Raw genomic sequence first — 56,827 nt, forward strand, 5'->3', positions numbered from 1 at the left:
GGCCGCGCCGTCAAAGAGGCCCATGACGCCTTCGACCAGCAGCAGATCGGCGCCGGTGGCCTGCATGGCGGCCAGCTGCTTGATGCGGCGCGGGCTCATCGACCAGGGGTCGAGATTGACGGCGTCGCGCAAGGCAGCGCGGCTGAGGAAGGTGGGGTCGATATAGTCCGGCCCGGTCTTGGCGGGCGCGACGACAACGCCCTGGCGACGCAGGGCGGCGAGCAGGCCAAGCGTGATGACGGTCTTGCCCGAGCCCGAGCGGGGCGCGGCGATGACGATGCCTTTAGCCAAAAATGTGTCCCCGCATTTCCCCGACATACCAGTCGAGCGAGTCGCGATACTGGCTGACCGGGCCGATCACGACAATGGCCGGGGTCGGCACGTCGGTCAGGCTGCCGGCCTCTGCCAAGGTGGTTTCAATGACGGACTGGTGCGGCGTGGCGGCGTGCGAGACGATGGCGAGGCGCTCATCGCCAGAGCGACCGGCGGCCAGCAGCTTTTGCGCAATCGAGCCCAGATGCTTGACCGCCATGAACATGACGATGACCGGGGCGGCCTCGGCCACGGCGGGCCAGTTGACGCCATGCGGCACGGCGCCGGTCTCGTCATGGCCGGTGAGGAAGAGCACCGCCTGATTGGTATCGCGATGGGTGACCGGGATGCCGGCATAGGCGAGGCCGCCCAGCCCGGCGGAAATGCCCGGCACGATGCGGAAGGGCACGCCCGCCGCAGCCAAAGCGCCGGCCTCTTCGCCGCCGCGGCCGAACATATAGGGATCGCCGCCCTTAAGGCGCAGCACGCGTTTGCCGGCCTTGGCCAGGGCGATGAGCTGCAGGGAGATATCGGCCTGTTTGGGCGAGGGCTTGCCGCCGCGCTTGCCGGCAAAGACGCGCTCGATATGGGCCGGGGCCATGGCCAGGAGTTCAGGCGAGACCAGCGCGTCATGGACGATGACATCGGCCTGGCCGAGCGCGTGATAGGCGAGCAGCGAGACGAGACCCGGCCCGCCGGGACCGGCGCCGACCAGCCAGACCGTGCCGGGCTGCAACGGCGGAAAGTCAGCGTGATCGAGAGCGGCGAAGTGAGCTTGCCGACGGGGTTTACGGGTCCAGCCGAACATCAGGGCGTGACCTCTTGAGACGGCCATGGCATGGGGGCACAATGACGATGAAGCGAGATCGCAAGAGCATGAACATCCTGATCCTGGGCGGCACGTCGGAGGCGCGCGACCTGGCCAATCGCCTGGTGGCGCTGGGCCAGGCCGTGACCACTTCGCTGGCCGGGCGCACGCAGGCGCCGATCCTGCCTGCGGGCGCGGTGCGGGTCGGCGGCTTTGGTGGCGCCAGTGGGTTGGGTACCTATCTGCGCAGCGCCGGCATCGCGCGGCTGGTGGACGCCACCCATCCCTATGCCGGGACGATTTCCCGCAACGCCGTGGTGGCGGCGCAGGACAGCGGCGTGAGGCTGGTGCGGCTGATGCGGCCGGCGTGGACGCAGAACGAGGGGGCGGACTGGAGCATTGTCGAGAGCGCAGCCGAAGCCGCCGCCATGCTGCCCGGGGGCGCCGACGTGCTGCTGACCACGGGCCATACGGGCCTTGAGGCATTTTTCGAGCGCAGCGATTGTCGCTTCGTCGTGCGGCTGATCGAGGCCCCGGCCCTGCCCGTGCCGGCGCATGCCAGGTTGCTGCAGCGCCGCCCGCCCTATGGGCTGGAAGACGAGATGGGCCTGCTCGAGCGCGAGAGGATCACTCATCTCATCACCAAGAATTCGGGTGGCGGGCAGACCATGGCCAAGCTGGAAGCGGCCCGGCGGCTCGGGGTCAAGGTGATCATGATCGCCCGCCCCGCCTATGGTGCGGCAATCGAGGTGAGCAGCGTCGAGGATGCCATCAAGGCGCTGGAACTGAACGGCTGACCAAAGGCGTCGAGACTGAAGCCGGGGGCGCAGCGCGCCAGGGCGCAGGTGGCGAAGGCCGACTGGCGCCGGGAGAGATGCAGGGGGCCGGCCAGCGATGCCACCGCTTCGGCCAGACCGGGACCGGCGCTGCACAGGTCATCCTCGTCGAACAGGCGCAGCGGCACGGCAAAATGTAGAGCGAGTGGTAGCAGCAGCGGGCTGGTCTGCCGGCGCCTGTGGGTGCCGATGGCGACCAGCTGATCGGTATGGAGACCCGACTCAGCCATGCTGGCCCGCAGCAGCGCAATGAGCTCGTCCGCGCTGGCCGCCGAGGCAAAGCCCATGCCGGCGACAAAACTCTGTTGTGGGGCTCTTGCCCCTGGACTGGTCGTCATCATCGCCTCTCACAGCAAGAGGCAGGTTCGCTCAAGACCGTTGCAGCTCCGGACTAGGTCCCCGATTTGGGTCGACCGCACCGGACTCTGTTTCAGTTCCGTCGGGGGAACTCTGCGCATTTTTCCGTTCTAGGCGGGGAGAAGCCCGTGGTCAATCAATGGCTTGGCGAGATATGGAGCCAGATCGGAATGCTTCTGAAAATGATTTGCAAATTCAACGGCTTGCACGAGGTTTGGCTTGGGGTTATGGGCCTGATCCATATGTCAGGGGCCCCGCCAATGAACTTCACCGCAAACCGAACCATGGTCGTGGCGGCCACCAGCCTGCTGGTCGGGCTCGTCGTGCTCGGGCTCAAGCTGCTGGCCTGGTATGTCACCGGCTCGGTGGCCCTCTATTCCGATGCCCTGGAATCGATCATCAACGTCGTCACCGCCATTGTCGCGCTGATCGCGGTGCGGCTGGCGCAGCGGCCAGCCGATGCCGGCATGCCCTATGGCTATCACAAGGCGGAGTATTTCTCCGCCGTGGTGGTGGGCGTGATGATCATCGTGGCGGCCATCCTGATCATCCGCGAGGCGGTGCTGGGCTTTGTCGACCCGGTCCTGCCCGAGGCGCCGATGCAGGGGCTGGCGATCAGCATGGCGGCCACGGCCGTCAATATCGTCTGGGCCCGCATGCTGACCGCCTATGGTCGCAAGGTGCGCTCGCCGGCGCTGGAGGCGGATGGCAAGCATCTGATGACCGACGTGGTCTCCACCATCGGCGTACTGGCCGGACTGACGCTGGTGGTGCTCACCGGCTGGGCCGTGCTCGACCCGATCCTGGCCATCCTCGTAGCGCTCAACATCCTCTGGTCCGGCTGGGGCGTCATCCGCGACAGCGTGGGCGGCCTGATGGATGTGGCGGTGCCCAAGGACAAGCAGAACGTGATCCGCGAGGTCATTGCCATCAATGCGGACGGCGCCATCGAAGCGCATGACATCCGCACCAGGCAGGCCGGCAAGATGACGTTCATCGATTTCCACCTGGTGGTGCCCGGGGCCATGACGGTGGATGCCGCCCACGCCATCTGCGACCAGATCGAGACCAAGTTGCGCGACGCGGTGGAGGATGTGCAGATCACCATCCATGTCGAGCCGGAAGAAAAAGCCAAGCATACCGGCATCGTGGTGCTCTAAGGCTTGCCGCCAGTGCGTGGAGACGGCAGAGTCTGCTGATGCGCATCCTCGTTCTCATCATCCTTGCCTTGCTGACCGGCCCCGCTTTGGCGCAGGACGGCGAGCGCTATGACAATGCCCGCTTCGGCTACAGCCTCAGCGTGCCGGCCGGCTTTGCTGGCCAGCGCGAGAGCGAGAATGGTGACGGGCAGCATTTCGCCTGGCCGGGACGGGCCATCGGGCTGAGCGTCTGGGGCGGTCCTGTCGATGATTTTGCTGGCGAAGTCACGATGCGTATGGCCCAGGACGCCGCAGAGGGCTGGAATCAGACCTATCAGGCGGTGACGCCGCGCTGGGCCAGCTGGTCATCCGTGGCGGGCGGCCAGATCCTCTATCAGCGCATGATCCTGCTGTGCGACGGGCAGAGCTATGCCGCCTTCCGGGTGGAGTATGGCCTGCGCGACCGGGTCGAGATGGACCCGGTCGTCGAGCAGCTGGTGGCGTCTTTACACGGCGCGACCTGCTAGAATTCGATGCCGAGCTGGGCTTTGACGCCCGAGCGGAAGTGGTGCTTGATCTCAGTCATTTCGGTGACCAGATCGGCGATCTCGATCATCTCGTCCTTGGCATTGCGGCCGGTGACGATCACATGGGTATCGGCGGGCTTATTTTTAAGGAAATCAACTACTTCCTCGATCGGCAGATAGTCGTAGCGCAGCACAATATTGAGCTCATCGAGCAGCACCATCTTGTAGCTGGGGTCCGAGATGAGGCTCTTGGCCTGGTCCCAGGCCTTGCGGGCGGCGGCGAGGTCGCGCTGGCGGTCGGCGACGTCCCAGGTGAAGCCCTCGCCCATGGCGTTGATGGTCACGAGGTCCGGGAATTTCATGAGCACATCGCGCTCGCCGGTTTCCCAGACGCCCTTGACGAACTGGACCACGCCGACCTTGAAGCCATGACCTAAGGCCCTGAAAACCATACCGAAAGCGGCGGTGGACTTGCCCTTGCCCTTGCCGGTATGGACGATGAGCAGGCCCTTTTCCTGGGTTTTTGTCGCGAGGATTTTGTTTCTGGCCTCGCGTTTTTTCTTCATTTTTTCAGCGTGATAAGCATCGCGCTCGGCCTCGGTCATGAGGTCGGTCTTCTTGGCGGGCTTGATGGGGGGTAAGTCGGTCATGGGGTGTCCTCGAGCAGGGCATAGGCTGCGTTGGAGCGGGGGGACCAGAGGCCGCGCTGGCGGGCCTCGTTGAACTTGGCGAGGAGCTCGTCATAGCCATAGCGGTTGGCGCCCTGGATAAAGTCCCGGGTGGCGTCGTCCTCGATGAAGGCCTCGAAGGCAAGGTCGAAATGGTGGGTCTTGACGGCGCCGGTGGTGGCGGCGAAGGCGAACATGAAATCGACGGTGGCGATGATCTCGAAGGCGCCGCGATAGCCGTGGCGCCTGACGCCATTGAGCCATTTCGGGTTGACCACGCGGGAGCGCATGACGTGGGATATTTCTTCTTCCAGCGTGCGGATAAGCGGCCGCTCGGGGCGGGAATGATCATTGTGATAGGCGGCCGGCTTGAGCCCGGTCAGGCTCTCGGCGGCGGCGGAAAGGCCACCCTCGAACTGGTAGTAATTGTCTGAATCGAGCAGGTCATGCTCACGATTGTCCTGGTTGTGGACGACGGCATCAATGTCGGAGAGGCGGGCGGCGAAGCGGGCGCGCTCGGGGGTGCCGGCGGCCTGGGCGCCATAGGCATATTGGCCCCAATCGAGCGCCTGACTGGCCAGATCGGCCTTGCTCGTCCAATTGCCATTATCGATCAGCGCGTTGAGGCCGGCGCCATAAGTGCCTGGTTTTGATCCGAAAATCCGGTGACCGGCGGCAAGGCCGGCCTCGTCCTGCGACTGTCCCTGGGCCATCAGGCCGAGCGCGTCGGTGCGCATGCGGGCGGCTATGGGATTGTCGTCTGTGGGTTCATCGAGCGCGCCGATGGCGCGGATGGCGCGGTCGAACAGGGCTATCTGGGCCGGGAAGGCGTCGCGGAAAAAGCCGGAAATGCGCAGGGTGACGTCGACGCGCGGGCGGCCGAGCTTGGGTAGCGGGATGATCTCATAGCCCGAGACGCGCAGCGAGCCGGGATCCCAGGTCGGGCGGGCGCCGATCAGCGCCAGGGCCTGGGCGATATCGTCGCCGCCAGTGCGCATATTGGCGGTGCCCCAGACCGAGAGGGCGACCGAACGCAGGCTGTGCCCATGATCCTGATAATGCCGCAGGACCAGGCTTTCGGCGGACTTCTGGCCGAGTTGCCAGGCGGTGGGCGTGGGCACGGCGCGGTTGTCGAGCGAGAAGAAATTCCGGCCGGTGGGCAGCACGTCAAGGCGGCCACGCGAGGGGGCGCCGGAGGGACCGGGGGCGATGAATTTGCCGTCCAGACCATCGAGGAGGGCCCGGATTTCGGCGGGGCCCGAGGCGGCGAGGCGGGGGCGGATAAGGGTTTCGACCGTGGCGAGGACAGCGCGCGTGGCGGTCCAGCCGGCAGCGGGGACAGATTTATGCCCGACCAGGTCGGCAGCGATGGCTTCGAGCTGTTCGACCACGTCGCCAAGGCTGCGCGCCGCCGCCATTTGGTCACCAGTATGAACGCATGATGACTGGGGAATGGCGGGTCCGGACCATGGATCACCCAGTTTGGCCGTCAGCGGGTCGATGCCCAGCTTGAGATCATCGGCCAGGGCACGGATCAGCGAGTTATCCCCGGGCGCGTCGCCGCGCGGTACCCGGGCGAGGGCGACGATGAGATCGCGCTCGAGGTCGTCCTGGGGCGACTGGCCGAATATGTGCAGGCCATCGCGGATCTGGGCTTCCTTGAGGTCGCAGAGAAAGTTGTCGATCTTGAGCAAAGCCGCGGTCTCGTCCTCGGGCAGGCCGATATCGCGATCGAGGCGGCTGTCGCGAGTGAAATCGAGAATGCGGCGTTTAAGGTCGGCGAGACGGCGGCGGTCCATGCCGGAAGCGGCATAATATTCGTCGAGCAGGGCTTCGAGGTCCTTGAGCGGGCCATAGGTCTCGGCCCTGGTCAGCGGCGGCACCAGATGATCGATGATGACGGCGCCGGTGCGGCGCTTGGCCTGGGTGCCCTCGCCGGGGTCGTTGACGATGAAGGGATAGAGATGGGGCAGCTGGCCCCAGAGTGCGTCGGGATAGCTCAGCGCGTCGAGCGCCATGGCCTTGCCGGGCAGCCATTCGAGCGTGCCATGCTTGCCATTGTGGATCAGGGCATGAGCGCCAAAATCGTGGCGCAGCCAGAGATAGGCGGCGATGTAGGCGTGGGGCGGCACCAGAGCCGGATCGTGATAGCTCAGCGTCTCGTCGAGCTGATAGCCGCGGGCGGGCTGGATCAGGATGGCCACATTGCCAAAGATCAGCGCCGGCAGATGGAAGGTATCGCCGCGGACGAAGGGATCGGTAGCGGGATCGCCCCAGCGGGCGGTGACCTCGGCCTGGATTTTTTCGGGGAGCGTGGCGAAGAGGGTGGCGTAGCGGGATAGGGTCAGCGTGGCGGGGGACGTGCCGCGCTGCGGATGGGCATTGGTGGGGCCAGATTGGAGGCGGTCGATGAGGGTATTGCCAGATGCAATCGAGGGATCACGTGCCTGACTCCCCCCTCCACCACGCTTCGCGTGGTCCCCCTCCCCCGCAAGCGGGAGAGGGTCGCCGACGGCGTAGCCGGCGTCCTGGAGCGCATGGAGGATTTTAACCGTGGATTCCGGCGCGTCGTAGCCGACGCCGTTGGCCAGGCGCCCGTCGCGGATGGGGTAGTTGGCGAGGACCAAAGCGATCTTTCGGTCGGCGCGCGAGGAGGTGCGGAGACGGGCCCAGTTGGCAGCGAGGCTGGCGGCGCGGGCGATGCCGCTATAATCGGGGGCATAGGCGGTGAGCGGGATCTGACAGCGCTCGTGCCAGACGGCATCGGCGCGATGGCCGACGATGAGGCCGCCAAGACGTCCGTCGATTTCGGGCATGACCAGGAACATCGCCATGTCCTTGGAGGACAGGCCTTGGCTGTCGGCCTGCCACTGCCCTTCGGAGCGGCCGGCCTGGATCAGCTGGATGACCGGGGCGTCGCTGGTGGCAAAGGGATTGGCGGCTGGGTCGAGGCCATCGATGCCGAGGGCAAAGCCGGTGAGGTTGAGCACGGCGGCGGGGGCGACGGCGCCCAGCACCTGCTGCACGAAGGCGATACAGGCGGCTTCCTTGAGCGAGGAGACGAGAATGGGCACCGGGGCGAGGCCCTGCGCTTCGAGCGCGGCGATCAGCGCCTCGATGGTGGCGGTGCCGGCGCCTTCGAGGGCGGCGCGGTAAAAGAGGATCGGGATATGGGCCGGCTTGGATGGGCGCGAGGCGCCGCACAGGCCGGCGCGCATGGCCTCGATCGTCGTCACACCCTTGCCGGGATACCAGAGGCCGAAGCGGGCGAAGGGCCGGGGCTCGCGGTCTGGCAAAGCCAAGCGGGCATAGCCCGCCTGACCTGCCTGCTGCAAATCGTGGAACGCCCTCAAAATCGTGTCGGCATTATCCGGGCCGCCGGCGATGAAGAGTCTGTGCAGGCGGGTCCAGTCGTCGGGGTGAATGGTGGAGCGGGACTGCAGGATGGGATCGGGATTGGTGTCGCCGGGCAGCAGAACAAGCGGGATCTTGCGGTTGGCGCAAAGCGCGGTCAGTTCATCGACGCCATATTGAAAATAGGCGGCGCCGCCAATGAGGCGGAGGACGACGAGGCGCGCCTGGGCCACCGTCTGCTCGAGCCAGAGATCGACCGAGAGATTGTTGGAGAGGCGCAGCGTATTGGCGAGGCGCAGTTCGTCATCCCCTGCCCGGTCGGCGGCCGCGGCCAGCATGGACAGCTCGCTATCGGCCGAGGAGGCAAAGACCAGCGCGCCGGGACGCTGGTTGAGATCGATGGCCTCGCCCTCCTGCTGGATGGCGCCGGCCTGGGCGGAGAGAAGGTGCATCAGCGGCGCTTTCGCAGACGGGGTTCGACGAGGCGATCAAACAGCCACGTGCAGGCCGGCAGCGCCAGGGCGCCGGCCAGAGCCGAGATGAGATAGAATGGCAGGCCGAAATAGTCGGTGGCCTGCAGCTGCAGCACCACCACGAACATGCCCGCGACGCCAGCCAGCGCGCCCAGCGGGATGGCCGCGATATACTGGGCGCGGCGGCCGGCAAAGCGCGTGGCAAACAGCGCCGCACAGGCCCCGGCAATGCCGGACGGGGTCAAGCCGAAGAGGTAGCCGATGGCCAGCATCTGCAGCAGCTCAAAGGGCAGCGCGCCGGCCTCGAACTGCCAGCCCGGGACAAGAATGGCGGTGATAAAGACCAGCGTGCCCAGCAGCGGGCCGGCCAGCAGGACCGTCAGGAAACGGGCGAGCGGAAAGGCGCTGGCACTGGCGGGGGTGGCAGTCATCAGGCCTTCTTGACGAACTCGGTGCGCAGGACCAGGCCCTTGACCTTTTCGGCATTGCACTCGATTTCGGCGGTGTCGCCGGTCAGGCGGATATTCTTGACCAGGGTGTCGCGCTTGAGCGTCACCGAGGTGCCCTTGACCTTGAGGTCCTTGATCAGCGTCACGGCGTCGCCGTCATTGAGCTGGGTGCCGTTGGCGTCCTTGGTGATTTCGGTCATGGTTTTTCCTTGGTTGGGCGCCGACCTGACCACCCGCGAGGGAGGCCAGATCGACGCAAGAGCGCATTATGCGGCGACGGCGAGCGCTCGCTGCAGACTGGCGGTAATCGCGGCGCGGTCGAGCGGGCTTTCGCCGATGACAACCAAAGCCGTGTCGCGGCTTTCGCCGGTCTTCCAGGGGCGGTCGAAATAGGCGCTGACGCGGGGGCCGACGGCCTGGATGGCGAGGCGGGCATTGGCGCCGGGAACGGCGGCAAAGCCCTTGAGACGCAGCACGTCATGCTCGCGGATGGTGGCCTCGATGATGGCGAGCAGCTCATCCTTGCCGGCAATGGACGGCAGGCGGATGGAGAAGCTGTCGAAATCGTCGTGCTCGTGCGTCTGGCCGCCGTGCTCAAGCTCGTGATGGCTTGGGCGGTTGGCAATATCGTCCTCGCTGCCCATACCCAGGCCGAGCAGAGCCGTGATATCGACATGGCCATTGCTGGCGCGGATGACGCCGACGCCGGGGCGCAGTTCGGCGCGGATATTGGCCTCGACCTTGTCGAGCATGGCGGCGTCGAGCAGATCGGCCTTGTTGATGACGACCAGATCGGCCACCGAAAGCTGATCCTCGAACAGTTCGCCCAAGGGCGTCTCGTGATCGAGCATTTCGTCCTGGCGGCGCTGGGCGTCGACGGCCGCTTCGTCGCTGGCAAAACGGCCTTCGGCCAGAGCCGAGGCGTCGGCGACGGTGACGATGCCGTCAATGGTGACCTGGGCCTTGATTTCGGGCCAGTTGAAGGCGCGGATCAGCGGCTGGGGCAAAGCCAGGCCGGAGGTCTCGATAATGATGTGGTCGAACTTGTCGGGGCGGGCCAGCAAAGCCTGCATGGTGGGGATGAACTCGTCGGCCACGGTGCAGCAGATGCAGCCATTGGAGAGCTCGATCATGTCCTCCTCGCGGCAGGTTTCATCGCCACAGCCGGCCAGGATATCCTTGTCGACGCCGAGATCGCCGAACTCATTGATGATCAGGGCAATGCGCTTGCCCTTGGGGGCATGGGCCAGCAGGTGGCGCACGAGGGTGGTCTTGCCGGCGCCGAGAAAGCCGGTGATGACGGTGGTGGGAATCTTGCTCATGCCGGCACCCCGCAAAGGCGGCAGCTGGGCAGGACGGAATTGGGGCAGCATAGGGTCTGCGTCATGACATCTCCTGGCCGTCCACCCGACGGCGCAAAGGGTTAAGGGCTCTGCGCCCGGATGGTGTGATGGCAGGTCTCCTGGCTCGCGGTGATCACCACGCCCCTCGCCTTCCCGGCAGCTTGGCTGCCAGTGGCAATTGAGGGGAATGCACCGCTTACAGTTGCGGGGGCAGCCACGGTCTTGCGCCCTGATGGGTACGTCGCACCGTGTTCCCTTAGTCCAGCACAAGCGCGTCAAACGCCTGAACCGGGTATCCTTCCGGCACGGAGCCTTCGGGAACCAACACGGGAAGTGGTGTGCCACCAAATGGCGCGGACTGCAATGTCTGGCCGGCCGTTGCACGGAAAAGGCGGCCGACGTCAAGCCGAGAGGGGCGCAAAGGCGGCGATTTCCGCCCGGCAGCGGCAGGCGACTCGGGCTAGATCAGGACAGAGCCAGGAGACGCGCGATGAAACCGATCAAGTTCAGCAAGGACGAAACCAAGGCCATTGTCGGGGAGATCAAGGATTATTTCCGCGAGGAACTCGACCAGGAGATCGGCAGCATACCGGCTGAACTGCTGATGGCGTTCTTTGCGGAAAAGATGGGCGCCTATTACTACAATCGCGGGGTCTATGACGCCCAGAGCGCGCTCAAGGAGCGGATGGACAGCCTGCATGACGACCTCTACGGGCTCGAGCAGAAGACCAAGCATACCCGCTGAGCGGGCGAGACCTGCAAGAAACCGACTTTCCGAGGGCAGACAGTCCGGCTAGATAGCGCCGCCGGCTGCTGACCGGTTTGTTGAGGAGGAAGCCTTGGGCTTCAATTTTGCCACGCTGGCCCCGATCGGGCTGCTGCTTGCATCCAATGTGTTCATGACCTTTGCCTGGTACGGGCACCTGAAATGGCCCGGCTCGGCGTTGTGGGCGGCGGTGCTGATCAGCTGGGGCATTGCGTTTTTCGAGTATTGGCTGGCCGTGCCGGCCAACCGGATCGGCTATGGCGTCTATTCGGGGGCCGAGCTCAAGACCATCCAGGAGGTGATCTCGCTGTCGGTCTTCGTGCTGTTTGCGGTGTTCTACCTGGGCGAGAAGCTGACCTGGAACCACGGCATCGGCTTCGGCATGATCGCGCTGGGGGCGTTCTTCATCTTCAAGGGGCCGCTGAAATAGCCAGCCCGGCGGACCGGGCTGGCAGAGCGCATTAGCCGAGGCAATCGACCAGGCTGGTGGCAAGGCCGCGCAGCAGGGTGGGATAGAGGTCGGGGCCTTCGGTGAGGGCGCCGCCTTCGGGGTCGAGAACACCAGCCTTGGCCGGCGTGCCCTCGATGATGGCCGAGATGATGGTGGGTTCGAAATTGGGTTCGGCAAAGACGCAGGTGGCGCCGAGCGTGCCGACCTTGGCCTTGAGTTCGTCAATGCGGGCGGCGCCGGGCGCCACCTCGGGGCTGACGGTGACCGAGCCGGCGACATTGAGACCGAAGCGGCTTTCAAAATACTGGTAGGCGTCGTGGAAGACGATGAAGGGCTTGTCGGCGACTGGCGCCAGGGTGGTGCTGAGTTCTGCCTGCAGCGCGTCGAGCTTGACCAGCTCGGCCGCGGCATTGGCCTGGTAGGCTGTCGCATTGTCGGGATCGGCGGCGGCCAAGGTGGTGGCGATCTGGGCGACCATCAACTTGGCATTTTGCGGATCGAGCCAGAAATGCATGTCGCCTTCGCCATGCTCGTCATGGTCATGGCCTTCGTGGTCGTCATGGCCCTCTTCGGCGGCGTGGTCGGTGTGCTCAGCCGCGTCGGCATGGGCAGCGTGCTCTTCAGCGGTTTCGCCGCTGTGGTCGTGCTCCTCGCCTTCATGCATATGCGCCTCGAAGGCGCCGCCTTCGCGGACAGGCAGCAGCGTAATGCCGGGGGCGTCGGCGAGTTCGACCACTTGCGCTTGGGTGGCCAGGGTGTCGAGGGCGTCGGCGAGGAAGAGCTCCATGCCATGGCCGGTCCAGAAGACGATGTCGGCCGATTCCAGTGCGCCGGCATCGGAGGGGCGCAGGGCATAGGTATGGGGCGAAGCGGAGCCCTTGACGATGAGGGTGGGCTCGCCGACGCCGGCCATGACGGCAGCCACCAGGGAGTGGACGGGCTTGATGGAGGCCACGACATTGGGCGTGGCGATGGCTGTGGAGGTGAGGAGCGCCGTGGCCAGCAGGGTGAGCGGGGCGAACAGTTTCATCGGCGGAACCTCTTGTCGATGGGGTGGGGAGCGACATATGTAATGTTATTACGCTTGCGACGGTGTTATGCTATAACGTATTAACGGTCGTCAAGGGGCTGTGGATAGCGCATGGCGGTGTTGCGGCCAGGAGCCCCAACAATAGATGGACTGGTTTATGGACGCGCGGGCTAACAAGGAAATCCTGATTACGCTGAGCAATGCCGGCGTGTCGCGCGGCGGGCGCCAGCTGGTGAGCGGCGTCGACATGACCATTGCGCGCGGCGAGATCGTGACGCTGATCGGGCCGAACGGCTCGGGCAAATCCACCACGGCAAAGCTGGCGACCGGCGTGCTCAAGCCCGATACAGGCAGCGTGACGCGGCAGCCGGGGCTGCGCATCGGCTATGTGCCGCAGAAACTGACGGTGGACTGGACCCTGCCGCTGACGGTGGACCGGCTGATGACGCTGACCGGGCGGTTTTCGGCCGTCGAGATCGATGCGGCACTCGAAGCCGTGGGCGCGGCGCGGCTGCGCCGGGCAGCGGTGCAGGAGCTGTCGGGCGGGGAATTCCAGCGCGTGCTGTTTGCCCGGGCAATGATCCGCAAGCCGGACCTGCTGGTGCTGGACGAGCCGGTGCAGGGGGTCGATTTTTCCGGCGAGATCGCGCTTTACGACCTGATCCGGCAGATCCGGGACACGACGCATAGCGGCATATTGATGATCAGCCATGACCTGCATGTGGTGATGGCGGAGACCGATACGGTGATCTGCCTGAACGGCCATGTGTGCTGCACCGGCACGCCCTCGGCGGTCAAACGAAGCCCGGAATATCTCAAGCTGTTCGGCGCTGAAGCGGCGCGCACGCTGGCCATCTACGAGCACCATCACGACCATGCGCATCATGAGGATGGCTGCGTGATCGGTGCTGACGATGGGCATCATCATCATGACCATGCGGGGCACGACCATGTTCGGTGACTATTTTTCCCGCGCGCTGATTGCCGGCGTGGGGCTGGCGCTGGTGGCCGGACCGCTGGGTTGTTTCGTGGTGTGGCGACGCATGGCCTATTTCGGCGACACCATGGCGCATTCGGCGCTGCTGGGCGTGGCGCTCAGCATCATCCTCTCCATCAACATGACGCTGGGCGTGTTCGCCGTGGCGGCGCTGGTGGCCGGCGCACTGATTGTGCTGCAGCGGCAGGCGACGCTGTCGACCGATGCGCTGCTGGGCATATTGAGCCATTCGACGCTGGCGGTGGGGCTGGTGCTGGTGGGATTCCTCACCACGGTGCGCATCGATCTGATGGGTTTCCTGTTCGGCGATATCCTGGCCGTATCGGTGGAAGACATCGTCATCATCTATGGCGGCGGCGTAGCCATCCTGACCATTCTCATCCTGGCCTGGCGGCCGCTGCTGGCCTCAACGGTCAGCGCCGAACTGGCCGAGGCCGAGGGGCTGCGGCCGGAGGCGAGCCGGCTGGTGCTGATGATCCTGATGGCCAGTGTCATTGCCATCGCCATGAAGCTGGTGGGCGTGCTGCTGATCACCTCGCTGCTGATCATTCCGGCAGCGACGGCGCGGCGGCTGAGCGCGACGCCGGAAATGATGGCCGGCGTGGCGGCGGTGCTCGGCGCCATTGCGGTAGTGGGCGGGTTGTTCGGGTCACGAACCTGGGATACCGCGTCGGGCCCCTCTATCGTGGTGATGGCGCTTGTTATATTTTTGCTGTCGCTGACCGTGCCGGTCACGCGATTGTTCGGGCGGAGAGACCACCATGGCGCATAGTCACGACGTACCAACCGACCTGACGCGCAATCAGGGACTGGTGCTGGGCGCGCTCAACCATTCGGTGGGGCCGCTGAGCGCCTATGACATTCTCGACAAGCTGCGCGGCGACGGGCTGCGGGCGCCGCTGCAGGTCTATCGCGCGCTCGACAAACTGGTGGAACGCGGCCTGGCGCACCGGCTGGAATCGCTGAATGCCTTCGTCGCCTGTGCGGACGAACATTGCCACCGCAAGGGGCTGATCGCCTTTGCCATCTGCGCCAATTGCGGCAAGGTGGATGAGTTTGCCGATGCGGTGATCGAGGAGCGCCTGGGCGAATGGGCCGGCGCCAAGGGCTTCAAGGTGGAGCGCACGACGATGGAGATCCGCGGCAAGTGCGCAGCATGCGTCGCGGCGGCGGCTTAGGGAGCTACGGGCTCTCGCCAAAGCTCAAGAATTGCACGGCGGCGGAGCCGTAGACGCGGCGGTCGTCGAGGATGAAGGGTGCCGGGATGGTGATCTCGGCCGTGGCGCTTTCCTCAAAGACGAGGGTGGCGCCGGGGGTGAGCCAGCCGCCTTTGGCGAGGCCTGCCAAAGCCAGTTCGCCCAGACCCTGGCCATAGGGCGGGTCGAGAAACACCAGATCGAACTTGCCGAAGGTGCCGGTGGGACCCAGATCCACGGCATCGCGACGCAACAGTTTGGTGATGCCGCCGACGCCGAAGGCCTCGATGTGATCGCGCACCAGGCCCCGGGCCTCGGCGCCCATGTCGACAAAGGTGGCGTGGGCGGCGCCGCGCGACAGGGCTTCAAAGCCGAGGGCGCCGGTACCGGCAAACAGATCGAGCACGCGGATGCCCTCGAAGACCGGCCCCAGCCGCGAGGCCAGGATATTGAACATGGACTCGCGGACCCGATCGGCCGTCGGACGAATGGAATCGTCCGACGGGGAGATCAACTGCTTGCCCTTGAACTTACCGGCAACGATCCGCATGGCTTAGGCCTTGGGACGACGCGGCGCCGCGGGGCGACCACCGCCTCCAGACGGACGACCGCCCGAGGACGGACGGCCAGCGCCACCAGAGGGACGACCACCACCGGCCGGGCGCCCTGCCCCACCGGCGGGGCGCCCGCCTGGCTTGCCAAAGCCACCGGGCTTGCCATAGCCGCCTGGCTTGGGACCGCGCTGCGGCGCGGCGCCATCGCGCTTGGGATAGGGCTTGCCGTCGGGACGCATCTTGGGCTTGCCATAGGTCTTGGCTTCGGAGCCGAGATTGTCGCGACCCGGGCGCGAAGCGCGGTCAGGACGCGGCGATGATGCGGGGCGTGGCCGATCCGAATAGGAAGGACGCTCGGCGCGATCGGCATAGACCGGACGATCGCCTTCCGGACGATAGGCGCGGACCGGCTTGTCGGAGAAGTTGCGGCCGGGACGCTTGGCCTCGCCGGTAAAGGCGGCGCCAGCGCCGCGCTCATTGTCGGGACGCAGACGCGGCTCGAAGGCCGGGCGTTCGCCACCGCCGGCATCGCTACGACGCGGGCCGCGTGGCGTGCCGGTGAACTCGCGGTCACGCGGCGGCCGCGAACCGCCCTCGGGACGGGTGCGTGGCGCAAAATTGGCGGGGCGACCCCCAGCAGCGTCGTCGCGGCGCGGGCCGCGCGGGGTGCCGGTGAACTCACGGTCGCGCGGGGGACGCGCACCGCCTTCGGGCCTCGTGCGCGGCTCGAAGCTGCGGGCGGGACGCTCGCCGAAATCGCGGGCTGGACGCTCGGCAGATGGACGACCAGCACCGGGACGGCTGGCGCCCGGACGGGTGCCGACAGGACGATCGCCATAGGGGCGGGCCGGACGATCGCCGTCTTCGCGACGGGGACCGCGGGGCTTGTCGCCAAAGGCCTTCTTGTCACCATAGGGCTTCTTGTCGGCATAGGCCGGCTTGTCACCATAGGGTTTGCGATCGCCGGCATAAGCAGGCTTGTCACCGTAAGGCTTCTTGCCGGCAAAGGCGGGCTTGTCGCCATAGGGTTTCTTATCGCCGTATGGCTTCTTGTCGCCATAGGGCTTCTTGTCGGCGAAGGGCTTCTTGTCGCCCGGCTTGCCGCCGCCGGCGGCGCGCGGGGGCGCCTTCTTGCCATAGGTGGCAGCGGACTGATCATCAGGATCGCGCCAGGTCGTGGCCTTGCCGAGGTTCTTTTTCACAAATTCTTCCGGCGCACGGCCGTCCTCATCAAAATGGATATGGCGCGGGGGTGGCGCCTCTTCTTCGTCGCGCGGATCGAGCCGCTTGCCGGTGGGTTTGCGGGAGTCGAAGCGACCGGGGCGATCCTGGCGCGGCCGTTCGGCGCGCCGCTCTTCCTCGGTCTGTTCGGCGCCATCGGTAAAGCGGAAGCGCTGGCGGGCGATTTCCACGGTATTGGTGCCGCGGCCGGTGAGGCGATCACGGGTGGGCTTGCCTTCGAGCGCGCTCGGCTCAGGCATTTCGCTGTCGAAGTCGACATCGGCCGCATCGGCGAGCTTCTTGCCGAGCTGGTCGCGCAGCATCTTGGCCTTGATGGTCTCGATGCCGCCGACGGGAATGTCGCCGAGCTGGAAGGGGCCATAGCTGACGCGTATCAGGCGGTTGACCTCTAGGCCGAGGGCGCCCAGCACGTTTTTGACTTCGCGGTTCTTGCCTTCGCGCAAGGCCAGGACCAGCCAGACATTGGCGCCCTGCTCGCGCTCCAGCGTGGCTTCGATGGCGCCATAGCGGACGCCGTCGATTTCCATGCCGTCCTTGAGCTTGTCGAGCGCCGCCTGGGTGACCGAGCCATGGGCGCGCACGCGATAGCGGCGCAGCCAGCCGGTGGCGGGTAGTTCAAGCACGCGCTTGAGGCCACCATCATTGGTGAGCAGCAGCAGGCCTTCGGTATTGATGTCGAGACGGCCGACGGTAACGACGCGCGGCAGGCCATGGGTTTCGAGATGCTCGAAAATGGTCTCGCGGCCTTCAGGGTCCTTCTCGGTGACCACGAGGCCAGCGGGCTTGTGATAAAGCCAGACGCGGGTGCCCTGGCGGGCGGCCAGCGGGGCGCCATCGACCATAACCTTGTCGCGGTCGGTCACGTTGAAGGCGGGGGTCATCACCTTCTTGCCGTTGACCACGACGCGGCCCTCGGTGATCCACACCTCGGCATCGCGGCGGGAGCAGAGCCCGGAGCGGGCTATGACCTTGGCGAGACGGTCGCCGGTATCGGGCTTGGCGGGGGTGGCGTCGTTCAATTCGCGCATTGCGTGCGGCTTTCATGTCATGCGGGACCCATAGGGGCGGCGCAGAAAGGAGAAAGCGGCCGGATCATCCGGCCGCCTTGCAGAAAGGAGTAGTAGCGAAACCTACTGGAGAGTGGTTTCTTTCTCGCTGAGACCCACGCCGATATTGGTCATGGGGCTCGAGATCACCTCACCGGAGCCGCGACGCAGTGCATTGCGCACTTCGGCAGGACATTTCGGATCGTTGATCGAGACCAGGACACCACCGGGCGCCGAGCAGATCAGCTCCGCATCGCCGACGCGGGTAAAATACTCATCGGGTGGCATATAGAGGGGCCGCGAGGAATTGTCGACACGCACATCGCGATTGGCGGCACGCATGCGGGCGGTGAGGGCACGCGCCTCTTCCTCGGTCAGGGGGCGACCGGCAACGGAGCGCAGATCGACGACACGAGCATTGCGCAGACGCTGGATATCGGCATCGGTCAGGTTGCTGGCGTCGATCTGGACGCTATCGCTATCCTTGGGCAGCTGGGCGGCGACAACGGTGGTAGTCGGCGCCGGCAGTGCCTGGCCGGATGCCGGCAGCACCAAGGGCGCGCGAGCATGGGTCAGGTCTTCCTTGGGCGCCTCGCCGGGGATCAGGCCGATGCCGTGGGCGGTGGAACTCATGACCTCGCGCTCGAAGGTACCCACATCGGTCAGCGCATTGGTGCCTTCCACGGTGGTGCAGGCAGCCAGCGCCAGACCCAGCACGATAGTGAGGGCGACCGAAGCGGCCCGGCTGGCAGCACCAAGAGCAGTCTGCTGCCCCGTCATTGCAATACGCATGAAACGTCCTTCAAGATGTCCGCGGCGCTTATAGCGCATCTTGTGCCCTAAGACCAGATTCTGGCAGCAAGGTGTTCGCCGGCGTCAAACCGGCGTTTTCCGAGGCCGGCCGAGCCCGAGCAGATCGGCGATCAGCAGAATGACACCGATGGTGATGGCGACATCGGCGATGTTGAAAATGTAGAACGACCAGCTGCCCCAGTGCAGGTGGAAGAAATCGGCCACCGCGCCGTAGAGCAGGCGATCGAGCGCATTGGACAGGGCGCCGCCGATGCAGAGGGCGAGGCCGACGCGGATCAGCGCGGTTTCGGCACGGACCCACCAGACCGAGAGCGCAGCTATGGCGACCAGCATGATGACCCCGAGGCTCCAGACCGGCAGGCCATCGAGCAGGCCATAGGAGACGCCGGTATTCCAGACCAGGACATAATCGAAGAAATCGGTGACGCGGATGATTTCGCCGCCGCGCCAACCGGTCATGGCGAAGGGGACGAAGCTGGTGAAGACCTCGACACAGGTCGCGGCACCGACGGCGATGCAGTCGTTCGAGACGTGGAAGGCCTTGTGGGCCCGATCAAGCCCGAAGGCGAGAATGGCCATGGTCAGGGAGACATAGACGGCGGGGTCGGTCAGCGATTTCAGGTTCACGTCGGGTATCCCCTCCTGGCCTCCCCCTGGACAGGGGGAGGGATCACATCGAGTTTGCGGGGCTAGAGCCCGGCCGCGGCGCGTTCGCGCAAGGCCTGGGCGTCGCGCGGGGACACGTCGGGATAATCCGGGTCGCTGCCCACTTCGGGCAGGACCTTCCAGGAGCGGGCGCAGCGCTGGCCTTGGGCCAGGCCCGGCACCACGGCAATGCCAGCGGCATCGTCGAGGCGGAAGGCATTGGCGGGGCCCTCGCCGGCCGCGACCGTGATGGCCGAGGTAATGGCGATCTCGGCCAGGTCCTGGCCGGTCAGAGCGGTCAGATAACGCTCATCGGCGATGAAGACGGTGGGCGCGGCTTCAAGCGAGGAACCGATATGCTTGTCGCGGCGCTCGATTTCAAGCGAGCCGGTGACGACGCGGCGGACCGCGCGGATCAGTTGCCACTTGGCGGCCAGATCATTGTTCAGCCACTCGCCCGGGACCTCGGGGAAGAGGCGCAGATGCACCGATGAGCCGGGACCGGGGTGCCGCTCGAGCCAGACCTCTTCCATGGTGAAGACCAGGATGGGGGCCAACCAGGCGGTGAGGCAATCAAAGAGGTGATTGAGCACTGTCAGCGCCGACTTGCGCTTGAGCGAGGAGATCGGCTCGCAATAGAGCGCATCCTTGCGGATGTCGAAGTAGAAGGCGCTGAGCTCGATATTCATGAAGTTGGTCAGTAGGGTGACGATCTTGCGATAGTCATATTCGAGGTAGGCGGCGCGCACCTGGGCATCGAGCTGGGCCAAGCGATGCAGCATGAGCTGCTCGAGCTCGGGCATGTCGCGGGCGTCGACGGCATCGGTGGGCTGGTAATGGGCCAGGTTGCCGAGCAGCCAGCGCAGCGTGTTGCGCAGCTTGCGATAGCTATCGACGGTGGTCTGGATGATCTCCTTGCCCAGGCGCAGATCCTCGGAATAGTCCGAGGAGGCGACCCAGAGGCGCAGGATATCGGCGCCATACTGCTTGATGATGTCCTGCGGGGCAACGGTATTGCCCAGCGACTTGCTCATCTTCTTGCCGTCGCCATCCATGGTGAAGCCATGGGTGAGCACGCTTTCATAGGGGGCGTGGCCATTGGTGGCGCAGCTTTCGAGCAGGCTGGAATGAAACCAGCCGCGATGCTGATCACTGCCCTCGAGATACATCGAGGCGGGGAATTTCAGATGCGGCCATTTCTGCTTGTTGCGCAGCACGAAGGCATGGGTGGAGCCGGAATCGAACCAGACGTCGAGCACGTCGCGGACCATTTCATAGTCATCGGCCGCATAGTCGGTGCCGAGGAAGCGCTGGGCGGCGCCATCCTGGTACCAGGCGTCGGCGCCCTCGGCCTCGAAAGCGTCGGCAATGCGGTGATTGACCACCTCGTCCTTGAGGATCTCGTTGGTCGCCTTGTTGACGAAGACGGTGATCGGCACGCCCCAGGCGCGCTGGCGGCTGAGCACCCAATCGGGGCGGTCGGCGATCATGGCGCGCAGACGGTTCTGCCCGGCGGCGGGATAGAACTTGGTGGCATCGATGGCGTTGAGGGCGCGATGGCGCAGGGTGTCGCCGGGCGCGCCCATGATGTCGCGGTCCATGTAGACGAACCACTGGGGCGTATTGCGGAAGATCACCGGCTTCTTGGAGCGCCAGGAATGGGGATAGGAATGCTTGACGCGGCCTCGGGCGACCATGGCATGGCGTTCGGCGAGGGCGGCGATGACGCGGTTATTGGCGTCGCCCTTCTTGCCATTATCATCGATGACGCGGGCGGGACCGCCTTCAGCATCGGGGCCGAGACCGGGGGCATCTTTGGTATAGAAGCCATCGTCGCCGACGACATAGGGGACGTCCGAGGAGATGCCCTTGTCGGCCAGCAGGCGCGTCGAATTCATCCAGATCTCGAAATCGTCGAGGCCATGGCCGGGCGCGGTATGGACGAAGCCGGTGCCGGCATCATCGGTGACGTGGTCGCCATCGAGAAGGGGCACGTCGAACTGATAGCCGCCGCCCAGGCCGCGCAGCGGGTGGTGGCACAGCAGGCTGGCGAGGGGGCCGACTTCGGTATCAAGGCGGCGATAGGCAGCAACCTTGGCCTTGGCGAAAACTTCAGCGGCCAGATTGTCGGCCAGCACATAGCGCTCGCCAACCTTGGCCCAGTTATCTGCCGGCGCATCGGTGATCTCGAACAGGCTATAGGCGATCTTTGACGAAAAGCTGATGGCCCGGTTCGCTGGGATCGTCCAGGGCGTGGTCGTCCAGATCACGACGGAGGCGCCATCCAGCTCGCCAAGGGCGCCGGCGCCCAGGGACTCAAACTGGCCATTGCCGCCCACGCGCTTGGCCTGCTTGGCTGCCACCGGGAACTTCACCCAGATGGTGTCGCTCTCGTAGTCGGCATATTCGATTTCGGCTTCGGCCAGCGCCGTGCGCTCGACAACGGACCACATGACGGGCTTGGAACCGCGATAGAGCTGGCCGGTGGTAGCCACCTGCATCAGTTCGCGGGCGATCTGTGCCTCGGCGTCAAAGCTCATGGTCAGGTAGGGATTGTCCCACTCGCCCAGAATGCCCAGGCGCTTGAATTCCTCGCGCTGCACGTCAACCCACTGCTCGGCAAAGGTGCGGCATTCCTGGCGGAATTCGACGATGGGGACGTCGTTCTTGTCCTTGCCCTTGGCGCGGTACTGTTCTTCGATCTTCCACTCGATGGGCAGGCCATGGCAGTCCCAGCCGGGCACATAGGCCGAGTTGAAGCCGAGCATCTGCATGGAGCGGCTCACCAGATCCTTGAGCGTCTTGTTGAGCGCGTGGCCGATATGGATATTGCCATTGGCGTAGGGAGGGCCGTCATGGATGGTGAAGAGCGGCCGATCCTTGGCCTGTTCGCGCTGCAGCGCAAAGATATCCATGTCTTCCCAGCGCTTGAGCCAGTCGGGCTCGCGCTGCGGCAGGCCGGCACGCATGGGGAACTCGGTCTGCGGCAGGAAGAGGGTAGCCGAATAGTCGGTTTCGGCGGCGCCTGTGACGGTATCGGTCATGGGGAACGGCAATCATGCTGGAGATTTTGGCTGCCTTTTAGCAAGGCAGGGCCCACGGGGCAAAGGCTGATTTGGGACAGCGGGCGGCAGCGGCAATCAGCCAAAGAAGCCCAGTTTGCTGTCAAGCGCGCCCAGGGGACGCGCGGTGCTAATCAGTGCTCGCGCCTTGTGGCTGTCGCGGTCCATGGCAGCGATCAGCTCATCGAGCCCGGAGAAGACCTCCTGGCCGCGGATATGGCCGATCAGGGCGACGGCAATGGTCTGGCCATAGATGTCGGCATCGAAATCGAACAGATGGGTCTCGAAGGGCGGGCGCTGGTTGTTGAACATGGGCTTGCCGAAGGCGGCGACGCCATCGAGCAGGCGCCCGCCCACCTTGGCGCGCACGGCGTAGACGCCCTGGGCCAGCTGGAAGCCCGCATGGGTGATAGTATTGGCAGTGGGATAGCCGAGCTCCCTGCCCCGCTGGTCGCCCTTGACCACGCAGCCATCGAAGAACCAGTGATAGCCGAGCAGACGATTAGCGGCGGTAACGGCGCCTTCGGACAAAGCGGCGCGGATGCGCGAGGAAGAAATCACCTCGTCGCCCTCATCCATCAGGTCGAGCGTTTCAACAGCAAAGCCCTGTTCATCGCCGGCGGCTTTGAGGAAGCTCGGGGTGCCGCGGCGCTGGCGGCCAAAGTGGAAATCGGCGCCGACGATGACGCCGGTGACGCCGAGCGCCTCGACAAGGAAGCGGGAGACGAAGTCCTCGGCCTCGATCTGGGAAAAGGCGCGGTCGAAATCGAGCACGGTGATGGCATCAAGGCCCAGGGCCTCGGCGAGGCGCGCCTTGGCATCGCCATCGGTGAGGCGGAACATGAAGGGAGCGGGCGCAAAGACGTCGCGCGGATGCGGCTCGAAGGTCAGCACCATGGCAGGGACGCCGGCGGCATCGGCGCGCGCCTTGAGCGTCGACAGCACCGTCTGGTGGCCGCGATGCATGCCATCGAAATTGCCGATAGCGACATAGGCGCCGCGCAGGGAAGCTGGCACGGCATCAAGGCTGGACAGGCGGACGAAAGCGCTCATCCAAGGCTACCAGGCCAGACGCGGCAGGAAGCCCGCCATGCGGGCACCGCTGGGCGCCACCAAATCGAGGATGGCCTGCGGATCGGGCTTGCCGAAGGCATCGAGTTCGGCGGCGTGGATGGAGCCGGTGACAAAGAGCAGATCGAGGCCGAACTGAGCCGCGCCGGTGGCATCGGTGCGCACGCTGTCGCCAATGGCCAGTACACGGGCCTTGTCGAGCGGCTTGCCGGCGGCCGCCTCGGCCATGCGAAAGGCCTCTTCATAGATCGGCCGATAGGGCTTGCCGGCCATCAGCACCATGCCGCCCATGGCGGCGTAGAGATCGCCCAGGGCACCGCCGCAATAGATGATCTTGTCGCCATGTTCGACGACGCGATCGGGATTGGCGCAGATCATGGGCAGCTTGCGCTCCAGCCAGTGCCGGGCGCGCTCGCGGTACATTTCGGGGGTATCGTCATCGCTGTCGAGATCGGTGACCACCACGGCCTGGGCCTCGTCAGCCGTGCCGCGCCGCACATTGAGCCCTTCGTAAAGCGCATCATCCTCGGTGGGTGGGCCGACGTGATGGATGGTCTTGCCGGCATATTTGGCGATCATGACGCGCGTGGCATCGCCCGAAGAGACGATGGCGTCATAGGCGTCGCGGGTGACGCCGAGACGATCGAGCATGTCGATCAGCGGGGCCGAGGGACGCGGTGCATTGGTGATGAAGACCACCTTGCCGCCCGCCTGGCGGAACCGGACCAGTGCATCGACGGCCGGCGGAAAGGCCGCCACGCCATTATGCACCACGCCCCAGACGTCGCTCAGCACGGCATCATAGCGGCCGGTAAGATCGGCAAGGCCGGAGATCGAGGGGAGCGGGCTGGTCATCGCGACTTTCCGATGCGGACAGGATGAGCGTTCTATGTGGCAGCTTGGGGGTGCGGATCAAGGGGAAAGACGTCGGTGGATGGCTGCCGTGCACCTGCCGGGAGCTGGAGCGACCGGGCGATCGCCGCCGCCGTGGCCCGCGGACCGGCCATGTCGGTGACGATCAGGTCGCTGAAGGGCCGGCTGGCATAGCCCTCTTCATGCATCTGGTGGGCGCGCTCGACCTCGCCGGGCGACAGGGGCCGGTTGCCGCGATCGATGAAGGCGATGGCGGGTGGCGGCGCCAGCGTCACGACGCGCAAAGCTGCATCCCTGAAAGCGGCCGCGACCAGCAAGCGCTGATAATCGGCCTCGCGCAATGGCACGGCGACGACGATGGTGCTGGCCAGAGTGGTGGCAATAAATTGCCCAATGCGCACGAAGGACGCCTCGATTCGCTGTTCGAGCGGCGCGTCGTTGGGAGCATCATGATCATCGCCATCGATGAATACGGCGCCGTCCAGCAGGTCCGCGAGTGCCCGGCCCGTTGTCGTCTTGCCGGCATTGATCGGCCCGTTGAGTACCAGGACGAGCACGACGGGCTAAAGCTCGGCGCGTCGCAGCACGGGGCGCGTGGGGCGGCTGGGTTCCACGACAAGATCGGGACGCACCGAACCGGGCGGCGCGATGTAGGGCCCCTGCACCAGGGTAATGCCATCCTCTAGCAGTTCGATGATCTGGCGCTCGCTGGCAATGCCGGTGGCCAGCAGCAGGACATCAAAGCGCGCGACATAATTGGCAATGTCGGCGGCGTGAAAATCAGTGAAGTTCTCGGGCGCCTCGATGAAGCGGGCCGCATCGATGCGCAGCGAGCGCACATTGCGCCCGGCCAGATCGCCGACATCGACCCGCAGCGAGCGCACGTTGAGGATGGAGAAGCCCGCCCCCTTGCGGGAGATGGCGTCGGTTACGGCGCGCTCGGGGGTGGTCAGGCCCTGCCAATCGGTTTCGCTGATGGCAAAGATCATGCCCTCGGCAATGAGCCGGTTGGCCTCGAGCGAGGCGAGCAGCTGCTCGGCGGCGGCGGCATCGCTCAGGGTGGCGCGCGACAGCGGAATATAGAGCTTGATGGGCTGCCCGCCTGCGCGTGCACGACGCCCAATGGTAATGGCCTCGACCAGACCCACGCCTTCGATATGGCGCATGACGTCGGGGCCGCCGCGGCGCGGCATGAAATCGACGCTGTCGGCGAGCTCGCCATCTTCGAGTCGCAGCCGGGGGACCAGGTCATAGCCCTGCGGCCGGCGCTGCGGCAGCGTGACGACGGGCTGAATGTGATAGACGAGGCGGTTTTCATTGAGCGCCTGGCGCACCATTTCGACCGGAATGGTGGGCTCGGGCTCGCGCGCCGGCGGCAGGGGCGCCTGAGGCGTCTGGGTGGCGGCAATCATGCGGTCGCGGGCGGCGGGCTGGGGCTTGGCCACCCGCTCCTCGATTTCGGCGACGGCCTCGGCGACCTGACGGATCACCGTGCCGAGCACGGAGATATCGGCTTCAACGCCCTCAAGGCGCTGCTCGGCATTGACGTCGGCCATGGCATTGATGCGCTGGCCCAGTACGGCGCCGGCCTGGGCATCGGTGGCGAGCAGGCGGGACAGGTCCTCGATGGCGCGTTCAAGGCGGTTTTCCGCGCGCTGGCGCAGGGAGCGCTCGAGCAGCACGACGCAGACACAGCCGAAGACTATGGCAGCAAGGATGGCCTCTGCGGGCGTGAACGTCAGCCCAAAATACGCCGTGGCACCGACGCCGGCCGCAGCAAGGGCAATGAACGTGTAGACCAGTGCCTGCACGGGCAAACCTATAAACCCACTTCAAGTGCCGGGATTCGGCATCCCCTCTTAACACCGTGTACCGGGCTGCAAAAGCCGCAGGCCGGCTCTTCCAAGGCTAATTGCGTGCCCTCAGGTGGAAAACAGTTTCCAGGCCCGCGAGAAGAAGCGCTGGAACAGCACCAGCTGGGCGGCGCCATTGGCGGCGGCCGAGGCGCCCAGATGACCCATTTCCACCGGCGGATGATCAGCGGTGAGGGTCGGCAGGGTGGCCAGGTGATGCTGCACGCGCTCCAGCAGGCGCTCGACGATGGGACGCGGCATGACGCCGTCGATGATCGACTTGTCCAGCTCGAGCACGGCATGGGTATTGACGATGGCATTGGCCAGCGCCAGGCCGGCGCTGTCGAGCCACTGGGTCACCACCGGCTCCATCGCGTTCCAATCCCAGTTGAATGGGCTGCCGCCGGGCACGGCCATGCCAGCCGAAGTCAGCTGGGCCTGCAGGGCACTAATCGAGGCCACCAGATGGACGAAGGTGGGCTTGCCCTGGGCGTCGGCAATCAGCATCGAGCCCAGATTGGCGGCATGGCCATTGCCTTCCCAAAGCTCGCCATTGGCGACCAGGCCGGCGCCGACAAAGGTGCCGATCTGGAAATAGGCAAAGCCCTGCGGCCGCGGCGAGGTCTGGGCAATGACTTCGGCCCAGCAGGCGGCATTGCCATCGTTGAACCACTGCACGGGCAGGCCGGTATCGGCGGCGATGCGCGCCACCAGATCAATCTCCCCCCACAGGGCCGCCTGGTCGTCAGGCGCCTGCACCTGGCCAATATTGCGCCCGATCTTGGAGGGCGTCGCCAGGCCGATGCCGGCCAGCCGCGCCCGCTGCAGATCGGTAAGGCCCGATTTGATGGTGGCCACTTCGGCGGCGATATCGGCAAAGATGGTGCGGGCATCCGGCCAAAGGTAACTGCGACGGACGCTGGCGAGGGTCTTGCCGGACATTTCGAGGACCAGCACCTCATAGTGGCGCCAGCCAATTTCAATGCCGATGGAGACGGCGCCCTGCGGATTGAGGAAGAGCGGGGTGGCTGGCTGGCCGCGCCGGCCGCGCAGCACGTCGCCGCGCATGACCAGGCCGCGCGACTCGAGTTCGGCAATGATGCGGGAGGTGGTCTGGGGGCCCAGCCCCGACAACCGGGCGACATCGGCGTTGGAGGCGCCCGGATTCACCGTAATCAGGGTCAGCACGGCCCGCTCATTGGTGATGCGCACACCAGACTGAGCAACGCCGCGAGACAATGGATTGAATTCGGCCGTCTCGGAATTCTTTTGCATGGCGTGACTTAACCGACTGGCGTGACTGCAATCAAGTCCAATGCAGTATTGATTGTCGCGAATGCGGAACGGAAAATTTACCCTGTTGGGAAACAATCGGTTCACACCCGGCGGAACCGCGATGGCGGTCACACATCCGGCAAGCACCCAATGAAGACGTAAGGACCGGGCCGCATGGCGATGCAGAATCGAAGCGATGGCGACCCGAGCGGCCGACTATTGCTGATCGACCGGGACCAGGCTCAGGCCCAACTGGTGGCGCAGGCCCTGGCGCAATGCCTCGACCAGGCAGCCGCCATCACGGTCGTCTCGGGCGGCAAACGCGCTGCCGAACTGCTGCGCGACACCGAATTCGACATCATCCTGGCCGATCTTTCCAGCCTGGGCGACCTGGCCAGCCATAGCGACGAGGCCGTGCTGCGGCTGGTGCGGCTAGCGGATGGGGCGCTGCTGGTGGCACTGTCGGACGGGGTCTCGGTGTCGGCCGCCGTGGGCGCGATGCGAGCCGGGGCACATGATTATGTCGCCAAGCCGATCAACGGGCCGACAATGGCGGCGCGAATCGGGGAGCTGGCGCAGCGGCATGGCAAGTGCCGGTCGCTGGGAATCGAGGGACGCAGCCCGGCGGGGCCCAGCGATTTTGCCGGGTTCATCGGCGCGTCCAGCGCCATGCAGTTTGTCTATGAGCAGATCGGCCGCATCGCGGCCTCGTCGGCGCCGGTCTTCATCACCGGGGAAAGCGGCACCGGCAAGGAGGTCTGCGCCGAGGCGCTGCATGCCAAGGGACACCGGGCCGGAAAGAGGCTGGTGGCGATCAACTGCGCCGCCATTCCGCGCGACCTGATGGAGAGCGAACTGTTCGGCGTGGCGCGCGGCGCCTTTACCGGCGCGCATGAAGACCGCAAGGGCGCGGCCGAGCTGGCCGATGGCGGTACGCTGTTTCTCGACGAGATCGGGGAAATGGACCTGTCGCTGCAGAGCAAACTGCTGCGCTTCCTGCAGACCGGGACGCTCAGCCGCGTTGGCGACGGGGCGGTGCGGCGGGTCGACGTGCGGGTGATCTGTGCCACCAATCGCAACCCGATGCAGCTGATCGCGGAGAGGAAATTCCGCGAGGACCTGTTCTACCGGCTGCATGTGCTGCCCATCCACCTGCCCCCGCTGCGGCAGCGCCCCAGCGACATCATGGTGCTGGCCCGGCATTTCCTGACGCGCTATGCCGCCGAGGAACGCAAGAGCTTTGGCGACTTTTCTAGCGAGGTCGCCAGCCAGCTGTCGGCGGCCGAATGGAAGGGCAATGTGCGCCAGCTGCAGAACCTGGTGCGGCGCCTGGTGGTGATGTTTGACGGCGGCGACATTACCGCTGCCATGCTGAGTGCTGCCGATATCGAGACGCGGGGCCTGCCGACACCCCAGGAGACGCCGTCGCGCGGCGAACGGCGGGCCGCCATCCTGCCGATGTGGCAGCAGGAACAGCGCATCATCGAGGACGCCATTGCCAGCTTCGGCGGCAATGTGTCGCTGGCCGCGGCGGCGCTCGAAATCAGCCCGTCGACGATCTATCGCAAGCGACAGGGCTGGGCAGAACTGGGCAAGACCGGCTGATCCTGCAGCTGCATCTTTCCCGACCTCGTGGTTCGACAAGCTCACCATGCGGTCTCATTGGCATCACGGCGTGCTGGCTTCGCGGGCCTTGATGCGATCAAGGCCGAGATAGTGTTCGCGCAGGATGACGGCGATGCCGGAGGCGACGATGATCAGCGCGCCGCTCAGCATGGCCAGGGTGGGCACTTCGGCGAAGACCACCAGGCCGATGATGATGGTCAGGATCAGCGAGACATATTCAAACGGGGCAATGACCGACATGTCGGCATAGCGGTAACATGAGGTCAGCAGCAGCTGGCCGATGCCTCCGGCAAATCCGGCACAGACCAGCAGTACGGCCTGCTGCGGCGTCGGCCACTGCCAGCCGAGCGGCAGGGTGAGCAGCGAGAGCAGGCTGGCGCAGACGAAGAAATAGATGACGATGGTCTCGGTGCGCTCGGTCTGCACCAGCTTGCGCACCTGCATCATGGCAAAGGCCGACATGACCGCCGCGCCCAAAGCGGCGACAGCGCCGATGGTTTCGGCATTGCCCAGCGGCGTGCCGCCGGAAAACAGGGTGAGCCGCGGCCAGAGGATGATGACCACCCCGACCATGCCGATCAGCACGGCGGACCAGCGGAACAGATGCACCCGCTCCTTGAGCAGCAGCGCACTGAACACCACAATGAGCAGCGGCGATGCATAGCCAATGGCGGTGGTTTCGGGCAGCGGCAGGCGCGTCAGGGCAAAAAAGCCCAGCCCCATGGAGGTCACGCCGATGAAGGAGCGGACCACGTGGCCCATGGGATTGGCGGTGATGAGCGCGGTGCGCAACTGGCGCTTGAAGGTCAGATAGACGACCACGGGCAGAATGGCGAAAAAGCAGCGGAAGAACACCAGCTCACCAGCCGGGATGGTCTCGGTGGCCTTGAGCAGCGTGGCCATGACGACAAAGCAGCAGACCGAGAGCACCTTTAGCGTGATGCCGCGCAGGGGACCTGCCGCGACGGGCACGGGGCTGGTCGGCGTGGCGGAAGCAGAAGGGGACACGACGGGCTCGTGGCTCGGAAAGCGGCAGGAAGACAGTGCCCGGCGCAGCAGAGGCTGGCGCGCCGGGTAGGGAAATCAGCTTTTGCCGGATTCCAGCTTTTCCTTGGCAATGCGGGCGGTCGTGAAAGCCTTGCTTTCGGGACCTACGGCACTGCCGGTCTTGACCACCTTGCCGGTGGCGTCGTGAAGTTCCCAATGCCAGTTGGCATTGGGGCCGCTGCCGCCCTTGAGGCGCAGCTTGATCTGAAGTGTGTTGTCCTGGGTCATGGGTGCCTTATGCCGCAGCTTGGCGCGAGGTGGAAGGGGCTGGATGAAAAAGATGCGCTCGCCCGGGACTCCTGCCCGGCCGGCACCGGCTAGACTTTTGAATAGCGGATCTCGATGCGGTCGCCCCAGAAGGCCAGCATGTCGGCAATGGGGGCAACAAGCGGGCACGGATCGGGGTAGTACCAAACCTGGTCGAGGCCGGTGGCGGTAAGGGTCTTGATGGTGCAATACCAAGCCTCGCCCTTATAAGGGCAATGGGTGCGGGTGTCGGTTTCTTCGAGAATGCCGGGCTGGATATCGGCGCGGGGAAAATAAACCCGCAACGGCGAGCCGGGTTCGTCGAGCTCGAGCGCGTTGACGGAGCTGGCGATCTCGGCCCCGTCAAAGATGACGTGGACACGGCCGGTGGCCGGGGAGATCTTGATATCCTTGTCGAGACATTGCCGTGTCATGATGTCCTGCCATGTTGGGGATGAAAGCGTGCATCCTATCAACGCGCGAGCACAAAGTCAGTTCACCCGCGCTTGACTCCGACAGGGCCCAATCCTATATCCCCAGCACCTGTTAGCACTCTATTCGTGTGAGTGCTAACAGCTCAAAATTGCATTCGAAATGCTGCTATAGGAGCAAGTCATGAGCTTCCGTCCCCTCCACGACCGCGTGGTCGTCCGCCGCCTCGATGGCGAAGAAAAGACCAAAGGCGGGATCATCATCCCCGACACCGCCAAGGAAAAGCCCAGCGAAGGCGTGATTGTCGCCGTGGGTCCTGGCGCCCGTGACGAAAGCGGCTCGCGCGTCGTTCCCGACGTCAAGGCCGGCGACCGCGTGCTGTTCGGCAAGTGGAGCGGCACCGAGGTCAAGGTCGACGGCGAAGAGCTGCTGATCATGAAGGAAAGCGACATCATGGGCATCGTCGAGGGCTAAGCGCCTTCACGTCCCTTTCGTCCTAAACCATTTCAAGGAGCGCCTCACATGGCTGCCAAAGAAGTAAAGTTCTCGACTGAAGCACGCGACAAGATGCTGCGCGGCGTCAATATCCTGGCCAATGCGGTCAAGGTAACGCTGGGCCCCAAGGGCCGCAACGTGGTGATCGAGAAGTCGTTCGGTGCCCCGCGCATCACCAAGGACGGCGTGACCGTCGCCAAGGAAATCGAGCTGGAAGACCGCTTCGAGAACCTGGGCGCACAGCTGCTGCGTTCGGTCGCCTCCAAGACCAATGACATTGCGGGCGACGGCACCACCACCGCAACCGTGCTCGGTCAGGCCATCGTTGTCGAAGGCGTCAAGGCTGTTGCCGCCGGCTTCAACCCGATGGACCTCAAGCGCGGCATCGACATGGCTGTCGAAGAAGTCGTGGCCTCGTTGAAGGCCGCTTCGTCCAAGATCAAGTCGTCGAGCGAAGTTGCCCAGGTCGGCACCATTTCGGCCAATGGCGAAACCGCCATCGGCGAGATGATCGCCGAAGCCATGCAGAAGGTCGGCAACGAGGGTGTCATCACCGTCGAAGAAGCCAAGACCGCCGAGACCGAGCTTGAAGTCGTCGAAGGCATGCAGTTCGACCGCGGGTACCTGTCGCCCTACTTCGTGACCAATGCCGAGAAGATGACTGCGGTTCTCGAAGATCCCGTCATCCTGCTGCACGAAAAGAAGCTCAGCAACCTGCAGGCCATGCTGCCGATCCTGGAATCGGTTGTGCAGAGCCAGCGCCCACTGCTGATCATTGCCGAAGACATCGACGGCGAAGCCCTGGCGACCCTGGTCGTCAACCGTCTGCGTGGCGGCCTCAAGGTTGCTGCCGTCAAGGCACCCGGCTTCGGCGATCGCCGCAAGGCAATGCTCGAAGACATCGCCATCCTGACCGGTGGCCAGGTGATCTCGGAAGATCTCGGCATCAAGCTCGAGAACGTGACCATCGACATGCTGGGCACTGCCAAGCGCGTGGAAATCACCAAGGAAACCACCACCATCGTTGATGGCGCTGGCACCAAGGACGACATCCAGGGCCGCGTTGGTCAGATCAAGGCGCAGATCGAAGAGACCACTTCGGACTACGACAAGGAAAAGCTGCAGGAACGTCTGGCCAAGCTGGCCGGTGGCGTTGCCGTGATCAAGGTCGGCGGCTCGACGGAAGTCGAAGTCAAGGAGCGCAAGGACCGCGTCGATGACGCGCTGAACGCAACCCGCGCCGCCGTCGAAGAAGGCATTGTTGCCGGTGGTGGCGTTGCGCTGCTGCGGGCTTCGAGCGCCATGAAGGTCAAGGGCGCCAATGCCGATCAGGACGCTGGCATTGCCATCGTCAAGCGCGCGCTGCAGGAGCCTGTCCGCACGATCGCCAACAATGCCGGTGCCGAAGGCTCCGTGGTTGTCGGCAAGATCCTCGAGAACAGCTCGATCACGTTCGGCTACAATGCCGCAACGGGCGAGTATGGCGATCTGGTCGCGCTCGGCGTCATCGATCCGGTGAAGGTGGTTCGCACCGCCCTGCAGGACGCCGCGTCGGTTGCCTCGCTGCTGATCACCACGGAAGCCCTCATCGTCGAGGCGCCCAAGGATGCGGCTCCCCAGATGGGCGGCGGCGGTGGCGGCATGGGCGGCATGGGTGGCATGGACTTCTAAATCGCCTAGCGATTTAGATTCTCCTTTCGCTCACGGGCCGCACCGGCTTTGGCCCGACGCGGCGCGGCAATACCGCGCTGGGCCAAAATCTGGCCCTGCGCGGGCGCGGCAGACAACTGCCGGTCCGCCTTGCGGACTCAAGATAAAGAGTTTGGAGTTCGTTACTTCCCAGTCACGAACTCCATGGAAAAGGCGCGGTGGCAACATCGCGCCTTTTTCTTGTCCAGGGGGCGGCCAACCTTGCCAAATCATTAAACTTGCTGCAGCGCAGGGCTGGCAGGCCGAATGTTAAGACCGGGTTAACCATGTTGCGCACTCTGTTGTGATGGCCGAGGTCACTCGGCTGCAACCGCCAAGGAGTGCAATGTCAACAACCAGCGGCATCGGCGCCCAGTCAGCCTCCCAACTGATGCGCCCTGCCTTCAAGCCACCAAGCTTTGCCAGCCTGGACAACAATGGCGACAACAGCCTGACGCTGGACGAGATCAAGCTCAACGCGCCCAAGGATGCGTCGAGCGCCCAAGCCAACAAGAGGGCAGAAGCCCTGTTTTCCGCCATGGATGGCGATGGTGACGGCAGCGTCACCAGCAGCGAAAAAGATACTTTCGACACGAAGATGGCCGAGCAGCGCCAGTCGATGGCGTTCATGACCCAGCAGCTGGCCGGGCCCAGCAATGCGGACATCTTCGCGGCGACCGACAGCGATGGCGACGGCGCCGTGACCCTGGCCGAACTGGGGAACGACGAGGGCGCCAACGCGATCAGTGACGAGAACCTGCAGAAGCTGTTCGACATGATCGACGGCAATGGCGACGGCTCGATCACCGAAACGGAAAGCTCGAGCTTCCTCGATGCGGTCAAGACCGCCTTGCAGGAGGGCGCAAGCAGCACCGGCAGCCAGGCGGTTTCCGGCCCACCGCCAGGTGGTCCGCCGCCCGGAGGTCCGCCACCGGCCTCGGACGACGCGGAGGAAGACGATACGGCGACCAGCAGCGCCAGCCTGCTGGCGACGGCGCAGAATGCCTACAAGGCCAGCCAGCAGCAGACGCTGCTCGAGCAGCTGGCCGCCGTGTTCAGCGCGGCAGCATAAGCCTGGCGGGGGCGCATGCGCCCCTGCCCCATTGCGGACGATGTCTGGTGCAATCGGTGTCGCGGACCGCGCCTGCGGGCAGAATGGCTAATTCAAAGGACTAGAGGAATGCGACCACCAAGACGAACCGGCAGCGCGATGGACCAGGCGGAAGCCGCCTTCAAGGCTGCCACCAGCAAGCCGGTGGCTGCCGCGCCCAAGCCCAAGGCCATTCCGGAAGGCAAGGACATGGTGACGCTGCGGCTGGACCGGGCGGTACTGGAACACTTCCAGGAGGACGGCCCGGGCTGGCAGGAGCGCATCAATGCCGCTTTGCGCGCGTCGGCCGGGCTCGATGCCGAATAGGCCAACCCGGCTTTAGCGGAAGACCAGCAGCCGCAGGGCCAGCGCGATCGAGACCACGACGACCAGGGGCCGGATCAGCTTGGCGCCGAAGCGAATGCCGGTGCGGGCGCCGATATAGCCGCCCAGCAGCTGGCCCACGCACATGGCAAGGGCGGCCGGCCAGACCACATCACCCGCGGCAATGAAGATCGTCAACGCCGCCAGATTGGAAACGACGTTGAGGACCTTGGTATTGCCCGAGGCGCGGGTGAGACCGAGCCCGAACAGCATGACAAAGCCAATGGTGAAAAACGAGCCAGTGCCCGGGCCAAAGATGCCATCGTAAAAGCCCACGGCGAAGCCCAGCAGCGGCACGAAGCGCGCGAAGGGCAGCCGGGCGACCTTGTCGACATCGGAGAGGTTGGGCGCGAACAGGAAATAGAGCGCGATGCCGATCAGCGCGATCGGCACGGCGATATTGAGCAGGCTGGTATCGATCTGCTTGACCACCAGCGCACCGGCAAAGCTGCCGGCATAGGTGAGGGCGATGGCCGGAATCAGCGCCGGCAGATCGATATAGCCACGACGCCAGAAGGTGATCGCGGCCATGCCGGTGCCGACGACCGATTGCAGCTTGTTGGTGGCCAGCGCCGCCACGGGCGGCAGGCCGGCCGCCAGCAAGGCGGGCAAAGCGATCATGCCGCCGCCGCCGGCGATGGCATCAACAAAGCCCGCCACGAGGCCGACGGCGGCCAGGGCCAGCAGGATCAGGGGTTCAAGCATCAAAAGGTCAGGTCCGATCCTGTTGCCGACGGCGCTGCATGGAGTCATCGGGGATCGGCATGTCGGTGAGGCGCCGCTCGTAGATGGGGATATTGATCATGGAGGACATGAAGCCGCTCATCATCAGCTGGAAGCCCGAGACCAAAGCCGTCAGGGCGAGGATGACGGGACGCATTGTGCGGCTGGGGTTGAGGTTGCCGAAATCGCGCACGGCCCATTCGCCAACGCCCCAGAACAGCGCCAGCAGGCCGCTCAGCATGAGCAGGACGGCCACCAGCAGGATGCGCTCGAGGGTCAGGGCCTCCAGCAGGCGATCGTAACTGCCCGAGCGGGGGATGAAGCCGTAGCGGGAGGCAAAGCGGCGGCCGATGATGGCAAAGGAAACCGACTGCAGGCCGACGATGATGCAGAGCGCAGCAATCAGGAAGGTGTGCACATCAAAGCTGACGCCGCCAATGCGGGCGGGGCCGGGCAGCAGAATACCGCCGACGATCAGCCCCAGCCAGAGCAGGACAAAGCCGGGATAGAGAAACAGCCAGCGCGGCGAGAACAGCAGCAGAAAACGCAGATGCCGCCAACCATCGCGAAACGAGCGCAGATGGGGCGGGCGCGACCGGCCGTCCTTGGCCAGGGTGGTAGGCACTTCGCGCACGTCGAGCTGGGCCAGGGTGGCCTTGACCACCATTTCGGAGGCAAATTCCATGCCGATGGTGCGCAGGTTGAGGCTGACAATGGCGTCACGCGAAAAGCCGCGCAGGCCGCAGTGGAAATCGCCGATCGGGGTATGAAAGAAGCGGCGACCCAGGGTGCTGAGTACCGGATTGCCGATATAGCGGTGATGCCAGGGCATGGCGCCCGGCGCGATGCCGCCGGCAAAGCGATTGCCCATGACCAGATCGGCGCCGGCGCGCAACTGGGTCATGAAGGCGTCGAGGCGGGAGAAATCGTAGCTGTCATCGGCATCGCCCATGATGATGTAGCGGCCGCGGGCCGCGGCTATGCCCCCGGCCAGGGCGGCGCCATAGCCGCGCTGCGCAATGGGGACAACACGGGCGCCGGCCGCCTCGGCAATGGCGGGGGAGCCGTCGGTCGAGCCGTTGTCGGCGATGAGAATTTCGCCCTCAATGCCGCTGATGGCGAGGAAGCTATGGGCCTTGGCAATGCAGATGGCCAGGGTCTCGGCTTCATTGAGGCACGGCATCAGGATCGTCAGTTCAACTTGCTCAGCCACGGCGCCCCCCAGGCCATTTTGGTCCCTTGTGCCGCGAATCGCGCAGCTGTTGCAATGGCATCCCCGCTGCTTTCAGAGGCCGGACGCTAAGCCGATGCGGGCGAGCAGCTGGTCGAGCGTCGCACGACGCCCGGGCGACCAGTCGGCGATGCGCGAGACGATGAGACAGGCCTGACTGCGCAGCATGACGCCATCTTCGAGCACCCGCAGGCCATTGGCGGCCAGCGTGGAGCCGGTGGTCGTGATGTCGACGACGATATCGGCGACGCCGGAGGCCGGGGCCGCCTCGGTGGCGCCGAGGCTTTCCACGGTGCGGTATTCGGCGATGCCGGCCTTGGCGAAATGCTGGCGGGTGATGGTGATGTATTTGGTGGCGATGCGCAGCCAGCGACCGTGGCGGGCGCGGAAGTCGGAGGCGACGTCGGCCAGATCATGCATGTGGGTGACGTCGATCCAGGCCTCTGGCACGGCGACGACGCAATCGGCCCTGCCGAAATCGAGCTTGCTGGCGATGGAGACGCTGGCGGGACCGGCCTCGCTGGTCTCGTGGATGAGATCGAGCCCGGTGACGCCGATATCGACATTGCCGCGGATCAGTTCGCGGGCAATTTCGGAGGCAGGAAAGAAGCGCACGGTGATGTCGGGCTGGCCTTCGATGGCACCGAGATAGGAACGCGCGCCGCCGGGCCGGGTAATGGTCAGGCCCTTTTGCGCGAACCAGTCCCGGGTGAGTTCTTCAAGGCGCCCCTTGGACGGAACGGCCAGGGTAATGCCGGTCATGGTCAGGTCCGTCATGAGGTCACTTCCGCTTCGAGGCGATCGACCCAGACCGAACAGCCGGAGGCGGCGATGGGGGCCTGGGCGCCGAGGCGCTCGAGCAGGCGATCATATTGACCGCCCGAGGCGAGGACCTCACCGCCAGGACCGGTCAGTTCAAAGACGATGCCGGTATAGTAATCGAGCCGGGGGGAAAAGCTGGCGTCAAAGCTGACCTTGGCTTCGCCCAGGCCATTGAGGTGGCGGCGGATGGCGCGGATCGGCGCGCCCAACATCAGCCTGTGGCGCTGCGCCAAGGCTTCGACCTGCGTCAGGGCCTGCAATACGGGGCCGGAGATGGCGAGATAGTCGCGCAGCAACTTGAGCGTGGCCGGCGGCACATGCGCGGCGTCCAGCGCCTGCTGCTCGAGATAGCGGTCGGCGATTTCGTCGGGGGTACGGCCTTCGGAAAGGCTGAGGCCCGCCGCGACCATCTGGGCGGTGACATCCTCGATCAGCGCGTCGCGGCTCGGCTGGGCTTCGCGCACCAGGTCGGGCGCGGCCTCAAGGCGGGTCAGCAGACGGTCGAGCGCCTCGGTGTGGCCGAAGCGGTTGCGGATGCGGGGGCGCCAGGCATCGGGCATGTCGGCCTGGGCCAGCAGGCCCTCGAAAAGCCCGACGCCGCCAAGGCGGATCTGAGGCGCCACGCCGAAGATGGAGGCGGCGGCGCGGGCAAAGGTCAGCACCTGGTCGAGCGCAACATCGCCATCGGGCTGAGCCAGCAGCTCGATGCCGGCCTGGTCGAACTCGGCGGCGCCGGTGTCGCGCTGGCGGAAAATGGGGCCAAGATAGGAAAAGGCGGCCGGCTTGCCGACGCCATCGGCGATATAGGCCTGGACGATGGGCAGGGTGAAATCGGGACGCAGGCAGTGCTCGGCGCCGGTGGCGTCGGTGGTCAGCAGCAGGCGGCGGCCGAATTCCTCGCCGGCCAGGTCGAAATAGGGATCGGCCGAGAGCAGCAGCGGCGGGGTAGCGCGCGTGGCGCCCTGGGCTTCGACCAGGGCTTCGAGATTGGCGCGGCGCAGCGCGGCTCCGGTCATGGCTGGCTCAGCAGGGTCTGGATGGCGGTGACCAGGTCCTCGCGCTTGATTTCGAACTGGCCGGGACGGGCGGCCTTCCATTCGGCATTGTCGGTGATGGCGGCGGCGGCCAGCTTGCCGGCCACCAGATCCTTGACCTGCAGGATACCCTGCTCGCGCTCCTGGCTGCCCTCGATGATGACGGCGGGGGCATTGCGCTTGTCGGCATAGGCGACCTGCTTGCCGAAATTCTTGGTATTGCCCAGGAACATTTCGGCGCGGATGCCGGCACGGCGCAGCTCGGCAACCATGGCCTGGTAGCGAACGGTCTGGTCCTTGTCCATGACGAGGACGACGACCGGGCCGAGCGGTTCGGCGGCGTTGAGATTGCCGGTGAGCTTGAGGGCGCTGGCCAGGCGCGAGACCCCGATGGAAAAGCCGGTGGCGGGGACCGGTTCGCGGCGGAAGCGGGAGACGAGGCCATCATAGCGACCACCGCCGCCGACCGAACCGAAGACCACGTCCTGGCCCTTTTCGTTCTGCACCTTGAAGGTCAGTTCGATCTCGAACACCGCGCCGGTATAATATTCGAGGCCGCGCACGACGGAGGGATCAAGCACGACGCGGTCGGCAAAGCCGCCGGCCTGAACGAGGCCGAAAATGCTGGCCAGTTCCTGGACACCTTCAAGGCCCGTGGCCGAGCCGCCGATGAGGCCGGCCAGGGCATTAATGGTGGCAACGACATGGGCATTGCTGCCGCGGGCGACGCCGGGAGCCGGTTCGCCGCTGGCGACATAGGCCAATAGCGGGGCGATCTGGTCCTCGGAGAGACCGGCACCCTTGGTGAAGTCGCCACTTTCGTCCTTGCGGCCGGCGCCGAGCAGCAGGCGAACACCTTCGGGGCCGAACTTGTCGAGCTTGTCGATGGCGCGGAGCACGGTGAGCTTTTGCGCTTCGCTGGTGACACCGGCGGTGGCCAGCACGCCGTCGAGCACCTTGCGATTGTTGACGCGCACGATGTACTGGCCCGACAGGCCCAGCGCATCCATGACATCGGCCATCATCATGCACATTTCGGCATCAGCTTCGGGGCTGGCGGCGCCGACGGTATCGGCATCGAACTGCATGAACTGGCGGAAACGGCCGGGGCCGGGCTTTTCGTTGCGGAAGACATAGCCCTGGCGATAGGAGCGATAGGGCTTGGGCAGGGTCTCGAAATTCTCGGCGAAATAGCGGGCGAGCGGCGCGGTCAGATCGTAGCGCAGGCTCATCCACTGTTCGTCATCATCCTGCAGGGAAAAGACGCCGGCATTGGGCCGATCGGTATCGGGCAGGAACTTGCCGAGGGTTTCGGTGAACTCGAGGAGCGGGGTCTCGACCGGATCAAAGCCATAACGTTCATAGACCTGCCGGATCGTGTCGATCATGGCGCCCACGGCAGCGATGTCGCCGGGGGTGCGGTCTTCAAAACCGCGTGGCAGGCGCGGGGCGATCAGCTTGGTCTTTTCGGTCATTTTGGCAGTCCTGCTCGGTCGCCGTGTTGTTAGACGATCAAAGGGGTGGAGACAACAGGCGCGCGGAAGCGCCGCCTGAATGCGGGTGTCAAAGACGGACGGACCCCGAGGCGGCAATCGCCTCTGGTAAGTTAAATAGTGAGACGTCTGTCGTCTCGGGGCGCCGGTTTTTGGAGCTGTCTGGTCCTAAGGAACGCTCGCCCTGTCGCAACCAAGACTTCGAACCTGTGGAAGAGGCGTCCTCCACCCGGCTCACCCCACCACTGTTCGCCTGCAGGCCGCCCGATGGGGTGATGGCCTGATTATGCGCGCAGCCGTGGAGCCGGGGATAAGCGGCAGAAGCAGCGGCCGGGGGGACCCCGACCGCCATGACATTTCATTGCCGTCTCCGCCTGTCGAGACTGGGGACCGCCGACACCGACGGGACCGAGTACCAGAGCAGCGGGCCGTAATCCAAGGGCAGGCCGATATCGGCCCGCAGGTGGTTGGGCAGATTCTGCGGCAGGCGGGGCCGGTTCCACCAGGCAGCGATGGCCGTGCCCAGAACGGAGAGCAGGCCGCGCTGCTGGACAGCGTCGGCGATGGAGAATTCAAGGCGCAGCACGACGCTGCCCTCGGGAAGGGGTGCATTGGACATGGTGATTTCCGGGTGCGCGCAAACGCAGTCCGGCCTTCTGGGTTGGGTGGGTGATCGATGGCTGGTCGGGGGACGCAAAACGACCCGGTTTCAGCGCATCAATCGGTTGGGGCTAGAAATTGTCCACGGTCAGGACGCGAGACGAGAGCTGACCGAGTGGGGCTTGGGGACCGACGCCTAGCGTCGGCTGCAATGCCGCATGGCTTTACCCGGATGGAGGTGTACGAACATGACTGTCATGTAGCTGCCTCCCTCGGGTTGGCGGTTGTGGACGATGTGCTTCTAGCTCACGGGTTCGTGACTCGCAAGCAAGCATGTGGCGGGATGTCGCACTTGGCGAACAATGTTGCGCAATGGCAACAGGTTGGCCGCAGGGTCAGACCGGCACGGGACGCGTGAGGGCGGTGCGCTCGACCTCGACCTCCGCCCGGCAGAAGCAGTCATCGGTATGGTCATTCACCAGGCCCATGGCCTGCATGAAGGCATAGCAGGTGGTGGGGCCGACAAACTTGAAGCCGCGCTTGCGCAGATCCTTGCTGAGGGCACGGGAGGCATCGGTTTGGGCGAGAAGGCGCAGGGCGGCCCAGCTGAGGTCATCGGGACGATGCTCGGGCCGGGTCTCGAAGCCCCAGAAATAGGCGGCGAGCGAGCCAAATTCAGCCTGCAGCTCAAGCGCGCGGGCGGCATTATTGATGGTAGCGGCGATCTTGCCGCGATGGCGGATGATGCCGGCGTCCTGCAAGAGTCGCTCGATATCGGCATCATTCATGGCAGCGACGCGGGCAATGTCGAAACCAAAGAAGGCGGCGCGGAAATTCTCGCGCTTGCGCAGGATGGTGATCCAGGAGAGGCCCGACTGGAAGCCTTCGAGGCAGATCTTCTCGAACAGGCGCGTGTCATCGACCACGGGGCGCCCCCATTCGGCGTCGTGATAGTGCCGATAGAGCGCATCGTCGCCTGCCCAGGGGCAACGAGGCAGCGCCGATGATGGCAGATCGGACGTGATGTCGGTCATGGGAGGCGCCCCCTGGCTGGAAAGGATGGACATTGCATAGCGCGGGGCGCCGGACTTGGGAATGCCGGCATGGGGCGCGGCCTGACAGGGCGTTTACCGGGCGCTAACCAGCTGAGAGAGCCGGGATTTAACCATGCCGGTTCACCGCAGATTGGGCAATTTGCGGCAGGGTAAGGGCAAGGCGCCGGAATGTTGCCGGCCATGATGCGCGGATGGGACAATGGGAATCAGAATCGCAGCGAGGGGCGCGCTGGCGCTGCTGCTCAGTGTGGCGGCAATGCTGCCGGCCATGGGCCAGGGCTTGCAGCCGGGATGGCGCTTCCTGCCCCCGCCGGGCATTACCATCACGCAGTCGGCGCCACGGCACGCCCTGGCCATGCAGGCCAATATGGCGGTGCATCCGATGTTCCTGCGCCAGGTGGTCCCCTACCCCACCAATGAACGCAGCGGCACGCTGGTGGTCGATACCGGGGCGCATTTCCTCTATTTCGTGCTCGGCGACGGGCGGGCGCTGCGCTATGGCATCGGCGTGGCCAAGACGGGCTTTGAATGGCGCGGCACGCACCGGGTATCGCGCAAGGCCGAGTGGCCGAGCTGGACGCCTCCGGCCGAAATGCTCAGGCGCCGGCCGGAGTTGCCGCGCCACATGGCAGGCGGACCGGACAATCCGCTGGGCGCCCGCGCGCTCTATATCGGCGCAACGCTCTATCGCATCCACGGCACCACCGAACCGTGGAGCATCGGGCAGAACGTTTCCTCGGGCTGCATCCGCATGACCAATGCCGACGTCATCGACCTTTACGAACGCGTCAAACTTAATACCAAGGTGGTCGTGCTTTAATAAGGAATTTTGGCGACACTCGGCGCGCCCTGATGTGGGGCAATCAGCCCATGGGTGCCTGCGTCATGCGTCAACTTGCCAGCCTGTTTACCCGCTTCGGCCGCGACGAGCGTGGCGCCTTTGCCGTGATCTTTGCCATGATGGCCATCGTGCTGGTCGCCCTGAGCGGGGCGGTGGTGGACTATGTGACACTCGAGCAGACGCGCAACCGCGCCCAGATCGCGCTGGACGCGGCGACGCTGGCGCTGCAGCCGGAAATCTTCAAGACGCCGCTCAATGTCGCCAGCATCAAGAGCCGGGCAGAAGATCTCGTCCTGGACCGGCTGGGCACAGATTCCGCGCTTTCGGCCAGCCTTTTCCCCCCTGTGGTTGACGTGACCAATGGCACGCTGACGCTGGAGGCGCGGCTGACCATCAAGACGATGTTCGTGTCGCTGGTGGGGGTGAGCGAGCTGAATGCGCGCGTCAAGTCGCAGGCGACGCGCAAGAAGCTGGCGCTGGAAGTGGCCTTCGTGCTCGATAATTCGGGATCGATGTCCTATACCGGCGCCGGCGCCAACGGCACCAGGCAGCGCATGCAGTTCCTCAAGGATGCGGCCAACTGCGCCACCTATACGCTGTTCTACGATGCGGTCGAGACCAAGAGCACGGCGCCCGACAGCTGCGTGGCGACGGCGACCGCCAAGAAGGTGGAAAATGTCCGCCTGGCGGTGGTGCCGTTCACCATGTTCGTCAATGTGGGCGCCAGCAATGCCGGTGCCGCCTGGATCGATGCGACGGGCGCCTCGATGATTTCCAACGACAATTTCGACACCGACGACAACCAGAGCACCCTGCCCGGCAGCGTGGCGGGCTCGGCCGTGCCGAACCGCTTCGCCCTGTTTGCCGCGACCAAGGAGGCCTGGCGCGGCTGCGTCGAGGCGCGACCGCACATCAAGACCGGCTCCACGAGCAACGAATATCTCGATACCGACGACACACCGCCGGTGGGCACCAACACGCTCTATGTGCCGCTGTTTTCGCCGGACATGGTGGATGGCGTGGGCACCAACAGCTATCTCGACGACACGCCGGCAATCTGCGACCGGCCGGCCAAGGACGACACCAACTGTACCTACACCCAGCGCCGGAGCTGCAATTCCAAGGGCGGTAATTGTGGCAACGTGTCATCGGATCCGGCCGGCCCCATCGGGCCGACCAATTTTACCAGCAGCGCGCTTTACAGCAATGGATGGTATGGTGCGCATGCGTCCAGTTGCAGTTGCCGAAACTCCATCACCTCTGACTGGACTGGCACCAGCAACCAGACCCGTACAGTCAGTTGCGTCGGTGGCGGCTATATCCCCGGCGGCCTTTCGAACCGGGACCTGCAGGAGCGTGTGTGCAAATATCACGGCAGCTGGAGCGGATCGAGCTTCTCGAAGGGCCCCAATGCCGACTGCACGCGCACGGCCATCCTGCCGCTGACCAATGTTCCAGCGACGGTTGTCTCGACCATCAACAGCATGCAGGCAGAAGGCGGCACCAATATCCATGAGGGCACCGCGTGGGGCTATCGAGTGCTGACGCCCAGCCTGCCGTTCAACGAAGGCGGCGCCTTCGACACGGCCACCTCCAAGGTGCTGATCGTGATGACCGATGGCGAGAACACGGCCTACAACCAGAGCGGGTGCGGTACGCAGATTACCTTGAACGGCAATTGCTACAATTCAGCCTATGGCTTTCCGTACAACTCGCGCAACAGCAGCACGACATCCTCAAGCGGTGGCGCTATCGAGCGCATGGGGAGGCTGGGCACGTCCAATGCCGACCTCGTCAAAGAGATGAATGCCCGCACCAACCAGACCTGCGAGAATGCCAAGAAGGCCGGCATCACGGTCTATACGATTGGCCTGGCGACCAGCCAGGCGGTGCAGAGCAGCCAGGCGACGGTGGAAAAGATGCTGCGCGAATGCGCCAGCGCCAGCGAGAAGGCGTTTTTTCCCCAGACCCCGGGCGAATTGACGTCGGTGTTCGCCAGCATTGCCAACGAGCTCTCGGCGCTACGGCTGTCACAATGACGGGGCGGGGGGAATGGTACCACCTCTCGGGATCGAACCGAGGACCTCTAGATCCACAATCTAGCGCTCTAACCAACTGAGCTAAGGCGGCACAAAAGCCATGCGAGGGGTGAGGCGGAGCCGCATCCCGACAGCGGGCGGAACATAGGGCGAGAAAACCGGGATGACAAGCACCCATTTCACCCTCTTCTCAAGCGATTTCGCAGGCGGGCAAAACCGGCCCGGAACGGCGCGCTCCCGCCGGCACGGAACCGCGGCAACCGGGCACGGCTTAACCATGCGGGGCAAAGCCGGGCCGCAACGGCCCGGCTGCTCTGGACCCTGCGGACCCCGCCCTATATTGAAGAAAGCTTAAGGTTTCGGGAACAAGTGTGCCGGATTGGTACAATTGGCCACCGTCCCGGAATGGAGAAGACGGCAGCTTATGAATGCTGAGTGGACCACATTGCCCCATGCACCGCGTGTGCTGCAGCATGCCGACGACCAGCGGCCGGCTTGGCTATGGTCCCATGACGGACTGACGCTGATCTGGCAGAACCGGGCCGCCGGCCTGTTCTTGGCCAAGCTGAAAAAGCATGGTTTGAAACTGGCGCCCCCGGCCGTGCCGATCAAGGGGCAGGTGGCGCGCAATATAAGGCTGGGCTCGCCTGGCCGCACCAGCCTGGCGCGCATCCAGTTCCTGGCCGGCGACAAGCCGACATCGAGCACCTGCGCCACCACGCCGCTGACCTGGCAGGACGGCCAGAGCGTGCTGCTGATCGTCGGCGTGGACGCCATTGCCGACGAGATTCTGGCCGCCGCGGCGCAGGCTCAGGCCCTGCAGCCGGGCGAGGGAAGCGAGAGGCTGCCCCTGGATGCCGGGATGGCGAGTGCCGCGTCGGATAGTGAAGCGGTCGTGGACGCGCCCGGGCCGGGCGAGTCACAGGATGAGCCTGTGCAGGGTGAACTTTTGACCGATGGCGGCGAAACGCAGGCGCCCTACGAGAACGACGCGGGACTGTCCGATGCCGCGGCCTGGACGGCGGAAGCTGACCACGGCGTGGCCGAGCCGGACGCGCCAGGCCCGGAAGAATCAGGGGAAACAGCAGCCGACGCGGGTGACGATTCGGCCTATGCGCAAGAACTCGACAGCTGGCGCGCCGCCGACCAGGATGGCCCGCCGGAGCTGAGCCTGGTGGAGACGGCGCCGGACGTCGAGAGTGAAGCTGTACCCGAAGTGGCTGCAGAGGCAAATCCGACCAGCAACCGGCTCAGCCGCCTGGTGGACCGGATGGCCGCGGACGAGGCGCTGTACGCGCCGCTGACCGAGGCGGATGATGGCCCGGTGACAAAGGCCCCCGAGCAAGCCGATGAGTCCGCGGCGCCGATCACCGACGACACAGAGTTGGAGGCGCCTGGCGGCCTGTTCAAGGTGACCGGACGCGGCTTGATGGCCGATGACCTGGCGGCGACAGCGCAGACGGACGCTGAGGCGGACCTGGCCGACCTGGGCCGGCTCGACGCTGCCGATGATACCGCCCTGCCGGAAGAACCGGATGCGGCCGAGCGCCTCAATGCGGCGCTGGCCGAGATTGCGCCCCCGCCGACGACTGACCCCGAGATCGTCGAGCGGGTGTCGCGCTACAATTTCGACGAGCTGTCGCGCATTCTCAATGACCGGGTCGGCGATGGCGGCCCCGCGCCGCAGCCGAGCATGCCGGCGACGCAGCGCAGCGCGGCGCTGATCAGCCTGGGCGGGGAGACGCTGGTACTCAACCGGCTGCCGCTGGGCATTCTGGTGTTCCGCGACCAGCAGGTGCTGTTTGCCAATCGCGCCATTACCGAGATGGTGGGCTATGAATCGGTCGAGGCGCTGCGCCAGGCCGGGCTGGCTGCCGTCTTTCCTGCCGCCGGCCCCGAGGGGCAGGAAGCCGGACCGGTCAACCATCTGGTGCAGCGCGACGGCACCATGGTGCCGGTAACCGCGCGGCTGCAATCGATCTCCTGGCACGGGCGCCCCGCCCTGATGCTGTCGGCCAGCACGACCGAAGTGCGCACCGGCCATGAGGGCGCCGTCAATGCCTTTGCCCAGGCCCTGGCCGAAGTGCGCGGCGACGGCTTCTTCGAAGCGACGCGGACCGGCGTGGTCAGCCGGTTGACGCCCAAGGCCGCCGCCCTGCTGGGCCAGACCGGCCTGGTGGACGGCAAGCCACTGACCAGCCTGATCGCCGGCGGCGACGTGGCGGCATTGCGCGCGTTTCTCGACCGGCCGGCGCGCTTTGCCGAAACCGAACGGCCGTGGCTGAAGCTGCAGTCCGGTTCGGGGCGCGCCGAAATCACCCTGTTTGCGCAGGGCCAGGCCGGGTTGGTGACGGGCTATTTCGGCCTGGTGCGCGGCCACGAGGCGGCCCCGGCGCGGCTGACGGGACCCAGCGATGTCGATCCGGCGCTGCTGGGACGGATCAGCCGCGGCATCCGGCGGCCGCTCAACTCGATCATCGGCTTTGCCGACCTGATCGGCGCCAGCGCGGGCGCAGCGGACACCGCGCAATTGCTGGCCTATGCGCGCGATATCAGCGCCGCCGGGCAGGACATTGCCGCGCTGGTCGATGAGCTGGAAGACTATGCACGGCTGCGCGACGGTCGCTATCTGCCGCAGCGCGCCAGCATCGACCTGACCGAGCTGCTGGAAAGCTGCGTGCTGCGCATCCGCCAGCAGGCCAGCAATGCCAGGGTATTCGTGCGCAATGCCATCTCCGAATCGCTGCCCCGGCTGATCGCCGATCGTGCCTCGCTGGAGCAGGCGGTGCTGAACCTGCTGGCCAGCGCCATCGACCAGAGCCCCAATGGCGGGGCGGTGGTGATTTCGGCGCAGCCCGCAGACAATGGCGGGATTGCCGTGCATGTGCGCGACAATTCGGTCAATGCCGTGGACATGGCAGAACGCTTCGTGGTGTTCCGCGACGGGCTCGACCGCGACGGCAAGATGCGCGCGCCGGTGCGCTCCAGCGTCGGGCTGGCGCTGACCCGCTCGCTGCTGGCGGTCAATGCGTTTTCGCTGACGGTCGATCCGGCGGGCGAGCAGGGCATGCTGTTCACGCTGAAGATCCCCGCCGACCTGGTGGAGCGGATCGACGCCACAGACATCGCCGAATAGGTCGGCTGGCGATTTTGCCGCAGCACTAAAAGTGGACTGCGCAGATCAGCTAATAGTCTGATTTCACTGTCATAATTTCGCGTAGTTTTGAACGTTTCTAGTATTCAAGTCATTGATTTCATTTACTAATATTGACTTGGCCGGCACATTGAGCCAGAAGGCGGCACTGAGGCATGACCTCGCCCATTGCGCCCTGGAGAAAGCCATGACCCATTCCACACGCCTTGCCGCCGCCCTGCTGACCTCGGTCGCCATGGCCGGCGCTACCGCCCCCGCCTTTGCCCAGAGCGGTGAAGTCAACATCTACAGCTATCGCGAGCAGAGCCTGCTGCAGCCGCTGCTGGACCGGTTCAGCGCCGAGACCGGGATCAAGGCCAATGTGCTCTATGCCGGCGATGGCCTGCTGGAGCGCCTGGCCGCCGAGGGCGAGCTGTCGCCTGCCGACGTGGTGCTGACGGTCGATATCGGCAATCTGGTCGGTGCCGAGGAGCAGGATCTGACGCAGCCCATCACCAATCCGGCGCTGGCCGAGCGCGTGCCGGCCGCCTTCCGTGACGATGACGGCAACTGGACGGCACTTTCGCTGCGCAGCCGGGTTTTCTATGTCTCCAAGGACCGGGTCGACGCCACGGCGCTGACCTATGAGGACATTGCCGGGTCCGAATGGAAGGGGCGCCTCTGCACCCGTCCGGGCGACCATGCCTACAATATCGGCCTGATCGCGCACTACATCGCCGTCAATGGCGAGGACAAGGCCCGTGAATGGCTGACCAAGGTGCGCGACAACCTGGCCTTTGCCCCCGACGGCAATGACCGCGGCCAGGTCAAGAACATCCTTGACGGCACCTGCGACCTGGCGATCGTCAACACCTACTACATGGGCGCCATGCTCAACAACGAGGCCGAGCCGGAGCAGAAGGACTGGGCCAATGCCGCCCGGATCATCTATCCCAATGCCGAGGAGAACGGCACGCAGGTGAACGTGGCCGGCGGCTTCATCGCCAAGCATGCCCCGAACCCGGACAATGCCAATGAGCTGATCGGCTTCCTGCTGTCGGACGAGGCGCAGGGCATCTATGCCGACACCAATTATGAATTCCCGGTGGTGGCAAGCGCGCCGATCAACGATCTGGTACTCAGCTGGGGTACGCTGAAGCCGTCGCCCGTGCCGCTGACCGAAGTGGCCGCCAATCGCGGCGCTGCGGCAGCGCTGGTCGACGAGCTGCGCTTCAACGAAGGTCCGCAGAACTAAAGGGACAGACCCATCTCGCACGCAGTCGCTGATCGCCGTGATGGTCAGACCGGCAGGGCCTTGGCCCTGCCGGTCGTTCCGCTTTTGCTGGCCGGCCTGATGGGCCTGCCCATTGTCTGGCTGGGCTGGTCGGCGCTCGGTTCGATCGCCTCGGGCAGCAATGGACTGGCGGCTACCATGCTGCCGACCGCCCTGCGCGAGACAGCGCTTCTGATGGCCTCGGTGGGGGTGCTGACGGGCTGTGTCGGCCTGATCGCCGCCTGGCTGGTGACGCATTACGAGTTTCCGCTACGACGGCTGTTTGACTGGGCGCTGGTGCTGCCGCTGGCCGTGCCTACCTATCTGGCGGCCTATTGCTATGTCGAGGTGCTGGGCTTTACCGGCCCGCTGCAGACGGCGCTGCGGGCGGTCAACGGGGCGACGACGCTGCGCGAATACTGGTTTCCCGACATCAGGAGCCAGTGGGGCGCGGCGCTGGTGCTGTCGAGCGTGCTTTACCCCTATGTCTATGTCGCCTGCCGGGCTTTTTTCCTGATGCAGTCGGCCTCGCTCAATATCGCGGCGCGCACGCTGGGCGCGGGCGGCATGCGCACGTTCTTCACGGTGACGCTGCCGCTGTCGCGGCCGGCGCTGGTGGTCGGGGTGACGCTGGCGATGATGGAGGTCGTCAATGATCTGGGCGCGGTGCAGTATTTCGGCATCAATGCCATCACCGCGATCATCTATTCGACCTGGATCAACCGCTCCGATTTCGGCGGCGCGGCGCAGCTGGCAGTGACGGTGGTACTGGTGATTGGCCTGTTGATCGCTGCCGAACAGCGGGCCCGGCGTGACCGGGTCTATCTGGCGCGGCGCGACAGTCGGGTGCCACCGGCGCGCGAGCCGCTGTCGGGGATGCGGCGCTGGAGCGCCTTTGCCTTCTGCCTCATGCTGCTGGCGCTGGGCTTCGGCATTCCGGTGGGCCAGCTGACCTATCTGGCGTTTCGCATGGTGCTGCCCGAAACGGTGAGCCTGACGGTCAATGCGCTGATCCCGACGCTGATTCTGGCGAGCCTGGGCGCCATCATCACGGTGGTGATGGGGCTGGTGGCGGCCAAGCTTAGCCAGCGCAGCGGCAGCATGGGACGCGGGGCGATCCGGCTGGCGACGCTGGGCTATGCCATTCCCGGCACGGTGCTGGCACTGGGCCTGCTGCAGCCGCTGGGCCAGGCCGACCTGTGGTTCAACCGGATGACGATGGCGCTGGCCGACTGGCGGCCCGGGCTGATCCTCTCCGGCTCGATGGCGGCACTGCTCTATGTCTATACCATCCGCTTCCTGGCGGTGAGCCATTCGACGCTGGACGCGGCCATCAAGAAGCGCGGCGACGCCATGCTCGATGCGGGCCGGGTGCTGGGCGAAGGCCGGCTGGGCCTGTTGCTGCGCATCGACCTGCCGACGCTGATGCCGGCCATTCTGAGCGCCGGCACGCTGGTCTTTGTGGAAATCGTCAAGGAATTGCCGGCGACGCTGCTGCTGCGGCCGCTGGGCGTGGAGACGCTGGCGACACTGGTCTATGCGCGGGCAAATGTCGGACTTTTCGCCCAGGCGGCGCTGCCCGCACTGTTCATCGTGCTGGCCGGGCTTATCCCGGTCATTCTTGCTACGAGACTGGGCGATCGTAGGAAAGTATAACCTGGCAGCCGCTGCCTATTGAACGGACTTCGGCTATATGCTTACCGCTTATGGGAGCCGGTGCCTCATGCACCGGCGCGGCTGATGGGAAGGGCAAGGGCTGGCAATGCGCCAATCCGCACCCGAGCCGCCTGGCGGGTAACCGCAGAACTTGGAGTTCGCTTGATGAACAAGACGTTGCAGGCTGTCGGCCTGGCCATGATGCTGGGCACGACCCTGGTGGGCGGAGCCCTGGCGCAGCCGACCGAAATCCGCATCGGCGTGACGCTGGAGCCGCCGGCGCTGGACCCGACGGCGGGCGCGGCGGCAGCCATCGACGAGGTGGTGTATCAGAACGTCTTCGAGGGGCTGACCCGTATCGACCAGACCGGAGCGGTACAGCCCGGACTGGCGGCGAGCTGGACCATTTCCGAGGATGGCCTGACCTATACCTTTGCCCTGCATGACGGGGTGACCTTCCATGACGGCAGCAGCTTTGATGCCGAGGACGTCAAGTTCAGCCTGGAGCGGATCAATGCGGCGGACAGCGCCAATGCGCAGAAGGCGCTCTATGCCAGCATTGCCGAGGTCACAGTGATCGATCCGCTGACGGTGAAGATCACGCTCAGCCAGCCCGACGGCCTGTTCCTGTTCAATCTCGGCCGCGGCGATGCGGTGATCGTGGCGCCCGAAAGCGCCGCCAACAATGCCGTCGAGCCGATCGGGACCGGCCCCTTCGCCTTCACGCAGTGGGACCGGGGCAGCCGGTTGATGCTGCAGCAATACGGGCCCTATTGGGGCGACAAACCGGCACTGACCAAGGCCACCTACGTGTTCATCGCCGACTCGGCAACCAAGACCAATGCCCTGCTGGCCGGCGACATTGACGGCGCCAACAATGTGGCCGCCGATACCATTGCCCTGTTCGAGGGCAATCCGCAGTTCCAGGTGACGGTCGGCTCGACCGAGGGCGAGACCATCCTGGCGACCAACAACAAGAAGCCACCCTTCGACAACCTCAAGGTGCGCCAGGCGATTGCCCATGCCATTGACCGGCAGGCGGTGATCGATGGCACGACCGACGGCTATGGCGTGCCGATCGGCAGCCATTTCGCGCCGCACCATCCCTATTACCAGGACCTGACCGGCACCTATGCCTACGATCCGGAAGCCGCCAAGGCCCTGCTGGCCGAGGCCGGCTTTGCGGACGGCTTCAGCGCCACGCTGAAGCTGCCGCCACCGCCCTATGCCCGCATTTCGGGGCAGATCATTGCCAGCCAGCTGGCGGCAGTGGGCATCCGGGTGGAGCTGATCAATGTGGAATGGGCGCAGTGGATCGAGGACGTCTTCACCAACAAGGACTACGACCTGTCGATCATCAGCCATGTGGAGCCGTTCGACATTGGCATCTATGCCAATCCCGACTACTATTTCGGCTATGACAATGCCGAATTCCGCACGCTGATCGACACCCTCAATGCCACCACAGACGATTCCGAGCGGAAGGCCCTCGCCATCGAGGCGCAAGAGATCATCGCCCGCGATGCGGTCAATGGCTATCTGTTCGAATTGCCGCAGATCGGGGTGTGGAACAGCAAGATCGAGGGCTTCTGGCAGAATGCCCCCATCGAGGGCGTGGTGCTGCGCAACATCAAGTGGACTGAATAGCGCGCGTGGTTTTGTGGGTGTGAAGACCCCCACCCTCATTCCCTCCCCACAAGGGGGAGGGAAGCCCGCCTGGCGCGCGGCCATGATTGTGCGCTTGAGCGAGACCCCATCGTCTCCCTCCCCGCTGTGGGGAGGGATGACAGGTGGGTATTCGCGGTCCCTGAAGCTTTCATGATCCTTTTCATCCTTCGTCGGCTGGTCGGCTTTGCCGTGACGCTGCTGGTGGCGGCCCTGGCCATCTTCTGGCTGCTCGACCTGCTGCCGGGGGATCCGGCCCAGTTCACCCTGGGCATCAATGCCACGCCCGAAGCCGTGCAACTGCTGCGCCAGCAGATGGGGCTCGACGCCCCGGCTCCTGCCCGCTTCCTGAGCTGGGTCTGGGGCATGCTGGGTGGCGATTTCGGCATGAGCCATACGCAGCGGGCCCCGGTGGCGGCGCTGATCTGGGGGCGGCTGGGGGTGACGGTGCCGCTGGCGCTGTTTGCCATGGGCCTGTCCATGGCGGTGGGGCTGCCACTGGGCATCCTGGCGGCGCGCCGGCGCGGCAAGGCGCTCGACACCACCATCATGGTGCTGGCCCAGACCGGGATTGCCGTGCCCGGCTTCTGGCTAGGCATGCTGCTGGCGCTGTTGTTTGCGGTCAACCTGCGCTGGCTGCCGCCGGGCGGCTTCACGCCCTGGCACGAGAATGCCGGCGCCGCCCTGCGCAGCCTCGTCCTGCCCAGCCTGGCGCTGGCGCTGCCGCAGGCATCAATCCTGGCGCGGGTGATGCGCACGGCACTGGTGGATGTGACGGGGCAGGACTTCATCCGCACGGCCCGGGCCAAGGGACTGACCATGGGTGAGGCGGTGTGGCGGCACGGCGTGCGCAATGCGCTGCTGCCGGTGCTGACCATCCTGGGACTGCAATTTGCCTTCCTGATCGCGGGGACGATCATCGTCGAGAACGTGTTCTACCTGCCCGGGCTGGGGCGGCTGATCTTTACCGCGATCTCGGAACGCGACCTGATCCTGGTGCGCGGCGCCACGATGATCCTGGTCATCGCGGTGACACTGACCATGCTGCTGACGGACCTGGCCTATGGCCTGGTCGATCCGCGCCTGCGCGAAGGCGCGGGTGCATGAGGCGGCTGCTGGCCCATCCCAGCCTGGTCGTGGGCATGGGCGCGACGCTGCTGTTTGCCCTGCTGGGGCTGGCGTCGCTGGTGTGGACGCCGTTTCCGATCGCCGAGATCGATATCGGAAGGCGGTTCCTGGGGGTGACGGGCCAGCACTGGCTGGGCACCGACAATCTGGGCCGCGACATGGTCTCGTTGCTGATGGCCGGCACGCTGACCAGCTTCATGGTCGCTGCGGTTGCGGTGGCGATCGGGGTCGGCCTGGGCGTGCCGCTGGGGCTGGCAGCGGCGGCCTGGGGCGGGCCGGTGGAATGGCTGGTGCTGCGCCTGTCGGACTTCATCTTTGCCTTTCCCGCGGTGGTGGTGGCCATCCTGATCACGGCACTGACCGGGCCGGGGGCGCTCAACGCCATCATCGCCATCGGCATCTTCAACATTCCGGTCTTCGCCCGGGTGGCGCGCGGCGGCGCGCTGAGCATTGCGACGCTGGATTTCGTCGCCGCCGGGCGGCTGGCCGGGCTGGGCAATACGATGATCGCCTATCGTCACCTGCTGCCCAATATCATCAGCCTGATCATCGTGCAGGGCACGATCCAGATGTCGCTGGGCATTCTGGCGGAAGCGGGCTTGTCCTATATCGGCCTGGGGACCCAGCCGCCCGCGACCAGCCTTGGCCTGATGCTGCGCGATGCGCAGGGGGTGTTCCTGATCCATCCGTGGCTGACATTGGCGCCGGGCCTGGCCATCGTGCTGATCGTGATCGGCCTCAACCTGGCGGGAGACGGGCTGCGCGACGCCATCGATCCGCGCCTGCGACAGGTGCAGACCAATGTTGCTTGAGGTAGAGGGCCTGTCGGTCCGGTTTGGCGCCAGCGAGGCGGTGGCCGATGTCAGCCTGGCGCTGGCGCAGGGCGAGCGCTTCGGCATTATCGGGGAAAGCGGTTCGGGCAAGACGCTGACGGCGCTGGCGATCACCGGCCTGTTGCCCGAAGGCGCCGAGATGGGCGGCAGCATCAGGCTGGACGGGGCGCCCCTGCCCCGGTCGGAACGCGAGATGGCCCGGCTGCGCGGAAGGCGGATCGGCATGGTGTTCCAGGAGCCGATGACGGCGCTCAACCCGCTGATGCGGATAGCGGCGCAGATTGCCGAGGCGATTGCGCTCAACCCCGGTGGCATGACCGACAGCGCCGTGCCGCAGCTGCTGGCTGAAGTGGGACTGACCGAGCGGCAGGGCGAGCGCTTTGCGCACCAGCTGTCGGGCGGGCAAAGGCAGCGGGCGATGATTGCCATGGCGCTGGCCGGACAACCCGACATCCTGATTGCCGACGAGCCGACCTCGGCGCTGGACCTCGTCACCCAGCGCCGCGTGCTCGACCTGATCGCCGATATCTGCGCGCGCCGGCACATGGCGCTCCTGTTCATCAGCCATGACCTCAAGGCCGTCGCGGCGCTGTGCTCGCGCGTGCTGGTGATGCATGAGGGGCGCGTGGTGGAGAGCGGCCCGGCGGAGGCGGTGTTCGGGGCGCCGCGCGAAGCCTATACGCAGCGGCTCGTGGCGGCGTCGCGGCTGGACCTGCCCGCGCTGGCACGTGCGCCGATTGGCGAAACGCTGCTGCGGGTCGAGGGGGTCACGCGCACCTATCGGCAGGGCGGCGGACTGTGGTGGCGCCGCATGCCGGTGCGCGCGGTCAATGGCGTCAGCCTCAGCGTCGGCGCGGGCGAGTGCCTGGCTTTGGTGGGACCATCGGGCTGCGGCAAGACCACCCTGGCCAAGATCATCGTGGGGCTGGACAGCGCCAGCGGCGGCAGGATCGTGCTGGGCGGGCAGAGCTATCGCGGCAAGGACCTGCCCAGGTCCCTGCGGCGCGACGTGTCGCTGGTGTTCCAGGACCCGTTCGGCAGCTTCAACCCGCGGCTGACGCTGGCCGCGTCGCTGGCGGAGCCGCTGCGGCTGGAGCCGGGGCTGTCGCCGGCAGCAGTGGTGGCGCGGGTGGTGGAGGCGATCGAAGCGGTGGGGCTCGATGCGGCCATGCTGGCGCGCTATCCGCACGAATTTTCCGGCGGGCAAAGGCAGCGACTGGCCATTGCCAGGGCGCTGGTGACCCGGCCCAAGCTGGTGGTGCTGGACGAGCCGGTATCGGCGCTGGACATGTCGGTGCGCGGCGAGGTGCTGGCGCTGCTGGCGCAATTGCAGGCCCGGTTCGGCCTGACCTATCTGCTGATCAGCCATGACCTCGACATGGTGGCAGCCATGGCCGACCGGGTGCTGGTAATGGAGGCCGGCAAGATCGTTGAAGAGGGTCCGCCGGCGCAGATTTTCGCGCAGCCGCAGCATCCGTTGACGCGCGCCCTGGTGGCGGCGCGCCTGCCCGAGATCGGCCGGCCGGGACAGGCTGCGGCGCGCCCGCTGCCTACCTCCCCCTAACGGGGGAGGTGCCGTTCGCCGGGCAGGTCATGATCTGACTAGCTCAGCACGCCAATATAGGCGCCGAAGGGTTCAAGATCGATTTCGCCATCGATGACCGCGGCGATGACGCCGGGGCAGTCGGCACTGGTGGGCTGCATGCCATCGGGCAGGCGATAGGCAGCGGCGGCTTCGGCCATGTTGAAGACGCAGACCAGGCGTTCGTCGCCGTCCTGGCGGATGAAGGCGAGCACATCGCCCTGCAGCGGCAGCAGTTCGATGCTGCCCTTGGCCAGAGCGGGATGGGCTGTGCGGAAGGCGAGCATGGCGCGATAGAATTCGAGCACCGACCCCTCGACGTCGCGCTGGGTATCGACCGCATGGGTCAGGTGCTCGGCGGGCACGGGCAGCCAGGTGCGCTCGGCGGTCGAGAAGGCGCCATTGCGGACATGGGCCTGCCAGACCATGGGGGTGCGGCAGCCGTCGCGGCCCTTGAATTCGGGCCAGAACTCGATGCCATAGGGATCGACCAGGTCGGAGAAGGACAGTTCGGCCTCCTTGAGGCCAAGTTCCTCGCCCTGATAGAGGCAGACCGAGCCGCGCATGGACAGGATCAGCGTGGCGGCCAGGCGGGTGAAAGCAGCTTCCTGGCCGTGCACCGCCCAGCGGCTGACATGGCGCACCACGTCATGATTGGAGAAGGCCAGGCAGATCCAGCCGTCGGGCGCCTGGGCCTCGGTCAGTTCGATGGCGTTATGGAAGTGGCCGGCCGAGAACGCGCCACCCAGATAATCGAAGGTATAGGCCATGTGCAGCATGTCATCGCCCGAGGTGTACTGGGCCATGATTTCGAGCTGGTGCTGGCTGTCGCCGATTTCGCCCACCGTGGTGCGGCCGGGATATTCATCGAGCAAAGCGCGCAGGCGGCGCAGGAAAGCCAGATTTTCCGGGCGCGACTTGTCGTAGACGTGCTCCTGGAAATTATAGGGGTTCACGGCCGGGGCGGTGGACGCATTGAAATCCTCGGCCTTGACCACGGGATTGGATTCCAGGCCGGTCGAATGGAAATAGAAGTTGACGGTGTCGAGGCGGAAGCCATCGACACCGCGCTCGAGCCAGAAGCGCATCTCGCCCAGCAGGGCATCCTGCACGGCGGGGTTGTGGAAGTTCAGGTCGGGCTGGGAGACCAGGAAATTGTGCAGATAATACTGCATGCGGCGGCTGTCCCAATGCCAGGCGGAGCCGCCGAAAATGGAGAGCCAGTTATTGGGCGGGGTGCCATCGGGCTTGGGATCGGCCCAGACATACCAGTCGGCCTTGTCATTGGTGCGCGACAGCCGGCTCTCGGAGAACCAGGCATGCTTGTCGGAGGAGTGTGAGATGACCTGGTCGATGATGACTTTCAGACCCAGCGAATGGGCCTTGTTCACCAGATGGTCGAAATCCTCGAGCGTGCCGAATGTAGGGTCGATGTCGCGATAGTTGGACACGTCATAGCCGAAATCCTTCATCGGCGAGGTGAAGACCGGCGACAGCCAGATGGCATCGACACCCAGATCGGCGACGTAATCGAGGCGGCTGGTAATGCCGACCAGGTCGCCGATGCCGT

52 protein-coding genes, 1 tRNA gene and 1 riboswitch (2 of these 54 only partly in view) are annotated in these 56,827 nt (G+C 65.4%); of the genes, 22 read left to right on the forward strand and 31 right to left on the reverse strand.

The window, feature by feature from the left end:
• Nucleotides 1-318: the 5' portion of a cobyrinic acid a,c-diamide synthase CobB gene (locus AC4NN3_RS17410; RefSeq protein WP_491928351.1), read on the reverse strand. The gene continues 999 nt to the left of window position 1, outside the view; only the first 318 of its 1,317 coding nucleotides appear in the window; its start codon is at nt 316-318; its stop codon lies beyond the left edge, outside the window.
• A complete protein-coding gene (gene cobA / locus AC4NN3_RS17415; protein WP_491928352.1) occupies nt 284-1,120 on the reverse strand; it encodes a uroporphyrinogen-III C-methyltransferase in 837 nt (278 codons plus the stop codon). The genes AC4NN3_RS17410 and cobA overlap by 35 nt, the downstream gene beginning before the upstream one ends.
• Nucleotides 1,121-1,188: 68 nt before the next feature.
• Here cobA and AC4NN3_RS17420 point away from each other — a divergent pair, with 68 nt between their 5' ends.
• Nucleotides 1,189-1,917, forward strand: a complete 729-nt coding sequence (locus tag AC4NN3_RS17420; RefSeq protein ID WP_491928353.1) for a cobalt-precorrin-6A reductase — start codon at nt 1,189-1,191, stop codon at nt 1,915-1,917.
• Here AC4NN3_RS17420 and AC4NN3_RS17425 read toward each other — a convergent pair.
• Complete coding sequence (locus AC4NN3_RS17425; protein WP_491928354.1) at nt 1,851-2,294, reverse strand: cobalamin biosynthesis protein; 444 nt, start codon at nt 2,292-2,294, stop codon at nt 1,851-1,853. The genes AC4NN3_RS17420 and AC4NN3_RS17425 overlap by 67 nt on opposite strands.
• Before the next feature lie 279 nt (nt 2,295-2,573).
• Here AC4NN3_RS17425 and AC4NN3_RS17430 point away from each other — a divergent pair, with 279 nt between their 5' ends.
• Nucleotides 2,574-3,473, forward strand: coding sequence for a cation diffusion facilitator family transporter (locus AC4NN3_RS17430; RefSeq protein ID WP_491928355.1), 900 nt, complete (start codon nt 2,574-2,576; stop codon nt 3,471-3,473).
• Between the two features lie 38 nt (nt 3,474-3,511).
• Entirely contained in the window at nt 3,512-3,979 is a 468-nt protein-coding gene (locus tag AC4NN3_RS17435; protein ID WP_491928356.1) for a hypothetical protein, read from the forward strand.
• Here AC4NN3_RS17435 and cobO read toward each other — a convergent pair.
• The 5 genes from cobO to cobW form a co-directional block, all read right to left on the reverse strand.
• Nucleotides 3,976-4,584, reverse strand: a complete 609-nt coding sequence (gene cobO, locus AC4NN3_RS17440) for a cob(I)yrinic acid a,c-diamide adenosyltransferase (RefSeq protein ID WP_491928357.1) — start codon at nt 4,582-4,584, stop codon at nt 3,976-3,978. The two genes, AC4NN3_RS17435 and cobO, sit on opposite strands and share 4 nt — an antisense overlap.
• 41 nt (nt 4,585-4,625) lie before the next feature.
• On the reverse strand, nt 4,626-8,453 hold the full coding sequence (gene cobN, locus AC4NN3_RS17445; protein WP_491928358.1) for a cobaltochelatase subunit CobN: 3,828 nt from the start codon (nt 8,451-8,453) through the stop codon (nt 4,626-4,628).
• A complete protein-coding gene (locus AC4NN3_RS17450) occupies nt 8,453-8,905 on the reverse strand; it encodes a hypothetical protein (protein WP_491928359.1) in 453 nt (150 codons plus the stop codon). Before AC4NN3_RS17450 ends, cobN begins: the two co-directional genes overlap by 1 nt.
• Nucleotides 8,905-9,123, reverse strand: a complete 219-nt coding sequence (locus AC4NN3_RS17455) for an alkylphosphonate utilization protein (RefSeq protein ID WP_491928360.1) — start codon at nt 9,121-9,123, stop codon at nt 8,905-8,907. The genes AC4NN3_RS17450 and AC4NN3_RS17455 overlap by 1 nt, the downstream gene beginning before the upstream one ends.
• A gap of 66 nt (nt 9,124-9,189) precedes the next feature.
• The gene (gene cobW / locus AC4NN3_RS17460; protein WP_491928361.1) at nt 9,190-10,245 is read right to left on the reverse strand and encodes a cobalamin biosynthesis protein CobW; all 1,056 of its coding nucleotides are present in this window, start codon (nt 10,243-10,245) and stop codon (nt 9,190-9,192) included.
• 130 nt (nt 10,246-10,375) lie between these two features.
• Nucleotides 10,376-10,556: riboswitch (cobalamin riboswitch) on the reverse strand.
• A gap of 200 nt (nt 10,557-10,756) precedes the next feature.
• Here cobW and AC4NN3_RS17465 point away from each other — a divergent pair.
• Together AC4NN3_RS17465 and AC4NN3_RS17470 are read left to right on the forward strand one after the other, a co-directional pair.
• On the forward strand, nt 10,757-11,011 hold the full coding sequence (locus tag AC4NN3_RS17465) for a DUF2164 domain-containing protein (RefSeq protein WP_491928362.1): 255 nt from the start codon (nt 10,757-10,759) through the stop codon (nt 11,009-11,011).
• A 94-nt stretch (nt 11,012-11,105) separates the two neighbouring features.
• Nucleotides 11,106-11,462 carry a DMT family protein gene (locus AC4NN3_RS17470; RefSeq protein ID WP_491928363.1) on the forward strand — a complete coding sequence of 119 codons (357 nt, stop codon included), beginning with the start codon at nt 11,106-11,108 and terminating at the stop codon, nt 11,460-11,462.
• A 31-nt stretch (nt 11,463-11,493) separates the two neighbouring features.
• On the opposite strand, the gene AC4NN3_RS17475 is transcribed toward AC4NN3_RS17470, so the two are convergent.
• Nucleotides 11,494-12,513, reverse strand: a complete 1,020-nt coding sequence (locus AC4NN3_RS17475; RefSeq protein WP_491928364.1) for a zinc ABC transporter substrate-binding protein — start codon at nt 12,511-12,513, stop codon at nt 11,494-11,496.
• A 145-nt stretch (nt 12,514-12,658) separates the two neighbouring features.
• Between AC4NN3_RS17475 and AC4NN3_RS17480 the strand changes: the two genes are divergently transcribed.
• From AC4NN3_RS17480 to AC4NN3_RS17490, 3 genes are read left to right on the forward strand one after another with little or no spacing between them, the layout of a single operon-like run.
• Nucleotides 12,659-13,474: an ATP-binding cassette domain-containing protein gene (locus AC4NN3_RS17480; protein ID WP_491928365.1), complete on the forward strand. Its 816-nt coding sequence runs from the start codon at nt 12,659-12,661 to the stop codon at nt 13,472-13,474.
• Nucleotides 13,464-14,282 carry a metal ABC transporter permease gene (locus tag AC4NN3_RS17485; RefSeq protein WP_491928429.1) on the forward strand — a complete coding sequence of 273 codons (819 nt, stop codon included), beginning with the start codon at nt 13,464-13,466 and terminating at the stop codon, nt 14,280-14,282. Before AC4NN3_RS17480 ends, AC4NN3_RS17485 begins: the two co-directional genes overlap by 11 nt.
• Nucleotides 14,272-14,688 (forward strand): Fur family transcriptional regulator, encoded by a 417-nt coding sequence (locus tag AC4NN3_RS17490; protein WP_491928366.1) that lies wholly within the window; start codon nt 14,272-14,274, stop codon nt 14,686-14,688. The genes AC4NN3_RS17485 and AC4NN3_RS17490 overlap by 11 nt, the downstream gene beginning before the upstream one ends.
• A 4-nt stretch (nt 14,689-14,692) precedes the next feature.
• On the opposite strand, the gene rsmD is transcribed toward AC4NN3_RS17490, so the two are convergent.
• The 10 genes from rsmD to AC4NN3_RS17540 form a co-directional block, all read right to left on the reverse strand.
• A complete protein-coding gene (gene rsmD, locus AC4NN3_RS17495; RefSeq protein ID WP_491928367.1) occupies nt 14,693-15,256 on the reverse strand; it encodes a 16S rRNA (guanine(966)-N(2))-methyltransferase RsmD in 564 nt (187 codons plus the stop codon).
• A gap of 3 nt (nt 15,257-15,259) precedes the next feature.
• The gene (locus AC4NN3_RS17500) at nt 15,260-17,530 is read right to left on the reverse strand and encodes a pseudouridine synthase (protein WP_491928368.1); all 2,271 of its coding nucleotides are present in this window, start codon (nt 17,528-17,530) and stop codon (nt 15,260-15,262) included.
• A gap of 102 nt (nt 17,531-17,632) precedes the next feature.
• A complete protein-coding gene (locus AC4NN3_RS17505; RefSeq protein ID WP_491928369.1) occupies nt 17,633-18,340 on the reverse strand; it encodes a hypothetical protein in 708 nt (235 codons plus the stop codon).
• A gap of 84 nt (nt 18,341-18,424) precedes the next feature.
• Nucleotides 18,425-18,988, reverse strand: a complete 564-nt coding sequence (gene lspA / locus AC4NN3_RS17510; RefSeq protein ID WP_491928370.1) for a signal peptidase II — start codon at nt 18,986-18,988, stop codon at nt 18,425-18,427.
• A 62-nt stretch (nt 18,989-19,050) separates the two neighbouring features.
• On the reverse strand, nt 19,051-22,050 hold the full coding sequence (ileS, locus tag AC4NN3_RS17515) for an isoleucine--tRNA ligase (protein ID WP_491928371.1): 3,000 nt from the start codon (nt 22,048-22,050) through the stop codon (nt 19,051-19,053).
• Between the two features lie 96 nt (nt 22,051-22,146).
• Nucleotides 22,147-23,121: a bifunctional riboflavin kinase/FAD synthetase gene (locus AC4NN3_RS17520; protein WP_491928372.1), complete on the reverse strand. Its 975-nt coding sequence runs from the start codon at nt 23,119-23,121 to the stop codon at nt 22,147-22,149.
• A 6-nt stretch (nt 23,122-23,127) separates the two neighbouring features.
• A complete protein-coding gene (locus tag AC4NN3_RS17525; RefSeq protein ID WP_491928373.1) occupies nt 23,128-23,994 on the reverse strand; it encodes a TIGR01459 family HAD-type hydrolase in 867 nt (288 codons plus the stop codon).
• A 32-nt stretch (nt 23,995-24,026) separates the two neighbouring features.
• A complete protein-coding gene (locus AC4NN3_RS17530) occupies nt 24,027-24,569 on the reverse strand; it encodes a nucleoside/nucleotide kinase family protein (RefSeq protein WP_491928374.1) in 543 nt (180 codons plus the stop codon).
• Between the two features lie 6 nt (nt 24,570-24,575).
• Complete coding sequence (locus AC4NN3_RS17535; protein ID WP_491928375.1) at nt 24,576-25,823, reverse strand: EAL domain-containing protein; 1,248 nt, start codon at nt 25,821-25,823, stop codon at nt 24,576-24,578.
• A gap of 111 nt (nt 25,824-25,934) precedes the next feature.
• Complete coding sequence (locus AC4NN3_RS17540; RefSeq protein ID WP_491928376.1) at nt 25,935-27,140, reverse strand: ROK family transcriptional regulator; 1,206 nt, start codon at nt 27,138-27,140, stop codon at nt 25,935-25,937.
• A 174-nt stretch (nt 27,141-27,314) separates the two neighbouring features.
• Between AC4NN3_RS17540 and AC4NN3_RS17545 the strand changes: the two genes are divergently transcribed.
• A complete protein-coding gene (locus AC4NN3_RS17545; RefSeq protein ID WP_491928377.1) occupies nt 27,315-28,745 on the forward strand; it encodes a sigma-54 dependent transcriptional regulator in 1,431 nt (476 codons plus the stop codon).
• A gap of 63 nt (nt 28,746-28,808) precedes the next feature.
• Here AC4NN3_RS17545 and AC4NN3_RS17550 read toward each other — a convergent pair whose 3' ends face one another.
• The 3 genes from AC4NN3_RS17550 to AC4NN3_RS17560 form a co-directional block, all read right to left on the reverse strand.
• Complete coding sequence (locus AC4NN3_RS17550) at nt 28,809-29,774, reverse strand: DMT family transporter (protein ID WP_491928378.1); 966 nt, start codon at nt 29,772-29,774, stop codon at nt 28,809-28,811.
• A 75-nt stretch (nt 29,775-29,849) separates the two neighbouring features.
• Nucleotides 29,850-30,041, reverse strand: coding sequence for a hypothetical protein (locus tag AC4NN3_RS17555; RefSeq protein ID WP_491928379.1), 192 nt, complete (start codon nt 30,039-30,041; stop codon nt 29,850-29,852).
• 89 nt (nt 30,042-30,130) lie between these two features.
• Nucleotides 30,131-30,493: a DUF427 domain-containing protein gene (locus AC4NN3_RS17560; protein ID WP_491928380.1), complete on the reverse strand. Its 363-nt coding sequence runs from the start codon at nt 30,491-30,493 to the stop codon at nt 30,131-30,133.
• Nucleotides 30,494-30,674: 181 nt separating this feature from the next.
• Between AC4NN3_RS17560 and AC4NN3_RS17565 the strand changes: the two genes are divergently transcribed.
• From AC4NN3_RS17565 to AC4NN3_RS17580, 4 genes are all read left to right on the forward strand, one after another.
• Nucleotides 30,675-30,965: a co-chaperone GroES gene (locus AC4NN3_RS17565; protein WP_491928381.1), complete on the forward strand. Its 291-nt coding sequence runs from the start codon at nt 30,675-30,677 to the stop codon at nt 30,963-30,965.
• 48 nt (nt 30,966-31,013) lie between these two features.
• Nucleotides 31,014-32,657 carry a chaperonin GroEL gene (gene groL, locus AC4NN3_RS17570; protein ID WP_491928382.1) on the forward strand — a complete coding sequence of 548 codons (1,644 nt, stop codon included), beginning with the start codon at nt 31,014-31,016 and terminating at the stop codon, nt 32,655-32,657.
• 364 nt (nt 32,658-33,021) lie between these two features.
• Nucleotides 33,022-33,747: an EF-hand domain-containing protein gene (locus AC4NN3_RS17575; RefSeq protein ID WP_491928383.1), complete on the forward strand. Its 726-nt coding sequence runs from the start codon at nt 33,022-33,024 to the stop codon at nt 33,745-33,747.
• Between the two features lie 108 nt (nt 33,748-33,855).
• Nucleotides 33,856-34,092, forward strand: a complete 237-nt coding sequence (locus AC4NN3_RS17580) for a BrnA antitoxin family protein (RefSeq protein WP_193336822.1) — start codon at nt 33,856-33,858, stop codon at nt 34,090-34,092.
• A gap of 12 nt (nt 34,093-34,104) precedes the next feature.
• Here the strand turns inward: AC4NN3_RS17580 and AC4NN3_RS17585 are convergent, their stop codons facing one another.
• The 7 genes from AC4NN3_RS17585 to AC4NN3_RS17615 all read right to left on the reverse strand — a co-directional run bounded on the left by AC4NN3_RS17585 (nt 34,105) and on the right by AC4NN3_RS17615 (nt 41,086).
• Nucleotides 34,105-34,854 carry a TSUP family transporter gene (locus AC4NN3_RS17585; RefSeq protein WP_491928384.1) on the reverse strand — a complete coding sequence of 250 codons (750 nt, stop codon included), beginning with the start codon at nt 34,852-34,854 and terminating at the stop codon, nt 34,105-34,107.
• 7 nt (nt 34,855-34,861) lie between these two features.
• Nucleotides 34,862-36,085: a glycosyltransferase family 2 protein gene (locus tag AC4NN3_RS17590; RefSeq protein ID WP_491928385.1), complete on the reverse strand. Its 1,224-nt coding sequence runs from the start codon at nt 36,083-36,085 to the stop codon at nt 34,862-34,864.
• A 72-nt stretch (nt 36,086-36,157) separates the two neighbouring features.
• Complete coding sequence (gene hisG, locus AC4NN3_RS17595) at nt 36,158-36,880, reverse strand: ATP phosphoribosyltransferase (RefSeq protein ID WP_491928386.1); 723 nt, start codon at nt 36,878-36,880, stop codon at nt 36,158-36,160.
• Nucleotides 36,877-37,941, reverse strand: a complete 1,065-nt coding sequence (locus AC4NN3_RS17600; protein WP_491928387.1) for an ATP phosphoribosyltransferase regulatory subunit — start codon at nt 37,939-37,941, stop codon at nt 36,877-36,879. Before AC4NN3_RS17600 ends, hisG begins: the two co-directional genes overlap by 4 nt.
• Nucleotides 37,938-39,434 (reverse strand): histidine--tRNA ligase, encoded by a 1,497-nt coding sequence (gene hisS / locus AC4NN3_RS17605; RefSeq protein ID WP_491928388.1) that lies wholly within the window; start codon nt 39,432-39,434, stop codon nt 37,938-37,940. Before hisS ends, AC4NN3_RS17600 begins: the two co-directional genes overlap by 4 nt.
• A gap of 376 nt (nt 39,435-39,810) precedes the next feature.
• Complete coding sequence (locus AC4NN3_RS17610) at nt 39,811-40,071, reverse strand: hypothetical protein (RefSeq protein WP_491928389.1); 261 nt, start codon at nt 40,069-40,071, stop codon at nt 39,811-39,813.
• A 376-nt stretch (nt 40,072-40,447) separates the two neighbouring features.
• Nucleotides 40,448-41,086: a DNA-3-methyladenine glycosylase I gene (locus tag AC4NN3_RS17615; RefSeq protein WP_491928390.1), complete on the reverse strand. Its 639-nt coding sequence runs from the start codon at nt 41,084-41,086 to the stop codon at nt 40,448-40,450.
• Nucleotides 41,087-41,306: 220 nt separating this feature from the next.
• On the opposite strand from AC4NN3_RS17615, the gene AC4NN3_RS17620 reads away from it, so the two are divergent.
• Nucleotides 41,307-41,927 (forward strand): L,D-transpeptidase, encoded by a 621-nt coding sequence (locus tag AC4NN3_RS17620; RefSeq protein ID WP_491928391.1) that lies wholly within the window; start codon nt 41,307-41,309, stop codon nt 41,925-41,927.
• Nucleotides 41,928-41,992: 65 nt separating this feature from the next.
• Nucleotides 41,993-43,987 carry a TadE/TadG family type IV pilus assembly protein gene (locus tag AC4NN3_RS17625; protein ID WP_491928392.1) on the forward strand — a complete coding sequence of 665 codons (1,995 nt, stop codon included), beginning with the start codon at nt 41,993-41,995 and terminating at the stop codon, nt 43,985-43,987.
• A 14-nt stretch (nt 43,988-44,001) separates the two neighbouring features.
• Here the strand turns inward: AC4NN3_RS17625 and AC4NN3_RS17630 are convergent.
• A tRNA-His gene (locus AC4NN3_RS17630) sits at nt 44,002-44,078 on the reverse strand.
• A 333-nt stretch (nt 44,079-44,411) separates the two neighbouring features.
• Between AC4NN3_RS17630 and AC4NN3_RS17635 the strand changes: the two genes are divergently transcribed.
• From AC4NN3_RS17635 to AC4NN3_RS17665, 7 genes are all read left to right on the forward strand, one after another.
• A complete protein-coding gene (locus AC4NN3_RS17635) occupies nt 44,412-47,123 on the forward strand; it encodes a sensor histidine kinase (RefSeq protein ID WP_491928393.1) in 2,712 nt (903 codons plus the stop codon).
• Nucleotides 47,124-47,328: 205 nt separating this feature from the next.
• Nucleotides 47,329-48,375 carry an extracellular solute-binding protein gene (locus AC4NN3_RS17640; protein WP_491928394.1) on the forward strand — a complete coding sequence of 349 codons (1,047 nt, stop codon included), beginning with the start codon at nt 47,329-47,331 and terminating at the stop codon, nt 48,373-48,375.
• Nucleotides 48,376-48,435: 60 nt separating this feature from the next.
• Complete coding sequence (locus AC4NN3_RS17645) at nt 48,436-50,049, forward strand: ABC transporter permease (protein WP_491928395.1); 1,614 nt, start codon at nt 48,436-48,438, stop codon at nt 50,047-50,049.
• 165 nt (nt 50,050-50,214) lie between these two features.
• On the forward strand, nt 50,215-51,696 hold the full coding sequence (locus tag AC4NN3_RS17650) for an ABC transporter substrate-binding protein (protein ID WP_491928396.1): 1,482 nt from the start codon (nt 50,215-50,217) through the stop codon (nt 51,694-51,696).
• 171 nt (nt 51,697-51,867) lie between these two features.
• Nucleotides 51,868-52,821 (forward strand): ABC transporter permease, encoded by a 954-nt coding sequence (locus AC4NN3_RS17655; protein ID WP_491928397.1) that lies wholly within the window; start codon nt 51,868-51,870, stop codon nt 52,819-52,821.
• On the forward strand, nt 52,818-53,654 hold the full coding sequence (locus AC4NN3_RS17660; RefSeq protein ID WP_491928398.1) for an ABC transporter permease: 837 nt from the start codon (nt 52,818-52,820) through the stop codon (nt 53,652-53,654). The genes AC4NN3_RS17655 and AC4NN3_RS17660 overlap by 4 nt, the downstream gene beginning before the upstream one ends.
• Nucleotides 53,644-55,239 carry a dipeptide ABC transporter ATP-binding protein gene (locus AC4NN3_RS17665; protein ID WP_491928399.1) on the forward strand — a complete coding sequence of 532 codons (1,596 nt, stop codon included), beginning with the start codon at nt 53,644-53,646 and terminating at the stop codon, nt 55,237-55,239. The genes AC4NN3_RS17660 and AC4NN3_RS17665 overlap by 11 nt, the downstream gene beginning before the upstream one ends.
• 38 nt (nt 55,240-55,277) lie before the next feature.
• Here the strand turns inward: AC4NN3_RS17665 and bglA are convergent, their stop codons facing one another.
• A protein-coding gene (gene bglA / locus AC4NN3_RS17670) for a beta-galactosidase BglA (protein WP_491928400.1) crosses the window boundary here: on the reverse strand, nt 55,278-56,827 show its 3' portion. It continues 121 nt past the right edge of the window; the window shows 1,550 of its 1,671 coding nt (coding positions 122-1,671); its start codon lies off the right edge, out of view; the stop codon is at nt 55,278-55,280.

It is taken from the genome of Devosia sp. MDV22-iso42 (assembly GCF_058629155.1).

Coding starts and splice junctions, on each gene's coding strand:
- ileS (WP_491928371.1), bottom strand. CDS start 22,050: ATGACCGATACCGTCACAGGCGCCGCCGAAACCGACTATTCGGCTACC.
- AC4NN3_RS17430 (WP_491928355.1), top strand. CDS start 2,574: ATGAACTTCACCGCAAACCGAACCATGGTCGTGGCGGCCACCAGCCTG.
- AC4NN3_RS17640 (WP_491928394.1), top strand. CDS start 47,329: ATGACCCATTCCACACGCCTTGCCGCCGCCCTGCTGACCTCGGTCGCC.
- AC4NN3_RS17650 (WP_491928396.1), top strand. CDS start 50,215: ATGAACAAGACGTTGCAGGCTGTCGGCCTGGCCATGATGCTGGGCACG.
- AC4NN3_RS17655 (WP_491928397.1), top strand. CDS start 51,868: ATGATCCTTTTCATCCTTCGTCGGCTGGTCGGCTTTGCCGTGACGCTG.
- AC4NN3_RS17620 (WP_491928391.1), top strand. CDS start 41,307: ATGGGAATCAGAATCGCAGCGAGGGGCGCGCTGGCGCTGCTGCTCAGT.
- AC4NN3_RS17485 (WP_491928429.1), top strand. CDS start 13,464: ATGTTCGGTGACTATTTTTCCCGCGCGCTGATTGCCGGCGTGGGGCTG.
- AC4NN3_RS17500 (WP_491928368.1), bottom strand. CDS start 17,530: ATGCGCGAATTGAACGACGCCACCCCCGCCAAGCCCGATACCGGCGAC.
- AC4NN3_RS17615 (WP_491928390.1), bottom strand. CDS start 41,086: ATGACCGACATCACGTCCGATCTGCCATCATCGGCGCTGCCTCGTTGC.
- cobN (WP_491928358.1), bottom strand. CDS start 8,453: ATGCACCTTCTCTCCGCCCAGGCCGGCGCCATCCAGCAGGAGGGCGAG.
- AC4NN3_RS17610 (WP_491928389.1), bottom strand. CDS start 40,071: ATGTCCAATGCACCCCTTCCCGAGGGCAGCGTCGTGCTGCGCCTTGAA.
- AC4NN3_RS17545 (WP_491928377.1), top strand. CDS start 27,315: ATGGCGATGCAGAATCGAAGCGATGGCGACCCGAGCGGCCGACTATTG.
- hisG (WP_491928386.1), bottom strand. CDS start 36,880: ATGACGGACCTGACCATGACCGGCATTACCCTGGCCGTTCCGTCCAAG.
- AC4NN3_RS17465 (WP_491928362.1), top strand. CDS start 10,757: ATGAAACCGATCAAGTTCAGCAAGGACGAAACCAAGGCCATTGTCGGG.
- AC4NN3_RS17560 (WP_491928380.1), bottom strand. CDS start 30,493: ATGACACGGCAATGTCTCGACAAGGATATCAAGATCTCCCCGGCCACC.
- AC4NN3_RS17435 (WP_491928356.1), top strand. CDS start 3,512: ATGCGCATCCTCGTTCTCATCATCCTTGCCTTGCTGACCGGCCCCGCT.
- AC4NN3_RS17665 (WP_491928399.1), top strand. CDS start 53,644: ATGTTGCTTGAGGTAGAGGGCCTGTCGGTCCGGTTTGGCGCCAGCGAG.
- AC4NN3_RS17660 (WP_491928398.1), top strand. CDS start 52,818: ATGAGGCGGCTGCTGGCCCATCCCAGCCTGGTCGTGGGCATGGGCGCG.
- cobA (WP_491928352.1), bottom strand. CDS start 1,120: ATGTTCGGCTGGACCCGTAAACCCCGTCGGCAAGCTCACTTCGCCGCT.
- AC4NN3_RS17450 (WP_491928359.1), bottom strand. CDS start 8,905: ATGACTGCCACCCCCGCCAGTGCCAGCGCCTTTCCGCTCGCCCGTTTC.
- AC4NN3_RS17520 (WP_491928372.1), bottom strand. CDS start 23,121: ATGAGCGCTTTCGTCCGCCTGTCCAGCCTTGATGCCGTGCCAGCTTCC.
- AC4NN3_RS17585 (WP_491928384.1), bottom strand. CDS start 34,854: ATGCTTGAACCCCTGATCCTGCTGGCCCTGGCCGCCGTCGGCCTCGTG.
- AC4NN3_RS17525 (WP_491928373.1), bottom strand. CDS start 23,994: ATGACCAGCCCGCTCCCCTCGATCTCCGGCCTTGCCGATCTTACCGGC.
- cobO (WP_491928357.1), bottom strand. CDS start 4,584: ATGACCGAGGCCGAGCGCGATGCTTATCACGCTGAAAAAATGAAGAAA.
- AC4NN3_RS17505 (WP_491928369.1), bottom strand. CDS start 18,340: ATGCGTATTGCAATGACGGGGCAGCAGACTGCTCTTGGTGCTGCCAGC.
- AC4NN3_RS17600 (WP_491928387.1), bottom strand. CDS start 37,941: ATGACCGGAGCCGCGCTGCGCCGCGCCAATCTCGAAGCCCTGGTCGAA.
- AC4NN3_RS17425 (WP_491928354.1), bottom strand. CDS start 2,294: ATGACGACCAGTCCAGGGGCAAGAGCCCCACAACAGAGTTTTGTCGCC.
- AC4NN3_RS17580 (WP_193336822.1), top strand. CDS start 33,856: ATGCGACCACCAAGACGAACCGGCAGCGCGATGGACCAGGCGGAAGCC.
- cobW (WP_491928361.1), bottom strand. CDS start 10,245: ATGAGCAAGATTCCCACCACCGTCATCACCGGCTTTCTCGGCGCCGGC.
- AC4NN3_RS17420 (WP_491928353.1), top strand. CDS start 1,189: ATGAACATCCTGATCCTGGGCGGCACGTCGGAGGCGCGCGACCTGGCC.
- AC4NN3_RS17480 (WP_491928365.1), top strand. CDS start 12,659: ATGGACTGGTTTATGGACGCGCGGGCTAACAAGGAAATCCTGATTACG.
- AC4NN3_RS17575 (WP_491928383.1), top strand. CDS start 33,022: ATGTCAACAACCAGCGGCATCGGCGCCCAGTCAGCCTCCCAACTGATG.
- groL (WP_491928382.1), top strand. CDS start 31,014: ATGGCTGCCAAAGAAGTAAAGTTCTCGACTGAAGCACGCGACAAGATG.
- rsmD (WP_491928367.1), bottom strand. CDS start 15,256: ATGCGGATCGTTGCCGGTAAGTTCAAGGGCAAGCAGTTGATCTCCCCG.
- AC4NN3_RS17540 (WP_491928376.1), bottom strand. CDS start 27,140: ATGCAAAAGAATTCCGAGACGGCCGAATTCAATCCATTGTCTCGCGGC.
- AC4NN3_RS17625 (WP_491928392.1), top strand. CDS start 41,993: ATGCGTCAACTTGCCAGCCTGTTTACCCGCTTCGGCCGCGACGAGCGT.
- AC4NN3_RS17565 (WP_491928381.1), top strand. CDS start 30,675: ATGAGCTTCCGTCCCCTCCACGACCGCGTGGTCGTCCGCCGCCTCGAT.
- hisS (WP_491928388.1), bottom strand. CDS start 39,434: ATGACCGAAAAGACCAAGCTGATCGCCCCGCGCCTGCCACGCGGTTTT.
- AC4NN3_RS17555 (WP_491928379.1), bottom strand. CDS start 30,041: ATGACCCAGGACAACACACTTCAGATCAAGCTGCGCCTCAAGGGCGGC.
- AC4NN3_RS17455 (WP_491928360.1), bottom strand. CDS start 9,123: ATGACCGAAATCACCAAGGACGCCAACGGCACCCAGCTCAATGACGGC.
- AC4NN3_RS17475 (WP_491928364.1), bottom strand. CDS start 12,513: ATGAAACTGTTCGCCCCGCTCACCCTGCTGGCCACGGCGCTCCTCACC.
- AC4NN3_RS17635 (WP_491928393.1), top strand. CDS start 44,412: ATGAATGCTGAGTGGACCACATTGCCCCATGCACCGCGTGTGCTGCAG.
- AC4NN3_RS17490 (WP_491928366.1), top strand. CDS start 14,272: ATGGCGCATAGTCACGACGTACCAACCGACCTGACGCGCAATCAGGGA.